This window comes from Blastococcus sp. SYSU DS0619 (assembly GCF_054051035.1).
In genome coordinates this window covers 341,676-397,328 of record NZ_JBJHAM010000003.1, presented here as the reverse complement: position 1 = coordinate 397,328, position 55,653 = coordinate 341,676, and the positions used below count along the sequence as shown (strand labels likewise).

The following is a 55,653-nucleotide window of genomic DNA, read 5'->3' as shown; positions in this document are numbered from 1 at the left end:
CCGGTTCAACGGCCCGATGCTCGAGTCGATGATGAACACCCTCCGGGTGCCCGACGACCAGCCGATCGAGTCGAAGATGGTCAGCCGGGCGATCCTCTCGGCGCAGACCCAGGTCGAGCAGCAGAACTTCGAGGTCCGCAAGAACGTCCTCAAGTACGACGAGGTGCTCAACCGGCAGCGCACCGTCATCTACGACGAGCGGCGCCGGGTGCTCGAGGGCGCGGACCTGCACGAGCAGGTCCGGTCCATGGTGGACGACGTCATCAGCGCCTACGTCGACGGCGCGACCGAGACCGGTTACGCCGAGGACTGGGACCTCGACCAGCTCTGGACGGGTCTCAAGGCGCTGTACCCGGTCGGCCTCACCGTCGACGAGCTGATCGCGCAGAAGGCCGACGGCGAGCAGTCCGACCTCTCCGCCGAGGACCTCAAGCAGACGATGCTCGACGACGTGCACCGCGCGTACGAGGAGCGCGAGACGACGCTCGGCGCGGAGGTCATGCGCGAGCTGGAGCGGCGGGTGCTGCTGTCGGTGCTGGACCGCAAGTGGCGCGAGCACCTCTACGAGATGGACTACCTCCGGGCCGGCATCCACCTGCGCGCGATGGCCAACCGCGACCCGGTCGTGGAGTACCAGCGCGAGGGCTACGACATGTTCGTGGCGATGCTCGACGGCATCAAGGAGGAGTCGGTCGGCTTCCTGTTCAACCTCGAGGTGAAGAGCAAGCAGGAGCAGGAGGCCGAGACGAAGGCCAAGCAGGCGGACGCCGAGGCCAAGGCGCTGGCCGCGGCCCAGGCCGGCACCGCCAAGGTGCTGGCTCGCCAGGCGGCGGTGGCGAAGGCGGCGGCCGGCACCGCGACGGCCCGCCGCTCGACCGCGGCTCCGACGGCTCCCGTCCCGGAGGCCGCCCCCGCGGCTCCGGCCGCGGAGGCACCGGCGGCGGCTCCGCAGGCACCGGCTCCGCAGGCACCGGCTCCGCAGGCACCGGCTCCGCAGGCATCGGCCCCGGAGGCACCGGCGGCGGAGCCCGCACCGGCGGAGGCTGCTCCGGCGGCCGCCACCCCGTCCGAGGCGCCCGCGCCGGTGCTGGACGTCAAGGGGCTCGACGAGCCGCGCCGGGCGGAGAACCTCACCTACTCGGCGCCCAGCCTGGACGCCTCCCCGGCCGAGGGCGGCCGGGCGAAGGCCGCCAAGACCGCGACGGTCTCCGGCACCAAGGAGACCCCGCGCAACGCGCCCTGCCCGTGCGGATCGGGCCGGAAGTACAAGCAGTGCCACGGGATGGCCGGCGCCTAGGCGCTCCGCCCACCACGACGACGCCCCGCCGACCGACCGGTCGGCGGGGCGTCGTGCTGTCCGGCCGGAGGCGTCAGCCGATCTGCAGGGCGGTGCACCGCCAGGAGCCGTCGATGCCCTCCAGCCGGGCGGCCACGGCGTGCGCGCGCCCGCCGCGGTGGGCGACGGCGCTGATCTCGGCGACCCCGTCCACCGGCTCGCACACCCGGACCCGGCCGATGACCACCGGCGCGTTGCCCTCGGTGCACCACCGCGGGCGGCGGCCGGCGGAGAGGGCGGCGTAGACACCCGCCGTGGTGAGCGGCCGCACCTGGGCGAGCGGTCGCCGTCCGGCCATGACCTCCAGCGTGGTGGTCACCAGCCGGCGCGCCGTCTCCGCCGCCGGGGGGAGCTGGGCCCGTCCGGACAGCACGGGCCCGAACTCGTCGCGCGGAGCGGCGGTCGACAGCAGGCTCGGCCGGGGCCCGGGCTCCGGCGCCGGCCGGGGCACCGGTCGTCCGGGGGAGACCAGGCGGAGCGCCGGGCGCGGCTCGGCGGGCGGCTGCGGTGTGGGGGCGACGGTCAGGCGCAGCGCCGGCCGTCGGCTGGGGGGTGCGGTGCGGGACGGTGCGGTCATCGGGGCTCCCGGTGCTGGGGGTCGGTGGGGGACGGGCGGGTCACGGCAGGGGCGGGCGCAGCACCTGACCGGGCAGCAGCCGGTCGGGATCGGGCCCGATGACGTCGGCGTTGGCCACCCACCACGCCTGGACGGCGGTGGCCACGTCGGCGGCGGAAGGGGCGCGCCCGGACTCCTCGGCCAGGCGCCGCTCGGCGATGTGCCAGAGGCAGTCGCCGCGCACGACGACGTGCTCGCCGGCCGCGGGCGCACCCGGCCAGTCGGGGAGGAGGTCCCCGGCCCGGTGCCCGTCGTCCGTTCCCGGCGGGGATGCCGGTGGGGCGGCCGGCCAGTCGGGTGCCGGGCTCCCCGCCGACGAGGAGGGGCCGGTGGGCGAGGCATCGGCCGAGGCGGCGGCCGGCGTCGCGGCGAGCACGGTCACCGCCGCACCGAGCACGGGCGGGGCGAGCCCGAGCCCGATGCCGAGGGCGAGTGCCGCGGCACGGCGGGCGCCGCGGGGCAGCAGCGCCCGGAGCGCCCCGTCCGCGACCGCGCCGGCGACGCCGGGCACCGCGGTGAGCGCGGTCAGCAGCAGCCCGAGCGCTCCCCAGCTCCACACCAGCCACGCGAGCAGGCCGACCAGGTGCAGGACCAGGACGTCGGCCCCGGCGGCGTCGGCCGTCCGCTGCGCCGAGACGAGCGCGGCGAGGGAGTCCGGGAGGGCGGGCGTCAGAGCCGCCAGCACGCCGGCGATGCCGGCCATGCCGAGCGCCGTCCCGACCAGCCGTCGTGCTGACATCCGTCCTCCTCGTGTTGACGTTGCGTCACTAAAGCAATCAAACGCAAGCAAACGCAAGTATCCGCACGATCTACGATGACGACGGAGGTGGGGAGCATGCGGTGGCAGCAGCTGTTCGCGGACCTGCAGGCGCAGTTCGAGGCCGCCGAGGAGGCGGAGTCGCGGGCCGAGTGGGCGTCCCGGGCGCGCGCGGAGACGGGCGCGGTGCGGCTGGCCGATCGCCTCGGGGGCTCGATCGGCCTGGAGCTGGTCGTCACCTGCCGGGGAGCGGGCCGCCGCACCGGCGTGCTCACCGAGCTCGGGACCGACTGGCTGCTGCTCGCCGGCGAGCGCGGCCGGGAGGAGCTCGTGGCGACCGGTGCGGTGCGGGCCGTCGCCGGGCTGGGCCGGTGGACCGCGCCCGCTCAGGAGGAGGGCGCGGTGCGGGCGCGGCTGGACCTGCGGCGTGCGCTGCGTGGGCTGGCGCGCGACCGGAGCGCCGTCCAGGTGCTGCTCGACGACGGCGCGACGCTGACCGGGACGCTCGACCGGGTGGGCGCCGACTACGTCGAGCTGGCCGAGCACCACGCCGACGAGCCGCGGCGCGCGGGAGCGGTGCGGCAGGTGCACGCCGTGGTCATCGACGCGGTGGCGGTGGTCCGGACGCTGGTGCCCGGCTGGGACTGAGTGCTAGGCGCGCTGCTCGGAGGCCTCCGTCGTGGTGCCCGGAGCGGTTCCGGTCGCAGGCTCCGGCGGCACCGTGCCGGCGCGGGCCTCGGCGTACTTCTGCTGGATGAAGCGCTCCAGCTCGTCGACCTCGACGCGCCACTGGCCGCGCCCACCGATCTGGATGGCGATCAGTTCCTTGCGGCGCACCAGCGCGTAGGCCTGCGACCAGGAGACGTTGAGGATCTCCGCGACGTCGTCGAGGGTCAGGAATCGAGGTGTGGGCATCGGTTCTCCATCCGTTCGCCGACCAGTCTGTCAGCCGAGCCGGTGGTCCGAGCCGTCATCCACACACGTTCGTGTGGATGACCAGTGCACGAGAACGACATCGTGCCGCATCATCTGCGTCCGAACGTCGTCAGCGGCCCGCAACGGTGGGCCGATGCGCCGAACCGGCGTCGACGTGCTGGAGGAGATGAGGTGGCGTGACCGCCGTGCGCACCCCGGGCCCCGTCCCGGAGACCGCCGAGCTGCCGGCCGGCCCCGCGCCGCGGCGCGTCCGGGCACCGGGCTGGCTGGACCTGCGCCTCGTGCTGGGGGTGCTGCTGGTCCTGGCCTCGGTCCTGCTGGGCGCCCGGGTGGTCAGCGCGGCGGACGCGACCGTCCCGGTCTGGAGCGCCGCCGACGACCTCGCGGCCGGCACGGAGCTCACCGCCGAGGACCTCGTGGTGGTCGACGTCCGCCTCGACGGTGCTGCCGGCGCGTACCTCTCCGGGAGCACCCGGCCCGAGGGGCGCACGCTCGCCCAGGGGGTGCGGGCCGGTGAGCTGCTGCCCGCCTCGGCGCTCGAGGAGCCGGCGGACCTGGTGCAGCTGGCGCTGCCGGTCCAGGCGGGGTACGTCCCGCCCGGTCTCCGGCGGGGGCAGGTGATCGACGTGTACGCCGTGGCCGATCCGGCGGCCGGTGCTGCGGGGCCCGCCGTCGGCAGCGTCACCCTGGTCGTGGGTGGGGCGACCGTGCAGGCCCTGTCGGGCGGCTCCGACGGTGTCCTGTCCACCTCGACGACGACGGTGCAGGTCGTGATCGGGGTCGCGGCCGACGAGGCGGCCGACGTGCTCGCCGCGATCGCCGGGCGGCCGCTCGTGGTCGTCGTCCACCCCGCCGGCGCCGTCGCGGGGGAGCGGACGACGACCCCGACACCGGCCCCGGCCACGCCCGGCCCGGCGCCCGCTCCGGCGCCGGTCACCGAGCCGGTCGCACCGGCGGCGGCGCCGGAGGGCGCCCCCGAGCCGGCGGGGCCGGCCGGCTGATGGCGCTGCAGGTCTTCACCGCCGTCACGGGTGCGGGGTGGGAGTCGGCGCTGGTCGGGGCCCTCGACCGCGACGACCACGGCGTCACCGTGGTCCGCCGCTGCGTCGACGTCTCCGACCTGCTGGCCGCCGCGGCGACGGGCACCGGGCAGGCGGCGCTGCTGTCGGCGGAGCTGCGCCGCCTGGACGGCGACGCGGTGGCCCGGCTGCACGCGGCGGGCGTCGCGGTGGTCGGGCTGGTCGAACCGGGGGACGAGACCGCCGCCCAGCGGCTGCGCCGGCTCGGCGTCGTCCAGGTGCTCCCGGCCGACGCCGACCCGGAGCTCATCGCTCGCGCGCTCCGGGACGCAGTCTCGGGCGTGCCGCCGGCCGGGCACGAGGTCGCCGACCCGCGCGCGGCGCTGCCGCTGCCCGGCACGCCGGAAGAGCCCGAGCTGCCGCCCGGGGGTCGGGGGCGGGTGGTGGCCGTGTGGGGCGCGACCGGTGCACCCGGGCGGACCACCGTCGCCGTCGGCCTGGCCGACGAGGCCGCCCGGCTGGCGGTCCCCACCCTGCTCGTGGACGCCGACGTCTACGGCGGTGTGGTCGCCCAGGTGCTGGGGCTGCTCGACGAGTCGCCCGGCCTCGCCGGCGCGGCCCGGCAGGCCGGGGCCGGCGCGCTGGACGGTCCGTCGCTGGTCGCGCTGGCGTGGGCGGTGCGCCCGCAGCTGCGCGTGCTGACCGGCCCGGCCCGCGCCGACCGCTGGCCCGAGCTGCGGCCGGGCGCGGTCCGCACGGTGCTCGAGGAGGCCCGCCGGATCGCGGAGCTGACCGTGGTCGACTGCGCGTTCAGCGTGGAGGACGACGAGGAGCTCTCGTTCGACACCGCCGCCCCGCGCCGCAACGGCGCCACCCTCGCCGTGCTCGAGCACGCCGACACCGTGCTCTGCGTGTCCGGTGCCGATCCGGTCGGGCTCCAGCGGTGCGTGCGCGCGCTGGACCAGCTGCGGGAGGTCCTGCCGGGGGTGGAGCCCGAGCTGGTGGTCAACCAGGTGCGCCGGGGGCCCGTGCCCGGCGATCCGCGCCGCGAGGTCGGGGACGCGCTGGAGCGCTTCACCGGCCGGCGCCCGCGGTGGTTCCTCCCCGCCGACCGGCGGGCGACCGACGCCGCTCTGGCGGCCGGCCGGACGCTCGCCGAGGTGGCCCCGGCCTCGGCGCTGCGCACGGACCTGCGGACGCTGGCCGCCGAGCTGACCGGCGCGGGCGTCCCCGCCGCCGGCCGGCGTAGCTCCTGGCGGCACCGCCGGGCCGGCTGAGCCCTCGACTGTCCGACACCCCCTTCGGCGTCGTAGCGTGAGGCCCCGGCCCGTGAGGAGAACGATGGTCGAGCGGCTGAGCACTCTGGAGGCCTCGTTCCTCTACCTGGAGGAACCGGGCACTCCCATGCACGTCGGTGGGGTGCTGATCCTCGACACCCCGCCCGGCGGCCTGGACGCGCTGGCGGCGCTGATCGAGGGGCGGCTGTCGCTGGTCCCGCGGTACCGGCAGCGGGTCGCGGAGGTGCCGGGTCACCTGGCCAACCCGGTGTGGGTGGACGACCCGGACTTCGCCCTCGACTACCACCTGCGGCGGAGCGGGCTGCCCCGGCCGGGCACGGAGGAGCAGCTGCTCGACCTGGTGTCCCGGCTGACCTCCCGGCCGCTGGACCGCACCCGCCCGCTGTGGGAGGCCTACCTGGTCGAGGGGCTCAGCGGGAACCGCGTCGCGGTGATCACCAAGACCCATCCGGCCCTCGTCGACGGGCTCGGCGCCGTCGACCTCGGGCAGGTGCTGCTGGACGTGTCCCCGGACGCGCCGGCACCCGACCCGGCCGAGTGGCGGCCGCGCCGGCCCCCCTCCGGCGTGGAGCTGGTGTGGTCGGCCCTCGAGGACTACCGCCAGCGACCCTCGTCGCTGATGGGTCTGGCGCGGTCGGCAGCGACGGACGCCCGCACCACCGCGGTGCGGATCGGCGGCGTGGCCGGTGGGCTCCTCCGCACCGCGCGCTCGGCGATCCTGCCCGCGCCGCACAGCCCGCTCAACGCCCCGGTCGGGCGGCAGCGCCGGGTGGCGGTGGCCTGCGCCGACCTCGACGACCTGAAGCGGGTGCGGAAGGCGCACGGGGGGACGGTGAACGACGTACTGCTCACCGTCGTCGCCGGTGCGCTGCGGGAATGGCTGCTGTCGCGCGGTGAGCCGGTGGTCGGCGGGACGTCGGTGCGCGCGCTCGTCCCGGTGTCGGTGCAGGACGAGGACGGGTCGGCGGGCAGCCAGGTCTCCTCGCACCTGGTGGACCTGCCGGTCGGCGAACCCAACCCGCGGGTGCGGCTGGCCCGGCTGACCTACGCCATGCGCGGGGTCACCCAGCACCGCCAGTCGGTGGGTGCCGACAGCCTCATCGCGCTGTCCGGTTTCGCCCCCTCCACGCTGCACGCCCTCGGCGCGCGCGCCGCGCGCGGGCTCTCCCGGCGGCTGTTCAACCTGGTGGTGACCAACGTGCCCGGCCCGCAGGTCCCGCTGTACGCGGCCGGCGGCCGCATGCTCCAGGTCTTCCCGGTCGTGCCGCTGGCCCGCGGCCAGGGGCTGTCGATCGGCATGACCTCCTACGACGGCACGGTGTTCTTCGGCCTGAACGCCGACCGCGACAGCGTCGGCGACGTCGAGGTGCTCGCCGACCTCATCGAGCAGCAGGTCGCGGAGCTCGTCGAGACCTCGGTCTGAGCCGGCGCCGGGGTGGGCGGCTACGGTCGTCCTTCCACCGACGAAGGAGGTCAGCCGGGTGCGCGTGTACCTGCCGGCGACGACGACCGTGCTGCGGACGCTCGTGGACGAGGGGCGGCTGCCTGCGCCGCAGACCGTGTTCGCGGTGACGCCGCAGCTGCGCGAGTTCTACGCGCTCAGCGACGCCGGGGCCGACACCGAGGAGCTGGAGTACGCGGCGCTGCTGGGCGCCGCGCGGGCCAGCCTGCGGCTGCTCGACCTCGACCCCCTGGCCGTCCGCCGGCGGGTGGTGCTCGCCGCCGACGTGCCCGACGCCGCGGTGACCCCGATGGACGACCCGCACGTCGAGCGGGGCGCCGCGCGGGTGGCGCACGAGATCGCACTCACCGAGGTGGCCAGCGCGCACATCGACGCCGCCGAGGCCGAGGAGGACGTCCGGGCCGCGGTGAACGTGGTGCTCGAGGCCGATCTCGGCAGCGAGGACGCGCAGTTCGTCGTCGACCAGGCCGAGGGCCACGAGCTGGGCTGGTACGCGACGCAGGAGATCGGCCCGGCGCTCGAACTGCTCTGACCCGGCCGCCCGCGGATGCGTCGGCGCGCGGCGTCCGTAGGATCACGACCCGTCTGTCAGCGTCGACGTCGGGAGCCAGCGAGATGCAGTTCGGTCGGTACTACGAGGAGTTCGAGGTCGGGGCCGTCTACAAGCACTGGCCCGGGAAGACCGTCACCGAGTACGACGACCACCTGTTCTGCCTGCTCACGATGAACCACCACCCGCTGCACCTGGACGTGAACTACGCGGAGACGACGACCGACTTCGGCAAGAACGTCGTCGTCGGCAACTACATCTACTCGATCCTGCTGGGCATGAGCGTCCCGGACGTCTCGGGCAAGGCGATCGCGAACCTGGAGATCGAGTCGCTGCGGCACGTGGCGCCGACCTTCCACGGCGACACGATCTACGGCGAGACGACGGTCCTCGACAAGACCCCGTCGAAGTCCAAGGACGACCGCGGCGTGGTGTACGTGGAGACCATCGGTTACAAGCAGGACGGCACGGTCGTCTGCATCTTCCGCCGCAAGGTCATGGTGCCCAAGCGCTCCTACGGGGAGGCCCGCGGCGGCGAGCAGCCCGGCCGCCCCGAGCCCACGCCCCGGGGCTGAGCCGGGCGCGGCGGGGCGTGCCGACCGGTCAGTCCGGCAGCACGCCCCAGCCGCCGAGGGTCTCCACGAGCCGGGGGGTGCAGGGCAGCCCGGCCAGCGTCGCCGCGTCCGCGAAGATCACCTCGACCGCGTCGTCCCCGGCGACCGGTCCCGCGTCGGCGTCCAGCAGGGAGCAGGCGACGTCGACGACGTCGTAGACCACGCTGCCGCCGTCGATCCGGATCCGGCCCACCTCGGCGCCGGCGCGCACCCTCAGCCCGGTCTCCTCGAGCACCTCGCGCTCCACCGCGGCCGCGACCGTCTCCCCGTGCTCCACCCGGCCGCCGGGCACCGACCAGAGCCCGCGGCCCGGCTCGTTGCGCCGGCGCACCAGCAGCAGCCGGCGGACGCCGTCGTGCACGATCGCGCCGACGCAGGGCACCACCGGCGGCTCGGCAGCGGTCACGCCCGGAGGCTACGCACGTGCCGCTGGGTCCGCCCGCGGCGGGCGCGCCACCCGGCGGAGTCGCCCCGCTGCGCTGCGCTTGACGATTGCCGCCGCTCCCGCGACCGTGTCCCCGATGAGTGCGTCGCCGGTCTGCCCGCGCTGCGGTGAGCCGTTGGCCGTCCGCCACGGTTCCGAGGCGCAGGCCTGGTGCCACCTGCACGGCGCCGTCACGCCGCTGCACCACACCGCACTGGTCGCCCACGACGCGATCGCGGCGGTCACCGCCGACGCCCGGGTCCCGGCGTGGGTCCCCGATCCCGTGCCGCCGGGGTGGGCGGTCACCGGGCTGGCCTGGGGCGGGGAGCCGGGTGCCCGCGCGATCGTCGTCGACTGCGCCGGTCCCGCCCCCCTCGGCGGCTCCGCCGAGCTGGTGCTGGTCGCCGAGGAGCCCGGCACCGGTGTCGGCTGCGGGTACGCAGGCCTGCCGGGGCTGGACCCGGGTGACGTGATCTCCGGCCCCAGCTCGGTCGAGGTCGAGGCGGCCGGCCAGCACGCGCCGCTGTGGGCGGTCCCGACCAGCGACGACCGCGCCGCCTTCGTGGGGGAGGCCTACGGCGTCTGGCTCTGGCTGGTGATGTGGCCGATGAACGCCGCGTGGCTGCTGGTCGAGCGGCTGGAGCTGCTGGACCTGCGCGAGCGCATCTACCCGGACCTGCCGCTCGGCCCGCCGGGGGAACACCTCCTGCCCGGGCGGTGACCGGCGCGCCGCGGAACCCGACCGGCCCCGTCCGGACCGGCGCGTCGGCGGGGTGGCCCGTGGGGCCTGTGTTACTCATGGGACGAACGCGTCCGCCGCATCCCCGGCGGGCTTCCGCGCATGCCCGGACACGGGCCTGCCTCGCACTCACACCTCGGAGGTGGCGGTGAACCTGAAGAAGGTCCTCACCTGGGTGGTCGTCGCCTTCGTGCTCTTCTACGTCATCCAGGCGCCGGAGTCCTCGGCCGAGCTGGTGCGCAACGCCGGTGAGGCCCTGGGCGAGGCCGCCTCCTCGCTCGCCCAGTTCGTCGGCTCGCTCGTCTGAGCCCGGTGGCCGCCCCCGCCGGGCTCCCGGCCCGCGCCGCCAAGGACGTCGAGAAGTACCTGCTCGACGACGAGGAGGCGGTGGTGGCCACCCGCCGGCACTGGGCGGTGCTCGTGGTGCCGACCGTCAAGTTCCTGCCGGTCTTCCTCGCCGGGGGCTGGCTGCTGGTGCTGGACCCGGAGAACCGGGTCACCAGCACGGTCGGGATGCTCGTCGCGCTCGGGGCCCTGGTGTACTTCGCGCTGCGGTTCGGCGAGTGGTGGATGCGGCACTTCATCGTCAGCCGGCGCCGGGTGCTGCTCACGTCCGGGGTGATCGTCCGCACCGTCACGCTGCTCCCGCTGCGCCGGATCACCGACCTGACGTGGAAGGAGACGCTGTTCGGCCAGCTGCTGGGCTACGGCACCTTCCGCTTCGAGTCCGCGGGGCAGCAGCAGGGGCTGTCGGAGATCACCTTCCTGCCGCACGCCGGCGCGATGTACCGCCAGGTCAGCGGCCTGCTGTTCGGCAGCGACTGGGGCTCCGCGTCCGGGGGCGACGACGAGGGCAACCCGGAGTCGTCGTCCGGTGGGCCGGTCGCGACCGGGGGGCGCCGGGACACCGAGCCGATCCCGGGGCTGCCGCCGCGCGAGCCGTGAGCCGGGCGGGCCGCCGGGTGGACCGCGGCGGTCTGGGGCAGGCTGACCGGTGATGCGGATCGACCTGCACACCCACTCCTCGGCGTCCGACGGCACCGACGGCCCCGCCGAGCTGCTCGTCGCCGCCCGCGGTGCCGGCCTCGACGTCGTCGCGCTCACCGACCACGACACGACGGCCGGCTGGGCGGCGGCGGAGGCGGCCCGCCCGCCGGGCCTCACCGTCGTCCCCGGCATGGAGCTGTCCTGCCGCTGGTTCCCCGACGACGAGCCGCCGATCAGCGTGCACCTGCTCGGCTACCTGTTCGACCCGCTGCACCCCGCGTTCGCCGCGGAGCGGGCGCGGCTGCGCGACGAGCGGCTGAGCCGCGCCGAGCGCATCGTGACGGCGCTGGCCGCCGACGGCTACCCGGTGCGGTGGGACGAGATCGTGGCGCACGCCGGCGGTGGCGTCGTGGGCCGGCCGCACGTGGCCACGGCGCTGATCCGCGGCGGCGTCGTCGACACCGTCGAGCAGGCCTTCGCCGGCCTGCTGCACCACCACGGCGGGTACTACGTCGCGAAGGCCGACACCGATGTCCGGCAGGGCATCGCCCTCGTCCGGGCGGCAGGCGGCGTGCCGGTCTTCGCCCACGGTTTGGCGACCGCACGCGGCCGGGTGGTGGACGACGACGCGATCGCCGCCATGGCGGAGGCCGGGCTGCTCGGCCTGGAGGTCGACCACCCCGACCACACGGAGGAGCAGCGCGCGCACCTGCGGTCCCTGGCCGCGGACCTGGACCTGCTGACGACGGGGTCCAGCGACTACCACGGCACGAACAAGCGGACGCCGATCGGCGCCTGCACCACCGAGCCGGAGCAGTTCGAGCGGTTGCTGGCAGCCGGCACGGGCACCCCGCCGCTGCGCGACTGATCCGGGGACCGTCGGTGCCTCCGGCTACCGTGGCGGCCGTGGACGGCGGGGTGCGGGCGTGAGCGACCAGCTCGAGATGCCGGGCATGCCGCGGCGGCTGTTCCCGGCCACGCCGAGCAAGCTGGCCACCTTCGCCGACTGCCCGCGCCGCTACCGGTTCAGCTACGTCGACCGGCCGCAGCCGCCCAAGGGACCGCCGTGGGCGCACAACACCGTCGGCTCGGCGGTGCACGCGGCGCTGCGCTCCTGGTGGGACCTCCCGGTGCCGCGGCGCACCGCCGCCGCCGCGCGCCAGTTGCTGTACGGCGCCTGGTCGCCCACCGGCTTCCGCGACGCCGGGCAGTCCGAGCGGTGGCGGGCGCGGGCGGCCGGCTGGCTCACCGAGTACGTGGCCGGGCTCGATCCCACCGACGAGCCCGTGGGCAACGAGCGCACCGTCGCCGCGACCACCGAGCGGCTCGCGCTCTCCGGCCGGGTCGACCGGATCGACCAGCGGGGCGAGGAGCTGGTGGTCGTCGACTACAAGACCGGTCGCGTGCCGTCCACCGACGACGAGGCACGCGGGTCACCGGCCCTGGCGGCCTACGTGCTCGGGGTGCGGCGCACCCTCCGGCGGCCGTGCAGCCGGGTGGAGCTGCACCACCTGCCCAGCGGCACGGTGGCGGCGTTCGAGCACACCGACCGGTCGCTGGCCAACCACGTGCGCCGGGCCGAGGACATCGCCGAGGACATCACCGCGGCCACCGCGGCGCTCGCCGGGGGTGCGGAGGTCGACACCGCCTTCCCGCCCGTCCCAGGCCGGCAGTGCGGCTGGTGCGACTTCCGGCCCAGCTGCCCGGCGGGCCAGGCCGCCGGGCCGGCCCGGGAGCCGTGGAGCTTCCTCCCCGAGGACGACGGCGGGACCTGAGGGACCGGGGCCGACGCTCAGGCGGCCGACGCCTCGGCCACCCGGGCGTACCCGCCGCGGACGATCGGTGACCGGTACGCCTGCTGGGGCAGCGCGAGGAGCCCCGCCCGGAACGCCCGCAAGCCGGCGGTCGCCGCTGCGTCGGTGAGCCCCAGCCCCGGCAGGGAGTACATCCGCCGGGCCCATGCGGGCAGCAGCGCGAAGCAGAGCCCGGCCAGGCTGCCCCACGCCGGCCGGGCCGGCGTCAGGACCTGCAGCCACCAGGGCATGGGCGGCAGGAACAGGTCGCGCACCCCCTTCACCGCCGCCGGGGTGGCCACCAGCGACGGGCGGATGCCGTCGAAGTACGCGTCCAGCTCGGCGACCGACCGCGGCACCGTGTCCAGCGGTACACCCACGAGGTGCGCGAAGGCCACCTGCTCGTGCACGTACCGGTCGGCCTCCTCGTCCGACAGCACCACGCCGGCCCGTCGGACGGTCGACAGGATGGATTCGACCGCGCAGTTGTGCACCCAGAGCAGCAGGTCCGGGTCGTCGACCCGGTACGCCCGGCCGGTCGTCTCCTCGACCCCCGACAGCTTCCGGTGGAGACCGCGGACGCGCGCGGCCATGCGACGTGCCTCGGTCCGCGTGCCGTAGACGGCGGTCTCCATGTACTGGCCGGTGCGGGTCATCCGCATCCACCAGTCGTTCTTGAACCCCTCGGAGTTGCGCGCGACGCCGTCCATGGCCACGGGATGCAGCGCCTGGACCATCAGCGATCGCATCGCGCCGAGGTGGTAGGCGGGATCGCCGTGGATCCGCCAGGTGACGCTGCCCGGACCGAAGAAGCCCAGCCGATCCTGCTCCTCGGTCCAGTCGTCGGGCGAGGGCAGCGGCGCCAGCCGGCTCACGACCGCACCTGGGCGCTCGCCCAGAAGTCGCACAGCACCTCGAGCGTGCGCGGCGGGTTCTCGACGGCGGGGGAGTGGATCGAGCTGTTGATGATCTCGTGCCGTGCGCCCAGCCGCTCCGCCATGTCGGCCTGCACGTGCGGCAGCCAGGCGTCGTCGGCCTCGCCGTGCGCCACCATCACCGGCACGCCGGTCGCCTTCAGCTCGGCCACCCGGTCGGGCTCGGTGAGCATGGCGTCGGCCATGCCGCGCAGGCCGGCGGCGGAGTTCCGCAGGAAGCGGCGGGTGTAGAACTCGCGCGTCGGCGCGGGCACGGCCTGCGCCCGGGGGTCGGTCATGGACACCTGCTCGAGGGTCTGGTGGACCAGGGGGACGCCGCCGGCGTCCAGCAGCGGCCCGAGGTGGTCGAGGAGCTCTGCGCGCCGCCCGGTGAGCCGGGACGGCCCCGAGCCCAGCAGCGTGAACGTGGCGAACAGGCCGGGTTCGGCGAGCACCGCGGCCCGCGTCACCAGCCCACCGAAGCTGTGGCCGACCAGGTGCAACGGCTTGCCGGACTCCTCCCGGAGCACGCGCGCGACCGCGATCACGTCGCCGCCCAGGACCTCCACCGAGTACCCGGCCGGGTCGTCGGGTCCCGGCGACTCGTACTGGCCCCGCTGGTCGAGCGCGACGACGCGGTAGCCGGCCTCGGCCAGCGGCCGCAGCAGCGGGGCGAAGTCCTCCTTGCTGCCGGTGTAGCCGGCCACCAGCAGCACCGTGCCGCGGGCCGCGGTGCCGCCGGTGTCCAGGGCCGCCAGTGGTCCCGCCCCGCCCGGGAAGGTGCGGGAGCCGGCGTCGTGCCGGGCCAGCTGGCGGAGGTCGTCGGGGGCGATGGCGAAGGGCACGGAGTGGGCATCGGGGCCGCCGGGCAGGACCATGGTTCCCAGTGAACCCCCATCGCGGGTGCCGTGCCGCAGCGGGGTGGACACCTCAGCGGTAGCCGCGGACCCCGTCGGGCAGGCGGAGCACCACGGTGTCGCCGAGCGTGGTCGCCGTCCCCCCGGCCGGCAGCCCGGGCGCCGACGACCGGTCCAGTTCCTCGCCGGTCGCCGCGTCGCGGTGCACGAAACCGTCGGCGGCCGGGACGGTCAGCCGCAGCCGGTCACCGTCCGCGACCGGTTCGCCGGGCAGGCCCGTGGCGGGCACCTCCCAGAGACGCCGCCCCGAGGCCGGGTCGACCGCGGTGAGGGCGCCGCCGGCGTGGACGAGCACGGCGCCGTCGGTGGCCGACTGCCGCACCGTGTCCCCGGCGTCCCCGGCCAGCGTGGTCACCAGCGTCCCGTCGGTGCCGGAGAGCAGCTCGACCTCGTCGCCCAGCCGCACGCCCACGAGCAGGTCGGCGCCGATCAGCTCCGCGTCGTCCCCGTCGGACAGCGGCAGGTCGCGGGTCCAGTGCTCGTCCCCGTCGAACCCGTCCAGCAGCCGCAGCCGGGGCGCCGCGGACCCCGCGCAGCTCTCCAGCACCGCCACGCCGGTGTCCCCGGCGGCGGAGCCCAGCAGCCCGCACCCCGACGGTGGGGCGTACCGCCACCGGATGTTGTTGCCCGTCGGGTCGAGGGTGACGATCCCGGTGGGGGCGTGGGCGAGCACGATGCGGTCGGTCGAGGAGAGCGTCACGTCGGCCCGGAAGTTCACGTTGCGGGTCCAGGTGCGCACCCCGGTGGCGGCGTCGAGGCCGACCGCCTCGTCGCAGCGGTCCTCGGTCCGGAAGACCGCCACCGCCACGCCGTCGGTGACGGTGAGCCCGCACAGCCGGGCGTTGGCGCGGGTGTAGTGCCAGGCCTCCTCCCCGGTGACCGGGTCGAGCCCGCGGACGCCGTGGTCGGAACCCGTCAGCACGCGTCCGCCCTCGACGACGTCGGCGGTCCGCGGGGCACCGAGGACCGTCCACGTCTCCGAGACGGCACCGGCCGGGGTCCCCGAGGGGGCGTCGGCCGGTGGAGGTGCGGTGGTGCTGTCGGTGGCGGCCGCGTCGGAGTTCCGCCACAGCAGGGCAGCGACGACGACCAGCACGAGGGTGGCCGCCGTCCACACCCAGACCCGCAGGGGCGGGCGCGACACGACGGCCACCGGTGCTAGTCGGTGGTCGGCGCGCCGGCGTCCGAGCCGGAGGTGCCGCCGCCGGCGTCCGAACCGCCGCGACCGGCGCCGCCGCGACGGCGACGACGACGGCGCGGCTTGCCGGCGCCGTCGGACGAGCCGGCGGCGCCGGCCGGCGCGTCGCCGGCCGTGGGGGAGCCGGTGCCCTCGGCGGCCTCGTCGGAGCCCCCGCCGCTGCGGGTGCGACGGCGGGGACGGCTCTTGCCGCCGCCGGCCGGCTTGTCGTCCTCGGCGGCCCGGTTCGCCGGTCCGCGCGAGTCGTTCCCGCGGTCGGCGGGGCGGTTCCGCTTGCCGGTCTCGCCGAGGTCCTCGAGGGTCTCGGCCTCGAGCCCCTCGCGGGTGCGCTGGGAGCGGGGCAGTCGGCCCTTGGCGCTCTCGGGGACGTCCAGGTCGGTGTAGACCCACGGTGAGGTGCTGTAGGTCTCCGGCGGGTCGTCGAAGCCGAGGTCGAGCGCCTTGTTGATCAGCTGCCAGCGGGGGATGTCGTCCCAGTCGACGAGCGTGACCGCGACACCGGTGCTGCCCGCGCGGCCGGTGCGGCCGATGCGGTGCACGTAGGTCTTCTCGTCCTCGGGGCACTGGTAGTTGACGACGTGGCTGACGCCGGTGACGTCGATGCCGCGGGCGGCGACGTCGGTGGCGACCAGCACGTCGACCTTGCCGCTCCGGAAGGCGCGCAGCGCCTGCTCGCGGGCGCCCTGCCCGAGGTCGCCGTGCACGGCGGCCGCGGCGAACCCGCGGTCGACCAGCTCGTCGGCGACCTTCTGCGCGGTCCGCTTGGTGCGGCAGAAGACCATCACCAGGCCGCGGTCGCGGGACTGCAGGACGCGGGAGAGCAGCTCGGGCTTGTCGAGGTTGTGCGCCCGGTAGATGAACTGCGTCGTCTGCGGGACCGTCGAGCCCTCGTCGTTGCCGTGCGCCCGGATGTGCGTCGGCTGGGTCATGAACGACCGGGACAGCGTGACGATCGGGCCGGGCATCGTCGCGGAGAACAGCATCGTCTGCCGCTTGTCCGGGACCATCGCCAGGATCCGCTCGATGTCGGGCAGGAAGCCCAGGTCGAGCATCTCGTCGGCCTCGTCGAGGACGAGCACCTTGACCTTGCCCAGGATGAGGTCGCCCCGCTGGGCCAGGTCGAGGAGCCGGCCCGGCGTGCCGACGACGACCTCGACACCGTTCTTCAGCGACTCGATCTGCGGCTCGAAGGCGCGCCCGCCGTAGATGGCCTGCACGCGGATGCCGCGCTTGGCGCCGGCGGCGCCGAGATCGCGGGAGACCTGCACGCAGAGCTCACGGGTGGGGACGACGACGAGCGCCTGCGGCACGCCGTCGCCGCCCTCGGCCGGGGGGACGACGCGCTGCAGCATCGGGACGCCGAAGCCGAGGGTCTTGCCGGTGCCGGTGCGCGCCTGGCCGATGAGGTCGTTCCCGGCCAGGGCGAGGGGGAGCGTGAGCTCCTGGATGGCGAAGGTCCGGTGGATGCCCACCTCGGCCAGCGCCGCGACGATGTCCGGGTGGACGTCGAAGTCGCTGAACAACGGGCTGTCGGGCGCCACGGGTGCGCCGCCCAGCTCCTCGACGGCCTGCTCGAGCTCCTCGGGCGCCGGGGCGCCGGTCTCGGCGCGGTCGAGCTCAGCGGCGGGGGCGCCGGTCGCGTCCGGGCTGTTCGGGTCGGGGGTGTTCGTGTCGGTGGAGGTCAGTGCTCTCGCCTCTGGTCGGCTGGGGGACCGGCTCCGGCGGCGGCGGTGCCGCCTCGTGCCCGTCCGCGGTCGGATGTCGCGGGATGAGTTCCAGCGCCGACGCGGCCAGCGAGACCGGGCGTCGAACACGTCCGGGAGACGGCCCAGGGGGCGTCGTCCAGCGGTCGTCAGCGCACAGATACACGAGCGTGCCCGAGGGCTCGCCGATTCCATGCTAGCGCGGACAGCGGTTAGCCTCTCGGCGCCGCGCTCCTCGCTGTCGGACGGATCACTCGTCGGGGGCCGCGCGGGCCCTGCCCGTCGAGCTCCAGGAGTTGCCGTGCCCCCGGTCGAGAACGCGGCCGTCGCCGACCTGCTGGGGGTGCTCGCCTACGCCGAGCTGACCGCCTTCGACCGGCTCGCCGAGGACGCCCGGATGGCGCCCACCCTCACCGGCCGGGCCGCGCTGGCCCGCATGGCCGCCGCGGAGATCGGCCACTACGCGCAGCTGAGCGCCCGGCTCGCCGAGCTGGGGGTGGACCCGGCCGCGGCCATGGCGCCGTTCGTGTCCGCGCTGGACACCTTCCACGAGAGCACCCGGCCGAGCACCTGGCTCGAGGGGCTGGTGAAGGCCTACGTGGGCGACGGCCTGGCGACCGACTTCTACCGGGAGATCGCCGGCTTCCTGCCCGAGCCCGACCGCGGTCTGGTGCTGGAGGTGCTGGCCGACACCGGCCACGCCGACTTCGCCGTCCGGGAGGTGCGCGCCGCGATCGCCGCCGACCGCAAGGTCGCCGGCCGGCTGGCGCTGTGGGGCCGCCGGCTCGTCGGTGAGGCGATGACGCGCTCGCAGGCGGTCATCGCCGAGCACGACCGGCTGGCCGAGCTGATCGTCTCCGGTACCGGCGACCTGTCGGGCATCGGCCGGCTCATCGAACGGATCACCCAGGCGCACACCCAGCGGATGAAGGCCCTCGGGCTCAATCCCTGACACTGCGATCCTCCGGATCGCACCGCGGCCACGTGCCGTCCCCCTGTCGCGTGGAGCGCGTCCGTCGTGCCTGCGCGGACCCTCCGGGCCCACTCGGCACGACCGTGCAGGAGGGGGCGTCGTGCCTGCGCGGACCCTCCGGGCCCACTCGCACGACCGTGCAGGAGGGGGCGTCGTGCCTGCGCGGACCCTCCGGGCCCACTCGGCACGACCAGACGGATGCGGTCGCTTCCGGAACGACGACGGGGCGCCACCGCGGTTGCGGTGACGCCCCGTCGAGGGAGCTCGGTGTCAGCTACCGGTGCCGGCGATGAAGCCGACGCGGCGCTGGTCGGCCTGCGCGATCTCCACGTAGGCGATGCGGTCGACGGGGACGAGGACCTGACGGCCCCGCTCGTCGACCAGGGTGAGCAGGCCGTCCTTGGTCGAGCCCGACATGGCCTTGGCCACCTCGGCCGCGATCTCGTCGGGGGTCTTGGGGCTGTCGATGACCAGCTCCCGGGGCGAGTGCTGGACGCCGATCTTGACTTCCACGTGGGCGATGCCTCCTCGGTTCGCGCGACTGGGCCCAACGCTAGTCCAGGCGCCGGTGCCCGGAGTGGTCGAGCGGGTGCGCCGTCAGCGAACGGCGCTCAGGCGGGCGGCGGGTCGCCGTCGACGCGCGGGAAGCCGGAGATGCCCCGCCAGGCCAGCGCGGACATCAGGGCGACCGCCTCGTCCCGGGAGACCGTGCCCTTGCTGGGCAGCCACCAGCGCGCGCTCCTCTCGGAGAGCCCGGTCAGTCCGGAGGCCAGCAGCAGGGCGCGCTCGGGGTCGACGCCGGTGTCGGCCGCGATCACCTCGGCGATCGCCTCCGCGCAGACGCGGGAGCCCCGGTCGACGATGGCCCGGACGTCCTCGTCGTTGCGCAGGTCGGACTCGAAGACCAGCCGGAACGCCTCGCCGTCGGCGTCGATGAAGTCGAAGTACGCCCCGACGGCGGCGTTCACGCGGGCCCGGTTGTCGGCGGTGCCGCCCATCGCCTGGCCGACCCGCTCGGCCAGCGACGAGACGTGCTCCTCGAGTAGAGCCAGGTAGAGCTCCCGCTTGCCCGGGAAGTGCTGGTAGAGCACCGGCTTGCTGACCCCCGCCCGGACGGCGATGTCGTCCATCGCCGCGGCGTGGAAGCCCTGGGCGACGAAGACGTCCTGCGCGGCGCGCAGCAGCTGCAGGCGGCGGGCCCCGCGCGGCAGTCGGGAGCTGCGCCGATTGGCTGCGGCGGGCGATGAGGGCTGCATGGCAGGGGGATGCTACCGACGGGTTCCCACCCGTGAGGACGCGCGGCACGCAGCGTTACCGTCGCAGGCGATGTCCGACGCCGTGCTGTCCTCCACCCCGCTGCCGACGGCGGGTGCCGTGGTCCCGCCCTGGCCCGGGGCGGAGGTGCCCGTGCGCGGCGGGTCGGTGTTCGTCCGGCGCACCCCGTGGACCGGTCCGGTCGACCGCGGGGACGCCGACCCGGAGTCGCCGACCGCGCCGGGGGGACGGGCGCTCTACGTCCACGGGCTCGGCGGTGCGTCCACCAACTGGACCGATCTGGCCGCGCTGCTGGCGGTCCGCTTCGACGGGTGGGCGGTGGACCTCCCCGGCTTCGGCCGGTCGCGGCCGCTGGCGCGCGGGCGGTACTCCATCCGCAGCCACGTGCGTGCCGTCGTCGACGTCCTGGAGCACGTCGTCGCGGAGCCGGGGGAGGGCGCCGGCCGCCCCGTGCACCTGGTCGGCAACTCCCTCGGCGGGCTGGTCAGCCTCCTCGTCGCAGCGCTGCGCCCGGACCTGGTGGCGACGCTGACGCTGGTGTCCCCGGCCATGCCGGTGTACCGGGTGCCTCCGGCGTTCAGCCGGGCGCTGCTGCTCCTCCTGGTCCCCGGTGTGCCGACGCTGGCGGAGCGCCGGCTGGCCACCGTCCCGCCGGAGGTGAGCGTGCGGTCGATGGTGCGGACCTGCTTCGGGAACCCTGCCGCGGTGCCGCGCGAGCGCATCGAGCAGGCGCTCCAGGAGATGCACGAGCGAGCGGAGCAGCCCTGGGCGGACCGGGCGCTGGCGCGCAGCATGCGCGGGCTGATCACCTCCTACCTGCGTCTCGGTCCGGCCAACGCCTGGCGGGCCGCCCGCGGGCTGCGGATGCCCGTCCTGGTCGTCTGGGGCAGCCGGGACCGGCTGGTCGACCCGGCGCTGGCGCCCCGGCTGGCCGCGACCGTGCCGGACGGCCGCCTCCTCGTGCTCGACGGCGTGGGGCACGTCGCGATGCTCGAGGCGCCGGAGCCGACGGCGCGGGCGGTGCTCGGGATGGTGGAGGGCCGACCCGCCGACCCGCCGGTCCGGACGCGGCGAACGGCATGGTTGTCGCGGAGACGCGACGCAGCGTGAGACGCTGAGCCCACCGGGGACGGCGCGACGGAGCAGGAGGACGACCGGTGGGCGGACGTCTGACCGACGGCCGGCCCGCGTCTCGTCGAGGTCCGCTGGTCGCGCGCGAGGAACCCCGCCCGGCCGGCCGGGGCGGCAGCGAACCGTCGGGGAGCCGGCTGACCCGGTTCGTCCGGCGGCACGGCTGGCGGGCCTACGCCATCCCGGTCCTCGCGCTCGCCACGATCGCCGTCCTGGTCGACCTCGTGCTCAACCCGCCCGGCTCGGCCCCGGCGACGACGGCCGCCGACCAGGTCCCCGCGACGACGGCGCCCGCCGCCGCCACGCCGACCGAACCGGTGGTGGAGCCGGCGGTCCCCGCGGAGGCCGACGCCGGACCGACCGAGACCCCGGCTCCGCCGGCCGCCGAGCAGTACGTGGAGCAGGGCGCGGGCACGCTCTCCGTCGTCGACGGGGGGTCCGACGTCTACGGCACCGGCCCGCTGCAGCGCTTCATCGTCGAGGTGGAGGACGGCATCGGTGTGGACGGCGCGGCCTTCGCCGAGGCCGTGACGACGACGCTGGCCGACCCGCGGTCCTGGGGCAACGGCGGCCGGCTGTCCGTCCAGCGGGTGGGGGCGGGCGCCGAGTTCGACTTCCGGGTGAGCCTGGTCAGCCCCGGCAGCATGGAGACCTACTGCCCCGGCGTCGGCACGGGTGGCTACACGTCCTGCCGGTACGGGGACCGGGCGGTCATCAACCTCGCCCGGTGGGCCACCGCCGTGCCGCACTACGGCGGGGACCTGGCGACGTACCGGCAGTACGTGGTCAACCACGAGGTCGGCCACGTGTTCGGCCACGGGCACGAGCAGTGCCCCGGTCCCGGTCAGCTCGCCCCGGTCATGCAGCAGCAGACGCTCGCCCTCGACGCCTGCGTCAAGAACGCCTGGCCCTTCCCCTGACAGCGGGCCGCGGCAGCGGCCCCGGGGAACGGGATTACGGCGGCCTGGCACGCTGTTGTGCGAACGAACGTCGGCCCCGGTGCGGGCCGTTGTCCGCGATCAAGAGGAGCAAGCGTGACCCTGCCACCCCTGGTGGAGCCCGCGGCCGACCTGTCCGTTGACGAGGTCCGCCGGTACAGCCGCCACCTGATCATCCCCGACGTCGGGATGGACGGGCAGAAGCGGCTGAAGAACGCCAAGGTGCTCGCCGTCGGCGCGGGTGGCCTCGGTTCGCCGGTGCTGATGTACCTGGCGGCGGCCGGTGTCGGGACCCTCGGCATCGTCGAGTTCGACACCGTCGACGAGTCGAACCTGCAGCGGCAGATCATCCACGGGCAGTCCGACGTGGGCCGGTCCAAGGCCGAGAGCGCGCGCGACTCCATCAAGGAGATCAACCCGCTGATCGACGTCCGGCTGCACGAGACGCGGCTGGACAGCGACAACGTCCTCGACATCTTCCGCGAGTACGACCTGATCGTCGACGGCACCGACAACTTCGCCACGCGGTACCTGGTGAACGACGCCTGCGTGCTGCTCGACAAGCCGTACGTGTGGGGCTCGATCTACCGGTTCGACGGGCAGGTCTCGGTCTTCTGGAACGAGCACGGGCCGAACTACCGCGACCTCTACCCGGTGCCCCCGCCGCCCGGCATGGTCCCCTCGTGCGCCGAGGGCGGCGTGCTCGGCGTGCTCTGCGCGACCGTCGGCGCCATCCAGGCCACCGAGGCGGTCAAGCTCATCACCGGCATCGGCGAGACGCTGCTCGGCCGGCTCATGGTCTACGACGCCCTGGAGATGACCTTCCGCACGATCAAGGTGCGCAAGGACCCCGAGGGCGAGCCGATCACCGGCCTCATCGACTACGAGGCGTTCTGCGGTGTCGTGTCCGAGGAGGCCCAGGAGGCCGCCGCGGGTTCGACGATCACCGTCGACGAGCTCAAGGACATGATGGACGCCGGCAAGGACTTCGAGCTGATCGACGTCCGGGAGCCGAACGAGTTCGAGATCGTCTCGATCCCCGGCGCGACGCTCATCCCCAAGGACGAGATCCTCTCCGGCCGGGCGCTCGCGTCCCTGCCGCAGGACAAGCCGATCGTGCTGCACTGCAAGACCGGTGTGCGCTCGGCCGAGGCGCTCGCCGCGGTGAAGAACGCCGGCTTCAAGGACGCCGTGCACGTCCAGGGCGGCGTGACGGCGTGGGCGACGCGCATCGACAAGGCGCTGCCGACCTACTGACCCGCAGGGTCGTTCCCGAGGGCCCGGTCGGCCTCTCCCCAGGAGAGGCGGGCCGGGCCCTCGGCATGTTCACTGGCGCCATGGCCGACTTCTCGCCCGTCGAGCTCCTGGAGCTCTTCCAGCGCGCCCAGAACCAGTTCACCGACCGGGTCGACGCCGTGGCGCCGGACCAGTGGGAGGACGAGGCGCTGCCCGGGTGGACGGTCGCCGATCTCGTCGCGCACCTGGTGAACGAGGCGCTGTGGGTGCCCCCGCTGCTGGCCGGCGAGCCGGTCGACCTCGTGGACGGCCGCTTCCCCGACAGCACCGCCGACCTGCTGGGCCCCGATCCGCTGCTCGGCTGGGAGTCCGCGGCCGACGGTGCGCTGTCGGCGTTCGCCGAGGACGAGGGGCTGATCCGGACCGTGCACCTCTCCCGGGGTCCGACCCCCAGCGCCGAGTACATCTTCGAGATGACCACCGACCTGACCGTGCACGCCTGGGACCTGGCCCACGCCACGGACGGCGACACGGTGCTGGACGGCGAGCTGGTGACCGCCGCGCTGGTCTACGCCGAGCGGCTCCCGGAGGACGGCGTGCCCGGGCTGTTCGACCCGCCGCTGGACGTCTCCGCGGCCGCGCCGCCGCAGACCCGGCTGCTGGCCCGGTTCGGCCGCAAGGACTTCTGACCCGTAGCACCGCCCGTCCGGGACCGGGCGGGAACCCGGCCCACCCCTGCGGGCACAGAGGGGTGTGAGCGACACGGAGCAGGCCACCGACCGGGAGCTGTGGCGGCGGGCCGTCGGGGGAGAGCCGGAGGCGTTCGGCGTGCTGTTCGACCGGCACGCCGAGCCGGTCCGGGGCTACTGCGCGCGCCGCACCGGCTCCCTCGAGGTCGCCGACGACCTGGTCTCGGTGGTCTTCCTGGAAGCCTGGCGACGGCGGGCGGACGTCGAGCTGCTGGGGGACAGCGCGCTGCCCTGGCTGTACGGCATCGCCCACCACACCCTCATGCGGCGGTGGCGCACGACGACGCGGCACCGCCGGGCGCTGGAGCGGCTGGCCGCGACCGAGGCGAGCGCGCCCGACCACGCCGACGACGTCGCCGGCCGGCTGGACGACCAGCGGGAGCTGGCCCGGCTGCGGGAGGCGCTGCGCGGGCTGCGGCGCACCGACCAGGAGGTACTCACCCTCTGCCTCTGGCAGGGCCTCGACTACGAGTCGGCCGCGCTCGCCCTCGGCATCCCCGTCGGCACCGTGCGTTCCCGGCTGTCCCGGGCACGGGCCCGGCTGCGCGACGCCGTCGACCTGTCCCTTCCCGCCCCCGGCGACCGGCCGGGATCCCTGATCCGGATGGAGACCCCATGAGCCAGACCCTCACCCCCATGTCGCCCGACCGGCACCAGGCGGTCCGGACGCTGCTCGTCACCGAGGCGGGCCGGGCGTCAGAGCCGGTGGCGCTCGGCCGCCGGCCCGTGGTCCGGCGGACCGGCTGGGCGGTCCTGGCCACGGCGGCCGCGGTGACCGGAACGGTGCTGCTCACCGGCGACCCGACCGCACCGGCCGGCTACGGGAGCTGGACGGCGATGCCGGAGACCGGTCCGGGCCTGCCGCGCCCGGCCGGCGGGGACGTCGAGATGTGGGCGTCGCAGTGCACCGACCTGGTCGGCGGCGGCGTGGCCATCGAGGGCGTGGCGCCCGACCCGGACGCGGCCGCCCGCCGCGCCGTGCTGATCGACCGCCGCGGCGACTTCACCTACTGCCTCGACCTGGCGCCCGGCAGCGGCACGGACACCGATCCGCTCGTCGCGCTCGCCGGGATCACCAGCGACGCCGACTCGGTCTCCCAGACCTGGGGAACGGTCTACGACCGGCCGGTGACCCTGCCGGCGGGCGAGGACGTCCTGCTGCTCGGCGGCCCGTCGCAGGTGCAGCCCCCGAGCGCCGTCGACTCGACCTTCGGTGCGGCCGGTCCCGATGTGACCGGGGTCGACCTCCAGCTGGCCGACGGCACCCGCATCACCGCGACGGTGCAGTCGGGGCTGTGGGCCGCCTGGTGGCCGAGCACCGTGAGCACCGCCGAGCTGACCCGGCTGGTCGTCACCACCGACGCGGGCCAGCGGGTCGTCGATCCGGAGCAGGTCTCCCTGACGTGGGACCGGCCGTCGGCCGACTGACCTGTCGGCCGGTCCGAGGGGACACGATGAGCGCGTGACCGATGCCGCGCTCGACGTCGACGAGGCCGTGTTCGACGTGGTGGAGCGGATCCCGCGCGGGCGGGTGAGCACCTACGGCGCCATCGGCCGGCTGGTCGGCGTCGGGCCGCGGCGGGTGGCGCGGGCGCTGAGCTCCGGCGGGGCGGCGGTGCCCTGGTACCGGGTGCTGCGCGCCGACGGGTCGGCCGCCGAGCCGGTGCGTGCCCGCCAGCTGGAGCTGCTGGCCGGCGAGGGGGTGCCGTCCCGCAACGGGAGGGTGGACCTGGCGGTCGTCGGCTGGCCCGACCGACAGCCGGCGCGGCCCGGCCGGGCCGGAGGGTCCACCGGCGCGACCCCCGGTGACGTAGGCCCGCAGGATGATGCCGGGAGCGCCGGAATCGCCCGTCGGGACGATGTGGCCGGCAGGCCCCCCGGTGTGGACTGACCAGGTGCTGTTGTCGAGCCCGGGGAGCGCCGTGCACCCGTCCGAGAAGTCCGCCCGCCGCAGCAGGTCGCGGGCGGTGCGGTGGCTCCGGCGCGGCGGCCGCGCCCTGGCCGCGCTGCTCGTCGTCCTGACCGCCGGGTTCGCCGTCGGATGGGCGGCGACGCCGGGCGTGGGGGACGCCGGGCAGCGGATGGCCGAACGGCTGGCCGAGCTCGGGGGGACGCCGCTGGCGGCGGAGGTGCCGCCGCGCATCGCCGCCGCGCTGCTGGCGACCGAGGACAGCCACTTCCACGAGCACCCGGGCATCGACTGGCGTGGCGTCCTGCGCGCGCCGCTCGGGCTGGTGACCGGCGAGGACCAGGGTGGCTCGACCATCCACCAGCAGCTGGCCCGGGTCGTCTACGAGGACGGCGCCACCGATGTGCCGGCCAAGGTCCGGGCGGTGGTGCTCGCCGTGAAGCTGGACGCGGCCTGGAGCGACGAGGAGATCCTGCGCATGTACCTCGACTCGGTGTACTTCGGGCACGGCTTCCACGGCGTGCGGGCCGCGGCCGAGGGCTACTTCGGCCTGGCACCCGACCAGCTGGACTGGGCGCAGGCGACCGTGCTGGTCGGGCTGGTGCAGGCGCCCAGCGCCTACGACCCGTTCGCCCACCCCGAGCGCGCCGCCGCGCGGCAGTCCCACGTGCTCGACCGGCTGGTGGCCGTGGGCGCGCTGGACCGCGCCGAGGCCGATGACATCGCCACCCGGCCGTGGGGGCTCGCCGGGGAGGGCTGACCGGTCACGTTGCCGGTACGTGTCCGGGAACCTCGTGCGGACCAGTTCACCGCGCCACCTTCAGTTCCCGGTCGCCCGTGCCGATCCGAGGTGCATGAACACGATGGCGTGCCGGGCGGTCGCCCAGGCCGGGCTGGTCGCTGGAACCGCGTCGCTGGACCGGGAGCAGGCGTGGCCGCTGCTCCAGGTCGCCGGCTGGCTGACCACCGCGACCGACCTCATGCTCGAAGCCGCCCTGCTGGACTCGCTCGGCTGACCGGGCGGTCCCCCCCACCCGTCGCGCCCTTCCCGGGATCGTCGGACCCCCGTGCTTCCATCGGGGGGTGGCACAGCACGGGGGTGAGAGCGGTCCGGTCTACCGGCTGCTCCCGGGGGAGCCGCCGCGCACCACGGCGCCGTCGCTCGACCCGACCCAGCAGGCGGTCGTCGACCACCCCGGCGGGCCGCTGCTCGTGCTCGCCGGCCCGGGCACCGGCAAGACGACGACGATCGTCGAGGCCGTCGCCCGCCGGATCGACGCCGGGATCGATCCCGAGCAGATCCTGGTGCTCACCTTCAGCCGCAAGGCCGCCGCGGAGCTGCGCACCCGGATCACCTCGCGGGTCGCGCGCACCATCCGGGAGCCGCTGGCCCGCACCTTCCACTCCTACGCCTACGGCGTGCTGCGCCGCGCCGCCGTGCTGCGGGGGGACCCGCCGCCGCGTCTGCTCACCTCCGCGGAGCAGGACGCCGTCGTGGCGGAGCTGCTGCGCGGCGACGCCGAGGGCGTGGGCACCGTCCGCTGGCCGGACGACCTCGCGCCGGCGCTGGCCACCGAGGGCTTCCGGGCGGAGCTGCGCGAGCTGCTGCTGCGCGCGACCGAGCGGGGGATCGGCCCCGCCCGCCTGGCCGCCTGGGGCCGTGAGACCGGCCGCGAGCACTGGGTGCACGCCGCCGCGTTCCAGCAGCAGTACGAGAACGTCAGCGACTTCTGGGTCGCCTCCCGCGGTGACGCCTCCGGCTACGACCCCGCGGAGCTGGTCCGCCAGGCCATCCTGGAGCTGAGCGAGGACCCGGAGCTGCTGCGCCAGGAGCGCGAGCGGGCCCGCTGGCTGTTCGTCGACGAGTACCAGGACACCGATCCGGCGCAGGTCGAGCTGCTGGCGCTGCTCGCCGGGGGTGGCGGCAACCTGGTCGCGGTCGGTGACCCGGACCAGTCCATCTACGCCTTCCGCGGCGCCGAGCCCCGCGGCATCGTGGAGTTCTGCGACCGGTTCCCGCACACCGACGGGCGCCCGGCCGGCCGGGTCTCGCTGGGTGTCTGCCGGCGGTCGGGGGAGGAGCTGCTGCGGATCAGCCGCACGGTGGCCGAGGGGCTGCCCGGCCCCTGGGAGCACCGCCGGCTGACGGCGGGGGAGTCGACACCTCCCGGAGAGGCGGCGGTGCACGTCTTCGGGTCCGCCGCCGTCGAGGCGGCCTACGTCGCCGACGTCCTGCGCCGGGCGCACCTGCTCGACGGCGTCCCGTGGTCGCAGATGGCCGTGGTCGTGCGGACCGCCGGGGTGCTCGGCCCGTTCCGCCGGGCGCTCTCGTCCGCCGGCGTGCCGGTCACCGTCTCCACCGACGACCTGCCGCTCGCCGCGCAGCCCGCGGTCGCCCCCTTCCTGCACGCGCTCTCGGCGCTGCTGCCGCGCCCCGACGGCGAGCCCACCGGGCTCGACGAGCCGGGAGCCGAGGCGCTGCTCGCCTCCCCGCTCGGCGGCGCGACGGTGCTCGACCTGCGGCGGCTGCGCCGGGCGGTGCGGGTGGCCCAGGCCAAGCGGGGCATCGACGCCGCTGAGCGGGGCAGGCCACTGGCCGACGCGCTCGCCGACGAGGCGCTGCTGGAGGCGCTGCCCGAGCACCTGGCCCGGCCGGCCGCCCGGGTGTCCGCGGTCATGGCCGCCGGCCGGCTGGCGCTCGCGCAGGACGGCACCGCCGAGGACGTGCTGTGGGCGATGTGGCAGCGCAGCGGCCTGGCGCCCCGCTGGGCGCGGGCCAGCGCCGCCGGCGGTCCGTCGGGGGCCGTGGCCGATCGCGACCTGGACGCCGTAGTCGCGCTGTTCGACGCCGCCGCCGGGTTCGTCGACCGGCTGCCGTCGGCCGACGTCCGGGCCTTCGTGGCCCACCTGTCGGCGCAGGAGCTGCCGGGCGACACCGGTGCGGCCCGGGGAGCCGCCGGCGAGACCGTCCGGCTGCTCACCGCGCACGCCGCCAAGGGGCTGGAGTGGGACCTGGTCTGCGTCTCCGGTGTGCAGGAGGGCGTCTGGCCCGACCTGCGGGAGCGGGCGTCGCTGCTCGGTGCCGAGGTGCTGGTCGAGAAGGCCGCGGGCATCGACGCCGCCGGCACCGACCGCCGCACGCTGGCGCTGGCCGAGGAGCGCCGGCTGTTCTACGTGGCCACCACCCGCGCCCGCCGTCGGCTCGTCGTCACCGCCATCGAGGGCGCGCTGGACGGCGCGGACGCGGGCGCCACCGCCTCCCGGTTCCTGGACCTCGTCGAGCCGCCCCCGGCCGACGGCCGCCCCCTCACCGAGCTGCCCCGCGCGCTCACCCTGCCGGCGCTGGTCGCCGAGCTGCGCCGGGCGGTCACCGACCCGCACACGCCCCCGGCCCGGCGCTCCGCGGCGGCGGCGCTGCTGCGCCGGCTGGCCGACGAGGGCGTGGCCGGAGCCGCCCCCGCCCGCTGGTGGGGGCTCGCGCCGCTGTCCGACGACGCGCCGCTGGTCCCCGAGGAGGAGCCGGTACGGGTACGGCCCTCGGCCATCGAGACCTTCCAGCGCTGCCCGCTGCGCTGGGTGCTCGGCGCGGTCGGCGCCGAGTCCTCGCCCGACGCCACCCGGACCGTCGGGACGGCGGTGCACGCGGTCGCCCAGCAGGTCGCCGAGGGGCTGCCGCCCGTCGATGCCCGCGCGGTGCTGGACGCCGAGCTGGACCAGCTGGACCTCGGCCCCGGCTGGGCCGACCAGCGGCAGCGCGTGCAGGCCCAGGACATGCTCGACCGCTTCCTCCGCTGGCACGCCGCCAACGGCCGGGAGCTGCTCACCGCGGAGGGCAACGTCGACGTCGTGGTCGGCCGGGCGCGCATCCGCGGTCAGGTGGACCGGCTGGAGCGGGACGCCGAGGGGCGCCTGGTCGTCGTCGACCTCAAGACCGGGAAGACCGCCGCCAAGAACACCGAGGAGCACGGCCAGCTGGCCGCCTACCAGGTGGCGATCGCCGCCGGCGGGTTCGCCGAGCACGGCACGGTGCCCGGCGGTGCCGCGCTGCTGCAGGTCGGCACCGGGGCGAAGGCCAAGGAGCAGCACCAGGAGCCGCTGCCCGCCGACGTACCGCTGGACGAGACCTGGGCGGGCAAGCTGGTGGCCGAGGTCGGGGACGGGATGGGGGCCGGCACCTTCGAGGTGCGCACCGGCACCCACTGCTCGCGCTGCCCGGCCCGGCGCAGCTGCCCGCTGCAGGAGCGCGGACGGCAGGTGACCGGATGAGCGACGACGCGCAGCTGTCCTTCGACGACCTCCTGGCGGAGGCCGTGGCACCGCAGGCGGCGCCGCGCCGGTTGCTCACGCCGGCGGAGGTGGCCGAGCGCTGCGGGCTGTCCTACGCGCCGTCCGACGAGCAGGCCGGCGTCGTCCGCGCGCCGACCGACCGACCGCTGGTCGTGGTCGCCGGCGCCGGCTCGGGCAAGACCGAGACGATGGCCGCCCGGGTGTCCTACCTGGTGGCCAACCGGATCGTCGCCCCCGAGGCCGTCCTCGGGCTCACCTTCACCCGCAAGGCCGCCAGCGAGCTGAACGAGCGGATCCGGCTGCGGCTGGGTGCGCTCGCCCGCCACCCGGACACCGAGGTCGAGCTCAAGGAGCGGCTGGGGATCGCCCAGCCGACGGTGTCGACGTACCACGGCTACGCGGCGGCCCTGGTCGCCGAGCACGGGCTCCGGATCGGGGTGGAACCCGGTGCCGGCGTGCTCGGCCCGGCGATGTGCTGGGGCCAGGCGACGACGGCGGTGGCCGCCTGGACCGGTGACATGTCCGACGTCCCGCTCTCCCTGCTCACCACCGTCGAGGACGTGCTCGCGCTGGCCGCCGAGATGGGCGAGCACGACGTCACCCCCGCCGCGCTGCGCGCGTGGACGGCGCGGCTGGAGGCGCAGATCGCCGGCTACCCCGACGCCCCGAAGAAGAGGGGGCCCTACGCCGCGGTCACCGAGATGCTCGCCCGGCAGCGCGCCCGGGTGGCGCTGTTGCCGCTGGTCGAGGCGTTCGAGGCCCGCAAGCGGGCGATGGGCTCCATCGACTACGCCGACCAGGTGTCCTACGCCGCGCGGATCGCCGTGGCCTCGCCGGAGGTCGGCCGCCGCGAGCGGGCGCGCTGGCAGGTGGTGCTGCTGGACGAGTACCAGGACACCAGCGTCGGCCAGCTGCGCATGCTCGAGGCGCTCTTCGGCGGCGACACCGGGCACCCCGTGCTGGCCGTCGGCGACCCCCGCCAGTCCATCTACGGCTGGCGCGGGGCCTCGGCCGGCACGATCGAACGGTTCGCCCGCACCTTCCCGGGCCTCCCCGGCCGCCGGGCCGAGCGGCTGACCCTGGCCACCAGCTGGCGCAACGACGAGGCGGTGCTCGCCGTCGCCAACGCCGTCTCCGGGATGCTGCCCGAGCCGGCCTCCCCGCTGCCCGACCTCGCCCCCGCGCCCACCGCGGGCCGCGGCTCGGTCACCGTCGGCCTCTACGAGACCGTCGCGGACGAGACCGCCGCGCTGGCCGACCGGTTCGCGGCCTGCTGGGAGGGGCGGGACGCCGCCCTGTCACCGCGGCCCGACGGCCGCCAGCCCTCGATGGCGGTGCTGGTGCGCACCCGCAAGCAGCTGCCCGGCATCGCCGCGGCGCTGCGCGAGCGCGGGCTCCCGGTCGAGGTCGTCGGCCTCGGAGGGCTGCTCGAGGTGCCCGAGGTGTCCGACGTCGTCGCCACGCTCACCGTGCTCGTCGACCCCACGGCCGGTGACGCCATGGGCCGGCTGCTCACCGGGGCGCGCTGGCGGATCGGCCCGCGGGACCTCGCGGCGCTCGAGGCCCGGGCGCGGGCACTGGTGCACTCCCGCCGCCCCGCCCCGCCCACCGAGGGCGAGGAGGCCGCGGCCGCCACGGCGGAACCGCCTCAGGAGCGGGGCAGCATCGTCGAGGCGATCGACGACCTCGGCGACGCCGCCCAGTACTCGCCGACCGGCTACCGCCGGCTGCGCCGGCTGGGCGGCGAACTGGCGCACCTGCGCACCCGGATCGGCGACTCACTGCCCGACCTGGTCGACGAGGTGGCCCGCACCCTCGGGCTGGAGACCGAGCTCGCCAGCGCGCCCGGGGTCAGCCCGGCCGGTGCGCGGGCGCACCTGGACGCGCTGCACGGGGTCGCCGCGGAGTTCACCGAGCTGGCCGAGCTGCCCTCGCTGCCCGCCTTCCTCGGCTACCTGCGCGACGCCGAGGAGCGCGAGCGCGGGCTGGAGCCAGGGGAGGTGGCCGTCAACCCCGAGGCGGTGCAGCTGCTCACCGGGCACTCCGCGAAGGGGCTGGAGTGGGACGTCGTCGCGGTGCCCGGGATGACGGTCGACCAGTTCCCCGCGCGAAGCAACGCCAGCGACTCCTGGATCAAGGACCCGGGCGCCGTCCCGGTCGACCTCCGGCTCACCGACCGCGCGGAGCTGCCCCGCCTGAAGCTGCCCGTGCCCGGATCCGGTGACCAGGCGGTGGTCCGGGACGCCCTGGAGCAGTACGTCCAGGACTGGAAGGACTTCGGCCGCGACGAGGAGATCCGGCTCGGCTACGTCGCCGTCACCCGCGCCAAACGGCTGCTGCTGTGCTCGGGCAGCTGGTGGCGCGACGGCATCAGGCCGTGCGGGCCGTCGTCCCTGCTGCACACCGCCAAGGAGGCGTGCGAGGCCGGCGCCGGCACCGTCGTGCACTGGGCCCCCGCCCCGGAGGACGGTGCCACGAACCCGGCGCTGGAGGAGTGGCCGGTCGGGGTGTGGCCGGCCGACCCGCTGTCGGAGCCGCGCCGTCGCGCGCTGACCGCCGCCGCCCAGCTGGTCGAGGGCGCCGCGCCGCACCCGCTGGACCCCGAGCGCAGCCTCGGCGACCCCGACGAGCTGGTCGAGCAGTGGGTGCGCGACGCCGACCTGCTGCTCCGCGAGCGCGCGGCCGCGACCCGCCCGACCGTCGAGGTGCCGCTGCCGTCCCACCTGTCGGTGTCGGCGCTGGTCACCCTGCGGCGGGACCCGGCCGAGCTGGCCCGCCGGCTGCGCCGCCCGATGCCCGCCGCGCCCGCCCCGCAGGCGCGCCGGGGAACCGCCTTCCACGCCTGGTTGGAGGAGCGGTTCGGCGCCGCCCGGCTGGTCGACCTCGACGAGCTCCCCGGCTCCGGCGACGAGCTGGCCGCGCCCGACGACCAGCTGGAGGAGCTGCGTGCCGCCTTCCTCGCCAGCGAGTGGGCCGACCGTCAGCCGGTCGAGGTCGAGGTGCCGTTCGAGACGCCGCTGGGGCCGCTGACCCTGCGCGGCCGGATCGACGCGGTGTTCCAGCGGGGAGACGGCGGCTACGAGGTCATCGACTGGAAGACCGGGCCGCCGCCGTCCGGCGCGGAGCTGGCCGCGGTCGGGGTGCAGCTGGCCGCCTACCGGCTGGGCTGGTCCCGGCTGACCGGGGTGCCGGTGGAGCGGGTCAGCGCCGGCTTCCACCACGTCGCGGCCAAGGAGACGGTGCGTCCCGTCGACCTGCTCGACGAGGCCGGCCTGCTGGCCCTGGTCACCGGGACGAGCTGATCGACCCCGGGGTGCACGGGCACGTCTCGCGCCCCGGGTCGTTGCGGCGCCCGGCCCGCCCGCGCTTCCATACGCGTGTCATGCGCCGGGGAGGAACGGGACCGTCCGGACGAGCAACCTGGAGGGCGCGATGGACCTGTCGCCGCGGTGCACCGTGCGGGCCCTCCTCGCGTCGAGCGCCGTGCCGCTCCTCGCCGCGTGCGGTGGTGGCGAGGTGGTCTCGGCAGGCGACGTGACCGTTCTCGTCGCCGAGCAGGCAGAGGCCGGCATGGACGCGCTCGGTGGTGGCCGGCTGGAGGTCGTCGGTGGCTGCCTCGGCGCCGGTGGCTACGTGATCGTCTGGCCCTCCGGTACCGAGGTGGTCGACGAGGACCCGGTGACGATCGACGTCCCCGGCCACGGCACCTACGGCCTCGGTGACCAGGTAGAGGTCGCAGGTGGCTTCGTCCTCGAACACTCCTCCCAGGACGTGGAGCCCGGCCCCTTCGACGTCGCGGGCGTGACCGTCCCGGCCGGGTGTGCGGAGCACGACGTCTTCCTCGCTCGCTGACGAGGTCCCCCTGCCCGCAGGCCCATGGCACGCCCCCCGTCGGGTGGACGAGGATGGCGCCATGGACGTCCTGAGCAGCCGCATCCTGCTGCGACCGTCGGACACCCGGCGGTCGCAGTCGTTCTACCGGGACGTCCTCGGGCTAGCGGTGTACCGCGAGTTCGGCCCGGCAGAGCATCCGGGAGTGGTCTTCTTCCTGGGGAACGGGCTGCTGGAGGTCTCCGGCCGGTCAGCGGAACGCCCGGAGGGCCTGGCCCTGTGGCTGCAGATCCGGGACGTCGCCGCCGAGCACCGTCGTCTGGCGGCGGCCGGCGTGACGGTCACCCAGCCGCCCCGGCTGGAGCCGTGGGGACTGGTCGAGATGTGGATCGAGGATCCCGACGGCGTCCGGATCGCGCTGGTCGAGATCCCCGAGGAGCATCCCCTGCGCCGCGACCAGCGCTGAGTCGGCCCGCGGGGCGGCAGCGTCCAGCCGCGAGACGTTCCCGCGGGAACGCCGGGCCCGCCGCCGTGGCCGGGCGTCAGGTCGAGGCGACGCGATCCAGGATCGCGGCGGCCAGCTGCTCGGGGGCCTGCTCCGGGACCCAGTGCGTGATGCCGGGCAGCTCCACGAACCGGTAGTCGCCGCTGACGAACTCCGCGCACGCCTCGGCGGCGGTGCGGCCGATCGCGACGTCGGCGTCGCTCCACACGTAGGTGGTCGGTATCTCGACCTTGTCCACGCGGATGTCCGAGCTCATCGCGCGGTACCAGTTGAGGGCCGCGGTCAGCGCGCCGGGCGCGGACAGCGCGGACACGTACTCGTCGGCGGCCTCGGGGGAGACCCCCGTCTCGCCCTCGGCGCCCAGCAGCATCCGGCGCAGCCGCCGGCCGTCGTCGGCGAGCAGCACCTCCTCGGCCTTGCCCGGCTGCCAGAACAGCCGGATGTAGGCCGACCGCTCCTTCTGCTCCGGGTCGATGCGGAACGCCGCGGTGTAGGCGGCCGGGTGCGGCACCGACACCGCCGTCAGCGACCGCACCCGGTCGCTGTGCCAGGCGGCGACGGTCCACGCCACGTTCGCGCCCCAGTCGTGCCCGACGACGTCGGCCACCGGGATCTCCAGCGCCGTCATCAGGTCCGCGGTCACCTGCGCCAGGTTCTGCATGGCGTAGGCCTCGACCTCGGCGGGCCGCGCGCCGGGGGAGTAGCCCAGCTGGTCCGGCGCGTAGGTGCGCAGCCCGGCCTGCGTCAGGAGCGGCGTCACCGCCGCCCACGACGCGGACGTCTGCGGGAAGCCGTGCAGCAGCAGCACCGGCCGGCCGTCCTCGGGGCCGTCCACGCGCACGTCGAAGGTCAGGTCGCCGACATCGGTGCGCAGCAGTTCTCCGGGCATGCCCCGGACGCTAACGGTCCCGCGCGGCGACCGCGCCCTCCGGGAACGTCCCGGCGGCGCCGCCGCGTTGGACCCCACATGCCGTTGACCCGACGACAGTTCCTCGCGGCGGCCGCCGGCGTGGGCGGGGCGGCCCTCACCGGTGGGGTCCTCGCCGACCAGGTCTGGCCGCTGCTGAGCCGGGAGGACCTCGTTCCCGGCCGGACGCCCGAGTTCGTCCTGCCCCGGCAGGCCTGGACGACCACGCCCGACCGGCTGACCTTCGCCGCCGTCGGGGACACCGGTACCGGCGGCCGGCAGGCGGTCGCCGTGGCCGCGCGGATGGCCCAGGACTACGAGGCGAACCCGTACGGGCTGATCACCCACCTCGGCGACATCTGCTACTACGGGAAGATCGAGGACCGGTTCGACGACGTCTTCCTCCGCCCCTACGGACCGCTGATCCAGGCCGGGGTGGACGTCGAGCTGGCCATCGGCAACCACGACGGCGAGGTCTACTTCAGCGACGCCCGGCTCGAGGAGATCGAGACCGAGCTCCGGCTGCTGGGCACGCCGTCGCGCTACTACCGGTCCACCCACGGCCCGGTGGACTTCTTCTACCTCGACTCCAGCACGCCCGGCCTGTTCGGCGACGACGCCTCGACGCAGCTCGACTGGCTCGACGACGCGCTGAGCACGTCGGCGAGCCAGTGGAAGGTGGTCTGCCTGCACCACCCGCCGTACTCCTCGGGCCGCCACGGGGCGACGCCGGGAGCGGAGGACATGCTGGTCCCGGTGCTCGAGCGGCACGCCGTCGACCTGGTGCTGACCGGCCACGACCACAACTACGAGCGCACCGTGCCGCTGAACGGGATCACCTACGTGGTCAGCGGTGGCGGCGCGAAGCTCACCCCGGTGCGTCCGACCCGGATCACCGCGGCGGCCGAGTCGGTGCTGCAGTACCTGCACGTCGAGGTCGACGGCGACCGGCTCACCGCCCGGTGCATCCGGCCCGACGGCGGTCTGGTCGACCGGTTCACGCTGCGGGCCCGCGAGGGCCGGTGAGCAGGCGGGCGCGGGCGCGCCGGGCGGTCCGCGAGGGCGCGGCCGCCGGCTACGGGGCGGCCGCGGCCGCGGTCGTCGTCGCCCCGGCGCTGATCCTGGACTCGACCGCGACCGGGGGTGGGGTCGCCCCGTCGTGGCAGGCGCGGGACCTGTTCGCGGTCAGCGCGGTGCTCGGGCTCGGCTACGGGATCGTCTGCTACCGGCGGCTGCGCCGGCAGTCGACGATGACCCGCTCCCGCCCGAACGTCTGGATCGCCGCGGTGCACGCCCTGGTGGCGCTGGCCCTGCTCTCCTCGCTGCTGCTCGCCGTCGTCCTGCACGAGCTGGGGGACATGCAGGCGCCGCTGGCCGGTCAGGAGTGGACGCTGCTGGCGCTCTGGGGCGGCGTGCAGCTGGTCGCGGTCGCGGTCGCCGAGGCGGTCGAGCGGGGTGTCTTCCGCTGGCTCACCAGCCCCGAGCGCCGCGCGGCGGCCGGACACGGCGCACGGCCGGTTCCCGCCCGGCACTACCGTCGGGGACCGTGACCAGCGCCGAACGCGACTTCGTCCTCGACCACCTCGACGACCTGCACGCCGACCTCGACGCCTGGCTGCGCATCCCGTCGATCTCGGCCGACCCCGCGCACTCCCGCGACGTCGCCGCCAGCGCGACGTGGCTGGCCGACGCGCTGCGCCGCGTCGGCTTCCCGACGGTCGAGATCTGGGCGACCCCCGGCGCGCCCGCGGTCTTCGCCGAGTGGCCGTCGGCCGACGCCGGCGCACCCGTCGCCCTGGTCTACGGCCACCACGACGTCCAGCCGGTCGACCCGCCGGAGCTGTGGGAGCACCCGCCGTTCGAGCCGACCCGCGTCGAGGGCCCCGACGGGCCGGAGCTGCACGCCCGCGGCGCGATCGACGACAAGGGCAACGTCGCCTTCCACCTGCTCGGCATCCGCGCGCACCTCGCCGCCACCGGCCGGGACACCCCCGCCGTCACCGTCAAGCTGCTGATCGAGGGCGAGGAGGAGTCCGGCTCCCCGCACTTCGCCGCCCTCTTGCAGGAGAAGCGCGACCGGCTGGACTGCGACGTCGTCGTCGTCAGCGACACGGGGATGGCCGCCCCCGACGTGCCCAGCGCCGTGACGGCGATGCGCGGCCTGGCCGACGCCGAGATCACCCTGCGCGGCCCGGCCGTGGACCTGCACTCGGGCTCCTTCGGCGGCGCCGTCCCCAACCCGCTGCACGCGCTCGCCGAGCTGGTGGCGGAGCTGCACGACGACCAGGGCCGGGTCACCCTGCCCGGGTTCTACGACAGGGTGCGCCCGCTGACCGACCGCGAGCGCGAGCTGATGAGCCGGGTGCCCTTCGACGAGCAGGGGTGGCTGGCCGGTCCGGCCGCCTCGCGGGCGACGTACGGCGAGGCGGGCTTCAGCACGCTGGAGCGCACCGGCGCCCGGCCCACCGCCGAGGTCAACGGCATGTGGGGCGGCTACACCGGCCCGGGCCACAAGACGATCATCCCGGCCGAGGCGCACGCCAAGATCACCTTCCGGCTGGTCTCCGACCAGCGGCCGGAGGACGTCGGGCCGATGCTGCGCGACTGGGTGGCGGCGCGCGTCCCGGCCGGCATCGAGGCCGAGGTGCACACCCCGCCCGGTGGCGTCTCGCCCTGCGCCAGCGACCTCGACTCCCCGGCGATGGCTGCGCTGCTGTCGGCCATCGGCCAGGCCTTCGACACCGCGCCGGAGGAGGTGCTGTTCACCCGGGAGGGCGGCAGCGGGCCCGAGGCCGACCTGGTCGAGGCGCTGGGGGCCCCGCTGCTGTTCCTCGGCGCCGGCCTGCCCACCGACCGCATCCACTCGCCGAACGAGCGGGTGCTGCTGCCGATGCTGTACCGCGGCGCGGAGGCCGCGGCCCACCTCTGGCGCGAGCTGGCGGCCGCGCGACTGCGCTAGGCGAGGAGGCCGACGACGACGGTCGCGCCCAGGTCGTCGTCGGTGACCACGCGGGCGGCGAGCCCGGCAGCGGTGACGACGTCGATCGCGGTGCCGGCCTGGGCGTCGCCGCACTCGAACAGCACCGCGCCGCCGGGAGCCAGCCAGGCCGGGGCGTCGGCGACCACCCGGCGGACGAGTGCCAGCCCGTCCTCGCCGCCGTCCAGGGCCACCCGCGGTTCGTGGTCGCGCGCCTCCGGCGGCATCAGCCCGATCGCCGCGGTGGGCACGTACGGCACGTTCGCCGTGAGGACGGCGACCCGGCCGGCGAGCGGTGCGGGGAGGGCGGCGTACAGGTCGCCCTCGTGCACCGGCACGCCGGGCAGGTTCCGCCGGGCGCAGTGCACCGCCGCGGGGTCGACGTCGGCGGCGTGCAGGTCGATCCCCGGGACGGCGGCCGCCAGCGCCGCACCCACCGCGCCGGTGCCGCAGCACAGGTCGACGACGACGGCACCCGGCCGGGCGAGCGCGACCGCCTCGCGGACCACCAGCTCGGTCCGCCGGCGGGGGACGAAGACCCCGGGCGCCACCGCGATCCGCAGGCCGCAGAACTCCGCCCAGCCCAGCAGCTGCTCCAGCGGCGTCCCGGCCACCCGCCGGTCGACCAGCCGGGAGAGCTCGCGGGAGTCCGCGGCCGCGGACGCGAGGAGGACGGCCTCCTCCTCGGCGAACACGCACCCGGCTGCGCGCAGCCGGAGGACGACCGCCTGGTCCGGCGCAGCTCCCGGGTGCACGGCGACCTCCTCGGGTGGCCACCGGTTCCGGTGACGGGGACGGACGACGCCCTAGGCTGATCGCGTGGTCGGAGTGGAGCAGGACGCCGCGCCGGGGTGGTACCCCGACCCGAGCGGTGTCCCGGACACCGTCCGCTGGTGGGACGGCACGGGCTGGTCCGACGTCATGATGCCCGCCGGTCCCGGCGTGGCCGTGCACCGCACGCCCGCTCGCCCGCAGCCACCGCAGCCGGCGGCGGCGGCCGCGCCCTCCGCACCCGGAGCCGCGCGCCCGTGGTTCCGCCCGCTGGTCGCGGCCGGCTCGGTGCTGGCGCTCGTCGTGGCCGTCGTCGTCACCGTGCTGGTGCTGCGCCCGGAGGGCGACCAGGGGACCGGCACCACCGCCGCGCAGGACCTCGGGTCGGTCCCGCCGCCGGCTGCCGGGCCGGCGTTCCCGCCGGGCACCGTGCGGATCTTCGACGAGGCCGCCGGCATCTCCTACCCGTACCTGGGCGAGGGCTGGAGCGAGTGGGCGCTGTGGGGGCAGTTCGAGACGACGGAGACGGCGGGTCAGTACTTCACCACCCAGGAGCTGACCCCGGACGGCACGACGTTCGTCTCGCAGTGCACGTCGGGACCGCTGCTCGACGCGTTCGCCTACTCCGGACCCGCCAGCCTGGCGGCGGCGACCGCCGTGGTGGCCGACAGCGTCCGGCGCAACTACTACCCGGGTCCCAACGAGCGGGAGGTGTTGCGGAACGAGCCCCGCACCGTCGACGGCCACCCCGCCCACCTCTACGAGTTCGCGCTGAGCTGGGACGTCGAGGGGTACGACGCCTCCGGCGAGCGCGCCGCGGTGCTGCTGATCGACGTCGGCCGCCCGGCGCCCGCGCTGCTCTACGTCTCCATCCCGAACACCCACGCCGAGCTGTACGGCGTCATCGACCAGGTCGTCGGCGCCGTCGACGTGCTCTGACGACCGGGGCCGCGCCGGCACCCTCGGTCCATCGAGTGGCCGGTGCCGCTAGCGCGGGATCGTCAGGCGCATGCTGGGGTGGGATGCCTCGGTGAAGCCCAGCGCCCGGTAGATGCCGCTGCCGGTCGCGGTGGCCGAGAGGACGACGGTGCCCACCGCGGTCTCCTCCCGCAGCCAGCCCAGCAGCGCCTCGACGCACGCCCGGGCGTATCCGTGTCCCCGCCATCCGGGCAGCGTCGACACGTTGAACAGCTCCGCCCGCAGACCACCGGGGTTCGCCGGCCCGGGCGCCCAGTGCACGTATCCAGCCGCCGCGCCACTGACGATCCGCCCCGTCGCAGGGTCGTCGACGACGTAGGCGGCCAAGCCGTCCGGAGTGGCCAGTCGCGTGGCGAACCAGTCACCGGCCGAGGTCCGCCAGGCAGCTTCCGGGCCGCCCGGGTCGGTGCCCATGGCGGCGAACATCGCTGCCCGGAGCTCCATGAGTCCACCGACGTCGTCGGGTCCGGCCCGGCGTGGCTGCGGCTCGGTCACAGGAGCATGCTGCCCGACCCCGGTGGCCCACCCCGGACGGGTGCACCAGACGGCGGCACGCACTCGGGCGCGGCTACTGTCGGGAACCGTGACTGCAGCTGGGACCGAACTGACCCTGCGGCACCCGATCGAACGATTCACGCTGGACAACGGTCTGCGGGTGGTCCTCGCCCCCGACCGCAGCGTGCCCGTGGTGGCGGTGAGCGTCTACTACGACGTCGGGATGCGCAACGAACCCGAGGGCCGCACCGGCTTCGCCCACCTCTTCGAGCACATGATGTTCCAGGGGTCGGCCAACGTCGCGAAGATGGAGCACGCCCGGCTGGTGCAGGCCGCGGGCGGCACCTTCAACGGCTCGACGCACCAGGACTACACGAACTACTTCCAGGCGCTCCCCACCGAGGCCCTGGAGCGCGCGCTCTTCCTCGAGGCCGACCGGATGGCCGCCCCGGCGATCACCGAGGAGAACCTCCGCAACCAGATCGACGTGGTGAAGGAGGAGATCCGGGTCAACGTGCTCAACCGGCCCTACGGCGCCTTCCCCTGGCTGCAGCTGCCGCAGGTCGCGTTCGAGACCTTCGCCAACACCCACGACGGCTACGGCTCCTTCGTCGACCTCGAGTCCTCCACGGTCGACGACGCCACCGACTTCTTCTCCCGGTACTACGCCCCGGGCAACGCCGTGCTCTGCATCGGTGGCGACCTCGACGTCGCCGAGACCGAGAAGATGGTGCGCCGCTGGTTCGGGCCGATCGCCGGCCGCGACGTCCCGCCGCTGCCCTACACCGGGGAGCCCTCGCCCACCACGGTCCGCTCGGCGGTCGTCGAGGACCCGCTGGCCACCGCACCCGCCCTGGCCATCGGCTGGCGCGTGCCCGACCCGGTCGGCGACTTCGACACCTACCTGGGCAGCGTCCTGCTCGCCGAGGTGCTCAGCGAGGGCGACGCCTCCCGGCTGGAGCGCCGGCTGATCCACGACGACCGGACCGCGATCGCGCAGAGCAGCTACGTCGGCCTGTTCGGCGACCCGTTCGACGTCCGCGACGCCACCCTGCTCACCACCCAGGTGCACCACCCCGCCGCGGTCCCCGCCGACCGCGTCATGGCCGCGGTGCACGAGGAGATCGCCCGCATCGCCGAGGACGGCGTCGACGCCGACGAGCTGCGCCGGGTCCAGGCGCGCATCGAGGCGCAGCTGCTCCAGCAGGCCGACTCGGTGCTCGGTCGCACGCTGGCCTTCGCCGCGGCCGAGCTGGTCCACGGCCGCGCGGAGCTGGCCGGCGAGCTGGCCGCGCGGCTCGCCGCGGTGACGCCGCAGGCCGTCCAGGTGGCGGCCCGCGGGCTGGATCCGGGCACCGCCGCGGTGCTCGAGCTGCGACCGGCGGGGGGCGCCCGATGACCACCACCCTGGAGAGCTCGATCATTCCGCCGCTGGGCGAGCCCCGGCCGCACCCGACGCCGGTCGCGCAGGAGACCACGCTGGCCAACGGGCTGCGCGTGGTCATGGTGCCCCGGCCGGGCGTCCCGCTGGTCGAGCTGCGGCTGCGGGTGCCGTTCGCCGCGGCCGGCGCCCGCAACGCCGGCGTGCACGCCGCCCGGGGCGCCGTGCTGTCCGGTGCGGTGCTGCTGGGCACGGCGCAGCACGACCAGACCGACATCGCCCAGCTGCTGCAGAGCCACGGCGCCGAGCTCTCCGTGAGCACCGACGCCGACCGGCTGATCTTCGGGACGACGCTCCTCCCCGGCGGGCTCGGTCCGGTGCTGGAGCTGCTCGCCGAGCTGCTGACCGGCGCCGCCTACCCCGCCGGCCAGGTCGACGGCGAGCGCGACCGGCTGGCCGAGCGGATCGCGATCGCCCGCACGCAGCCGGGCACGATCGCCCGCACCGCCCTGGCCGCCCGCCGGTACGGCGCGCACCCGTACGCCATCCAGCTGCCCGACGCCGAGCTGGTCGCCGCGGTGCGCGCCCCGGCGCTGCGCCGGCTGCACCGGGAGCGCGTGCTGCCGGCCGGCAGCATCCTCGTGCTGGTCGGGGACCTCGACCCGGGTCAGGCGGCCGACACCGTCGCCGCCACCCTCGAGGGGTGGGGCGGCAGCGGCAAGGCGGTCGAGACGCCGCCGGTCGCCGAGCAGCGCCCGGACGGGATCGAGCTGGTCGACCGCCCGGGCGCGGTGCAGTCCAACCTCCGGCTGGGCGGGCCGGCACCCAGCCGCACCGACCCGGACCTGCCGGCGGCCCGGCTGGCGGCCATGGTCCACGGCGGCTACTTCTCCTCCCGGCTGGTGGAGAACATCCGCGAGCGCCGCGGGTACAGCTACAGCCCGCGCAGCGGTATCGAGCACCAGCGCGCCTCGTCGTCGTTCCTGGTGGAGGCCGACGTCGCCACCGAGGTCACCGGCCCGGCGATGCTGGAGACCCTCTACGAGCTGGGCCGGATGGCGCTGACCCCGGTCACCGAGGCGGAGCTCGACGCCGCCCGGCGCTACATCCTCGGGAGCATGGCGCTGTCCACGTCGACCCACGCCGGCCTGGCCAGCACCCTGTCGGCGCTGCTGGGCGTGGGCCTGCCGGCCGACTGGCTGACCACCCACCAGCGCGACCTCACCGCCGTCACGGTGGACCAGGTGCAGGCGGCCGCCGCCCGCTACCTGGCGCCCGAGGCGCTGACCGCCGTCGTCGTCGGTGACGCCGGCCGGGTGGCCGACCAGCTCGGCGCACTGGCGCCGGTCACCGTGACCGGGAGCGGCGAGCAGGCATGACCCCCGGGTCCCGCGCCGACGACGGCCGCCCGCTGCTCTCCCGCGTCGGCCACGACCGGGCACACCTGTCCCGGTTGCTGCCCGACCCGACCGGTGGCCGTCCCGTGCGGGTGCTCACCGTCGACGCCCAGCGCACCGTGCCGGTCCAGGAAGGCCCGACCGGCCCGGTCCTGGTGTGGGACGAGCGCCCGGCGCTGCCGGCCGGAGCGGTCTACCTCGGCGAGGACGGCGGCGTGCCCTACGCCGCCGTCCGGGGGGAGCGGGCGCTGACGGTGAACGGCCGCCCGGTGGACCTCTGGGCCGGGCTGCGTGATCTCGGCACCGCGCTCGGCGACCTGGACGCCGGCCTGCTCGTCCAGGCGATCGGCATCCTGGAGTGGCACGAGCGGCACCGGTTCAGCCCGCTCACCGGCGCACCGACCACCGTGGAACGGGCCGGCTGGACGCAGCGCGACCCGACGACGGGGATCGAGTTCTTCCCGCGCGTGGACCCCGCCGTGATCATGCTCGTCCACGACGGGGCCGACCGCGTGGTGCTCGGCCGGCAGGCGACCTGGCCGGCCGGGCGGTTCTCCATCCTCGCCGGCTTCGTCGAGCCGGGGGAGTCGGCCGAGGCGGCGGTGGCACGGGAGGTCGCGGAGGAGGTCGGGCTGCGGGTCACCGACGTCCGCTACGTCGCCAGCCAGCCCTGGCCGTTCCCGCAGTCGCTGATGCTCGGCTTCGTCGCCCGCGTCGACGGCGACCAGGAGCTCCACCTCGATCCCACCGAGATCGAGGAGGCGCGCTGGTTCACCCGGGACGAGCTGCGGACCCCCGACGGTCAGCTCGCGATCCCGCCGTCGATCTCGATCGCCCGGCACATCCTCGACCGGTGGGTCCAGGGCGAACTCGGCTGACGATCAACCGGTGAGGCGGCCGCCCAGCACCAGTGCCGGGCGGTCGGCGTGGTCAGCCAGCACGACGGCGTCGGCCAGCGCAGCCGGGTCGACCTCGTCGTCGTAGCGGTCGTAGGCCGGTAGCGCCCACGCGTCGTCCGGCGCGGTGCGCCGCCGCCGTGCGGCAGGGCCCACCTGCAGGTGCACCACGACGTCCAGGGCGAGGCCGGCCCCCAGCAGCAGCGCACCGGCCACCAGCAGCACGGCCCCGGCCGGCACCGGCTGCCGTGGCAGCCGGGCGGCCCGGTCCCGCTCCAGGTCCCAGAGCACCGGCAGGTACTCGCCCGACCCGCCGGGACCGACCGGGGCCAGGACCTCGCGGTTGAGCGCGTTCACGTCCAGCCAGTCGGTGTAGCGGGCATCGGGGTCGGTCCGGCCGTGCTCGAGCCGCAGCGAGGCCGGCCGGTAGAAGCCGGTGGCGGGGACGACGACGGCGCCGCGGCCCAGCGCGGGGAGGCGATCGGCGATCGCGGCGGCGAGGAGCTCGGGCGCGGCCAGTTCGGGGCCGTCCACGGCGACGCGCAGCGCCGCCGCACCCGGCTCGGCGGGCACGTCCGCCAGCAGGCCGGCCAGCCGGTCGGCGAGGGCGTCGGGGGACAGCGGCTCCGGCCGGGTCAGGACCGGCCGTCCGCGGTGGCGACGGCACCGGTGGGCACCGGGACCGGTCGCAGGGTGGCTGCCGGGGGCGCGGGGACCGGAGCGGGGACGTCGGCAGGAGCGACCGCGTCCGGCACCAGGCTCCCGAGGGCTTCGTGGGCGAGCTCGACCACGGGGCGGCCCTGCGTGCGCGCCTCCCGGCGCAGCCCCTCGAACGCCGTCCGGAGGCTCACGCCCTGCCGCTCGGCGAGCACGCCGATGGCGCGTTCGGTGGCCACGCGCGAGGCCAGCGCGTGCTCGAGCTGGGCGACGGTGCGCTCCAGCGCCGCGATCCGTGCGTCCACCGGATCGGCATCGGCGGGCGGACCGGCCGGGCCGCGCGCCGCTCGCCGCGCCGTGCGGTCGGGCTCGGGCCGCGCGCCCAGCTCGTCGGCCACCAGGTCGGCCAGGGTCATGCCCTCGACGAGGCCGTCCACCGGGTCACCGCCGACCGTTCCGGCAGGCAGGGGGACGACGACCCAGCCGCGGGTGACCCGGGTGAGCGCGATCCGCGGCCGGTCCTCACCCGGCGGGCACCCCGGTCCCTCCGGACGGAGGGGCACCGCGTCAGGGGACGCGGGCCCGTCGGGTCCGTCGGAGGGCCAGGGGCCGGGGACCACGGGAACTCACGCCTCCGGGAGCTGGGCGAGCTGGGCCTTGACCGCGTCGATGCTCGGGTTGGTCAGCGCGCTGCCGTCGGTGAAGACCAGCGTGGGGACGGTGCGGTTTCCCCCGTTGGCCTGCATGACCAGGTCCGCGGCCTGCGGATCGGTCTCGATGTCGACCTCGGCGAACTGGATGCCCTCGCGCTGCATCAGCTTCTTGAGGCGCACGCAGTACCCGCACCACGTGGTGGTGTACATGGTGACGGGGGCGCCGGGGGTCGTGGTCATCGCGGGGAGTCTCCCTGTTCGTGCCTGGCGGGTCCAGCCCCGGGACGGGGTGGCGTGTGTGTGCATGCCAACGAGTTGCTCCTGGGGATGCTTCCCGCCGCCGTCGGTGCCGGCTGGGAGGATCGTCCGGGGGGCCGACGGCGCCCGGGGGACGAGTGGGCGAGAAACGCGGAGGGACGCCGGAGATGCCGCATGCGGACGCGGAGGTCGTGCTCGACGGCCTCGACGACGAGCAGCGCGCCGCGGCGCACGCGGTGTCGGGGCCGGTCTGCATCCTCGCCGGTGCCGGCACCGGGAAGACCCGCACGATCACCCACCGGATCGCCTACGGCGTGCACACCGGCACCTACGTCCCGGAGCAGGTGCTGGCGGTCACCTTCACCGCGCGGGCGGCCGGTGAGCTGCGCACCCGCCTGGCCGCGCTCGACGTGGGCGGGGTGCAGGCCCGCACCTTCCACGCGGCCGCGATGCGCCAGCTGCGCTACTTCGCGCCACGGGTGCTCGGCGGCCCGATGCCCGGGCTGATCGAGAACAAGCTGCGGGTGGTCGCCTCCGCCGCCACGCGCAACCGGCTGACCACCGACCGGACCAGCCTGCGCGACCTCGCCAGCGAGATCGAGTGGGCGAAGACCACCCTCGCCACGCCCGAGGACTACCCGGCCCGCGCGAAGGCGGCCGGGCGCGAGGCCCCCTTCGAGCCCGCCGCGGTGGCGGCCGTCTACGCCAGCTACGAGTCGGCCAAGCAGCGCGACGGCGCGCTCGACTTCGAGGACCTGCTGCTGGTCACCGCCTACGCCATCGAGGAGCACCCGGACGTCGCCCGCCAGGTGCGCGCGCAGTACCGGCACTTCGTCGTCGACGAGTACCAGGACGTCAACCCGCTGCAGCAGCGGCTGCTCGACGCCTGGCTGGGCGGCCGCGCCGAGATCTGCGTGGTGGGTGACCCGAACCAGACCATCTACTCCTTCACCGGCGCCGACCCCGACTACCTGCTCGGGTTCGCCGACCGATACGCCGACGCGGCCGTGGTGAAGCTCGAGCGGGACTACCGCTCGACGCCCCAGGTGGTCGGGCTGGCCAACCGGCTGATCGGCCAGGCGCCGCCGCGCAAGGGCCTGCCCGGCCTCCGCCTGCTCGGCCAGCGGCCGCAGGGCCCCGAGCCGACCTTCGTCGAGCACCCCGACGAGCCCGCCGAGGCGGCCGCGGTCGCCGCCCGGTGCAAGGCCCTGATCGACGACGGCACACCCGCCGCCGAGATCGCCGTGCTGTTCCGGATCAACGCGCAGTCGCAGGTGTACGAGTCGGCGCTGGCCGACGCCGGGGTGCCCTACGTGCTCAAGGGCGGGGAGCGCTTCTTCGAGCGGCCCGAGGTCCGGGAGGCGGTGCTGCTGCTGCGCGGGGCAGCGGCCGGGGGGAACGACCCGGGCATGCTCGTGCCCGCCGTCCGCGACGTGCTGGCCTCCACCGGCTGGGTGGAGCACCGCCCTCCGGCCGGGGGAGCGGCGCGGGACCGCTGGCAGTCCCTCGCCGCGCTGGTCGACCTCGCCGTCGACCTGGTCGCCGAGAACCCGTCCCTGGACCTGGCCGGCTTCGTCACCCACCTGGCCGGCCGGGCGGACGCGCAGCACGCGCCGACCGTCCAGGGCGTCACCCTGGCCTCCATGCACGCCGCCAAGGGCCTGGAGTGGGACGTCGTCTTCGTCGTCGGGCTGGTGGACGGCGTGCTGCCGATCGCCCAGTCGCTGAGCCGGCCGGTCGCGGTGGAGGAGGAACGGCGGCTGCTGTACGTGGCGGTGACCCGAGCCCGCGAGCAGCTGACGCTCTCCTGGTCGCTGGCCCGCAACCCGGGCGGCCGGCGCTCCCGGCCGCGCAGCCGGTTCCTCGACGGCCTCGCGCCGGACTCCGGACCCACCGCCCCGCCGGCCCGCCGTCCGGCCAAGCGCCCCAAGGTGGTGCTGGAGGGCGAGGCCGGCGAGCTGTTCGAGCGACTGCGCGCCTGGCGCAGCCAGGCCGCCCAGTCGGCGTCGGTGCCGGCGTACGTGGTCTTCACCGACGCCACGCTGCAGGCCATCGCCGAGACCCGGCCCGGCAGCCTCCGCGAGCTTTCCGGGCTGCCCGGCATCGGCGCCCGGAAGCTGGAGCTCTACGGCGAGGACGTGCTGGCCGCCGTCACCGGCTGAACAGGTGAGGACGCCGTCGCCGAGGGCGACGGCAGGCGGTTTCGAGACCGGCGGGAACTCCGTCCGGAGGAATCGCGATTAATTCGATTGACCCGGATTCCGGCGGGGTCATAGTGTCCCGTCGCACACGAGATGCGCCCCGTTGCGCGCCCGGCCGACCGGCCGGAGCGCGGACCCAGGAAGGAGGAGGAGCTTCGATGACCAGCATCACCTGGACCGCCGCTGCCTCCGACCTCCTCGTCCGGGGCGGCGCCGATGTGCGCGAGGGTGGCCTGATCATGTCCGGTCCCGCCACCCCGATCCAGGGCACCGGTCTGCCCGTCGCCGCCTGCACGGGCGGTGCCGTGGCCACCGGCCTGATCGGTTCGACCGCCGGCACGGGCTCGTCCCGCGTCGCCCCGGTCGCCGTCCGGCGCCCGAAGTCGCTGCGCACCGTCGAGCGCTTTCTCGCGCCCACGTACCTGCCCCAGCACGACAGCACCACCCTCGGGATCCGTTCCCCCGGGAGACCGCTGAGCTAGCCGCTCGCCGGTCCTCCTCGAGGCCGCGGAACCCGAACCCCGGGATCCGCGGCCTTTCTCGTTGCTCCGCGGCACCCGGCCGACTTCGGTCGGCGGACCCCCGCCGGCCGTACCCGACGAGTACGAGGAGGAGCGGCAGTGCAGCAGACGATCGACCGCCCGACGTCCCACCGCCGGCCCGGGCTCACCTGGACCGACGGCGCCACGTCGTCGACCAGCCCCCACCCGCGGCGACCGCGGCCACCGCTGTCACCCGCGCCGGTCCGGCGTCCCCTGCCCTGCCGGGTGGAGGACTCCGAGCTGTGGTTCGCCGAGAGCCCGGACCAGCTGGAGCTCGCCAAGAGCTTCTGCGGGGACTGCCCGGTCCGGGAGGCGTGCCTGGCCGGTGCGCTGTCGCGCGCCGAGCCATGGGGCGTCTGGGGCGGCGAGATCTTCGAGCGGGGGGCGGTCATCGCCCGGAAGCGGCCCCGCGGTCGCCCCCGCAAGGTGGTCGCCGCATGAGCCCGGCGGCGCCCACCCCCACCACCACATCCGGCATCCCGGCGGCCCGGCCGCCGACCCCAGCGAAGGAACCCGCCATGTACATGCTCGAACACGAGATGGCCCGCAGCCGCATGCAGGAGCTGCAGGCCGAGGCGATGGCCGCCAGCCGCGCCCGTCGTCTCTACCTGGCGCGACGGTCCGCCCGTCGCGCCGAACGCGCGGTCCGCCGGGCCGCGCGCGCCAGCGCCTCGGTCTATTGAGCGCAGCGAGGTGGCGTCCGGTCGGGCACCCAGCAGGTGCCCGACCGGATGTCACTCGGTGAAGCCGGGCAGCCATTCCTCCAGGACGGCGCGCCAGTCGGCCGCCGCGTCGAGCTGGCAGAGCACGCCGATGGAGCCCATCGACACCCGGTGGATGAGCAGGTAGGCCGGGGGCAGGTTGAGCTGCCGGCCCAGCCGGTTGGCGTCGGTCCGCGGGTCGCCGATCCGCATCGCCTGCTCCTGCATCCACGCGCGGGTGAAGTGGAAGTGGTGCCCGGCGATCGGCTCCAGCAGCGGTCGCAGGTAGTCGAGCACCGCGTCGGCGTCGACATCCACCCCCGGCCGCACGAACCCCTCGGTGCGCAGGTCGGCCAGCACCTCGGCCGCGCGCCCGTCCAGCGCCCAGCGCAGCAGCCGCCCGATCGGCTCGGGATGGCCGTCGGGGAGCCGCGCGATCGCGCCGAAGTCGATGACCCCCAGCCGCCCGTCCGGCAGGAGGCGGAAGTTGCCCGGGTGCGGATCGGCGTGCAGCAGCCCGGCGCGCTGGGGCGCGGAGAAGTGCAGCGTGGCCAGCAGCCGGCCGGCGTGGTCGCGCTCCTCCCGGCTGCCCGTGGTGATGATCCGGGACAGTGGGGTGCCCTCGATCCACTCCGAGACGACGACCTTGGGAGCGCTGGCCACCACCCGTGGGACCGCGATCTCCTCGTCACCGGCGTACGCGGCGGCGAACGCCCGCTGGGCGTCGGCCTCCAGCCCGTAGTCCAGCTCCTCGACCACGCGGGCCTTCAGCTCGGCGATGAGCGGCTTGACGTCCAGCCCGGGGAAGACTGCGGCGAACAGCCGCGCGAACCGGGCCAGCTGGTTGAGGTCGCTCATCAGCGCCGTCGCCGCGCCCGGGTACTGGATCTTCACCGCGACGTCGCGCCCGTCCCGCCAGGTGGCCCGGTGCACCTGCCCGATGCTGGCCGCCGCGGCCGGCGCGTCGTCGAACTCGGCGAAGCGCTGCCGCCACGTGCCGCCGAGCTGCTGGGCCAGCACCCCGTGCACAGTGCGCACCGGCATCGGGGGCGCCGCTTCCTGCAGCTTGGTGAGCGCCTCCCGGTAGGGCGCCGCCATCTCCTCGGGCACCGCGGCCTCGAACACCGAGAGCGTCTGGCCGAGCTTCATGGCGCCGCCCTTGAGCTGCCCCAGCACCGCGAAGAGCTGCTCGGCGGTGCGCTGCTGGAGCTCGGCGTTCACCGTGTCCGCCGACTGCCCCGACAGGCGCTTGCCCAGCCCCAGCGTGGCCCGGCCGGCGGCGCCCAGGGGAAGGGACGCCAGGCGTGCGGTCCGCGCGACCGATCCCCGCGGCATCACCGGTCGCTCGTCGCTCACGCGTCCTCCTCGCCGGCGCCGTGTGGTGGCGGTGCCGTGTCGTGTCCGGTGAGCCCGTGAGCTCGTTCAGCGGCCCATTGTTGCCTGATCCACCGGTGTCGTGCCGGGAAGCGCCTCGGGGCAGTCCTCGGAGGTGGCCTCCCGGTGATCGGCCGCGCCGCAGTCGCAGGACGGGTGGGGTGGCCATCGCCGCAGGCGGGGGAGCAGATCGGGTGGTCGGAGCTCGACGGTGGCGTCGAGCGTCGCCGGCGCGCCGGACCCGTCCAGCACGGCGAGCACCTGGCCGGCCGCGAGGAGCGCGGTGAGCAAGCAGGTGAGGGTGGCGCCGCTGGGCGGGGGCTCCGTCGCGGTCAGCTGGGCGGCGAGCCGGGGCCAGCGCGCGTCGGCATCCCGGCGGTGCAGGTCCCCGCAGCGCAGGCAGCTGGTGGCGCCGGGCACGACCAGCGGTCCGACCACCCCCGTCTCGCCCCGCACGGTGGCGACCAGATGGGTGCCGGCGAGAGCCGGCACCAGCGGGTCCGAGGCCGCCCACGGCCGGGTCAGCACGGTCAGGTCGGGTCGCAGGCCCGCCGGCAGCGGCCCGAGATCGGTCAGCGGGCTCACCCTGCGGACCGCGTCCGCGGCCGCCACCGCACGGGGCCGCCCCTCGTCCGCGGCGGTCAGCCCGCCGACGACCGCGTCGGCGGCGGTGACCACGCCCGTGTCGCGGACCACGACCCGGCCGACCCCGCTGGCGGCCAGGATCGCCGCCAGCGGGGTGCCGACGCGGGTCGCGCCCTCGACCACCACGGTGGCCAGTCGGCGCGCGCGCCAGGACGAGGAGCGGGGGACGGCGGCCGCCGCGGGCAGCTCCACCGCCGCCCGTGCGGCCGCGCCCGGGCCGGCGCCGATGGCGATCAGGTCGGCGGCGTCCAGGTCGGTCAGCAGGCCGCCCGCGCGCAGGGCGTCCAGCGCCGCGTCCACCAGACCGGGGTCGAGGCCGTCGCGGACCGCGTCGGCCCGCACGGCCCGCTGCGAACGGCGGCCGTCGAGGCCGCGGAGCAGCGGAGCCAGACCGACGGCGGGCTCGAGGAGCAGCCCGTCGGTCGAGTCGACGCCACCGACCTGCACGCTCCCGCCGTCGCCCAGGAGCAGCGGTGTCGCCGCGGGCAGGAGGGGATGGGCGTTGTCGCTCACCCCGGCAGGGTCGCAGCCCGGCGGGCGTCGCGGATCCGTCGTCCACAGGACGACGGACGGCGGCATCCCGCGGGGGATGCCGCCGTCGCGACGGTCGTCCTGCCCGGCCCCGGGCGTGCGAGGGGCCGCAGGAGGGGGGCTGCTCAGGCCTTCCCGAGGATCCGGTTCATCTTGGTGCCGCAGACGGGGCAGGTGCCCTGCGCCATGCGACGGCCCGACTCGCTGACCTTGACCTCGCCGTCGAAGTCGCGCTTCTCCTTGCACTTCACGCAGTAGCCGTTGTAGCTCTCCGCCACGGGATCTCCTCGCCTCGGGGCGCCTCGGCTCGCACGCCGGGCGCCGTTGCGCGAGAACGCTACCCGGGCGGGCCCGGCGCGACGCCGTCGCCGGCCGCCCGGACGGGCCGCCCCGGGTGCGTGCCCGCGGTGCGTTCCCCACAGCTGTGGACAACCCTGTGGACGCCATGGGGACGACCAGGCGTGTCGTTGTGCGGAACCCGGGGACGGGCCGGGGACAGCGCACCCGGCGTAGTCACCGCCGCGGTTCCGAACTGCGCGGATGCCCCCCCACCGGGTGTGGACGGCGTGCGGACCGCAACCCTCGTCACCGGCTGGAGCGGCCGCCGTGTCCACCGTCCGTGCGACCTGCACCCGAGCGGGTGTCTCCGCGCAGGCGCCACGCCCGGCCGGTGTCCTACGGTTCCTTCGTGCCCCGGACGACTCCCGATTCGACCGCCCGCCCTGAGCCGGCGGACGACGACCTCGTGGAGGTCCGACGGAGCACGCGCCGCCGCCGCACGGTCACCGCCTACCGCGAGATGGGCCGCACCGTGGTGCTCATCCCAGCGGCCTTCAGCCCCGCCGAGGAGCAGCGCTGGGTAGCCCAGATGGTGGCCAAGCTCCGCACCCGCGAGGAGCGGCGCAAGCGGTCCCTCGGCGGCGACACCGAACTCCTCGCGCGGGCGCGGGCGCTCTCCTCCGCCCACCTGGACGGCCTAGCCGAACCGGCCAGCGTGCGCTGGGTGGACAACCAGCACCGTCGCTGGGGTTCCTGCACGCCGGCCGACCGGACGATCCGGCTCTCCAGCCGGCTGCGGTCGATGCCCGAGTACGTCGTCGACTACGTGCTGGTGCACGAGTTGGTGCACCTGCTCGAGCCCGGGCACGACGAGCGCTTCTGGGCACTGGTCGCCCGGTACCCGCGGGCCGAGCGGGCCCGCGGGTTCCTCGAGGGCGTCGAGCTGGCCAGCACCGCCGGCGCGGCCGGCGAGGACGCGCCGGCCGACCCGGTCGACTAGCCGCGCCGGTCCTCGCCGGGTCCGTCACCGGGCTCGTCGGCGGACGGCTCGTCGGCGGACGGCTCCTCGGCAGCCGACTCCTCGGCAGCCGACTCCTCGGCTGCCGGGCGCCCGGCGTCGTCGGCGGTCAGCGCGGCGAGCTCGTCGTCGAGCCCCTGGCGGGCGACGAAGTCCATCGGCTCGTCGAGGTCCTCCGAGGTCGGCAGCAGGTCGGGGTGCGACCACAGCCGGTCCCGGTCGGCGCTGCCGTGCTGCTGGCCCATGGCGCCCCAGACGGTGGCGGCGTCGCGCAGCCGGCGGGGCCGCAGCTGCAGCCCGACCAGGGTGGCGAAGGTCTGCTCGGCCGGCCCACCGGAGGCCCGGCGGCGGCGCATGGTCTCGGCGAGAGCGGCGTGCCCGGGCAGCCGGTCGGCCGCGGCCGCCGCCACGACGGCGTCCACCCAGCCCTCGACGAGGGCCAGCAGGGTCTCCAGCCGGCGCAGCGCCATCTGCTGCTCGGGGGTCTCCTCCGGCTCCAGGACACCGCTGCCGAGCAGGCGCTGGATGCTCTCGGGGTCGCTGGGGTCCAGCCCGCCGCCCATACCGCCGGCCATGGCCTCGTTGATGCCCCGCTCGATCGCCTCGCGGTCGATGGTGATGCCGCGGGCGTAGGCGTGCACGGCGTCCTGGAGCTGCTGGCGCAGCCAGGGCACGTGGGCGAACAGCCGCTGGGAGGCGGCCTCGCGCAGCGCGACGAACAGCCGTACCTCGTCGGCGGGGCGGTCGAGCCCCTCGGCGAACGAGGCGAGGTTCTGCGGCACGAGCACCCCGGTGCCGGCAGGGGCCAGCGGCAGGCCGACGTCGGTGCTGGTCAGCACCTCCTCGGCCAGCTTGCCCAGCGCCTGGCCCACCTGGGCGCCGAACATCATGCCGCCCATGCGGCCCATGATCCCGGCGATCGGCCCGAAGGACATGGCCGCCTCCTGGGGGAGGGCGCTGGTCATGGCCGCCACCACGCGCTCGGCCAGCGGGTCGATCAGCGCGCCCCACGCCGGCTGCGTCTGCTCCACCCACTCCACGCGGGACCACGCGGCGGTCCGCTCGATCCCCGACGGCAGCTCGGTCACCTGGTCCAGCCACAGGTCGGCCAGCCGGAGCGCCTCGGCGGCCTCGGAGCGCTCCTGCTCCGACGACGGCTGGTGCCCCGCGGCGAGCTGGCTGATGGCGCCCTGGCGGGCGAGGTCCCAGTTGACCGGGCCGCCCGACCAGTTCATCAGCTTCTGCAGCTCGGCGAACAGCGGCATCTTGCCCAGCACGTCCTCGGGCGACCCGCCGCCGGCCATGCCGCCGAACAAGGCGCCCAGGCCGAACGGGTCACCGCCCTGGTCGCCGCCGCGGCCGGGCTCGCGGCGCTCGGGGTCACGGTCGGAAGGGCCGAAGCCGAACGGCACGTCACTCATGGGTCCACGGTAGACGCGTGATCTTCGGTCGGGGGCCGCGAGCGCTGCGCCGGCAGCGGACAGCTCGGCGGTGCGGCACCGCCCAGGTCGGCGACATAGGCTCGCGCCTCGTGACCCGTCGGAGCGCCGTCCTCAGCGTGGGCGCCGTGCTGCTGCTGCTCTTCGGCGTCCTGGGCACGAGCGTGCCGGTGCCCTACGTGGCGCAGGTGCCCGGCCCGACCTTCAACACCCTCGGCGACATCGACGGCGAGCCGATCATCGAGGTCGAGGGCAGGGACCGCAACGAGGTCGAGGGCAACCTGAACCTCACCACCGTGGGCGTCAGCCGCGGTGGGCTCAGCCTCGTGCAGGCCGTGCGGGGCTGGTTCGACGACGAGGTGAGCGTCGTCCCCGAGGAGTCGGTGTACCCGGCCGACCGCACCGAGGAGGAGACCCGGGAGGTCAACCGCCAGGCGTTCATCACCTCGGAGCAGGCCGCCGAGAGCGTGGCCCTGGGCGAGCTCGGCTACCCGCAGAAGGTGGTCGTGCGGGAGGTGCCCGAGGGGTCGCAGTCGGAGGGCCGCCTGGAGGAGGGCGACGCGCTGGAGTCGGTCGACGGGCAGCCGGTCCCGGACTCCGCCGTGCTGGCCGACGTCCTGACCGGTATCCCGGCCGGCACGACGGTCCCGGTGACCTACACCCGGCTCGGTGAGACCGGTACGACCACGGTCACCACCGGGGCCGCGGAGGGGCGCGACGGGTCGCTGCTCGGGATCTCCGTGCTCGACCAGCCGGCGGCGCCGTTCGACGTGGACATCCAGGTGGCCGACGTGGGCGGGCCCTCGGCCGGCCTCATGCTCACCCTCGGGATCCTCGACCTGGTGGGGGAGGAGGACCTCACCGGCGGTGCGGTCATCGCCGGCACCGGCACGATCGACCTCGAAGGCAACGTCGGCCCCATCGGCGGCATCCCGCTGAAGATCGTCTCCGCCCGGGACATCGGCGCGGAGCTCTTCCTCGTCCCGGCCGACAACTGCGCGGAGGCGGTCGCCGCCCCCGACGCCGGCGTCCCGCTGGCCAAGGTCGCCACCCTCGACGACGCCCTGGAGGCCCTCGCCGACGTCCGTGCCGGCCGGACCCCGGAGAGCTGCTGACCCCACCCCCGCGACCGCCGGACCGGGGTTACCGTCGGCGCCGGGAACCCCGCGCCGTGCGGTGCGTTGTCCTGGAGGCCGGGCCCCGACCCGGCACCGCACCACCCGACCCCCGCGGTCGGTCGTCCCGTGGCCCCGGCCACGCCTGCATATCGAAGGAGCCCGCTCGTGGCCATGCGGCCCCCCGTGCCGGTACCCACCTTGTCGCGGCGCGCGAAGCTGGCCATCGGTGCCGTCGCCGTGCTGCTGGTGCTGTTCTCCGTCGTCGGGACGCTCACCAACGTCTACGTCGACTACCTGTGGTTCGACTCGACCGGGTTCACCGAGGTCTTCTGGACCGA

At 75.7% G+C, this 55,653-nt stretch carries 60 protein-coding genes (2 of these 60 running past the window's edge); 40 read left to right on the top strand and 20 right to left on the bottom strand.

Translation table 11 applies throughout. The annotated features are described in order from the left end of the window. Positions 1–1,297 carry the 3' portion of a preprotein translocase subunit SecA gene (gene secA / locus ACI79T_RS06845; RefSeq protein WP_456609292.1) on the top strand. 1,769 nt of this gene lie to the left of the window's left edge, so only the last 1,297 of its 3,066 coding nucleotides appear in the window; its start codon lies off the left edge, out of view; it ends in the stop codon at positions 1,295–1,297. A gap of 73 nt (positions 1,298–1,370) precedes the next feature. Here the strand turns inward: secA and ACI79T_RS06840 are convergent, their stop codons facing one another. Together ACI79T_RS06840 and ACI79T_RS06835 are read right to left on the bottom strand one after the other, a co-directional pair. Beyond that, entirely contained in the window at positions 1,371–1,913 is a 543-nt protein-coding gene (locus ACI79T_RS06840) for an Rv3235 family protein (RefSeq protein ID WP_456609291.1), read from the bottom strand. A 40-nt stretch (positions 1,914–1,953) separates the two neighbouring features. Continuing rightward, positions 1,954–2,691, bottom strand: coding sequence for a hypothetical protein (locus tag ACI79T_RS06835; RefSeq protein ID WP_456609290.1), 738 nt, complete (start codon positions 2,689–2,691; stop codon positions 1,954–1,956). A 96-nt stretch (positions 2,692–2,787) separates the two neighbouring features. Between ACI79T_RS06835 and ACI79T_RS06830 the strand changes: the two genes are divergently transcribed. After that, complete coding sequence (locus ACI79T_RS06830; protein WP_456609289.1) at positions 2,788–3,357, top strand: hypothetical protein; 570 nt, start codon at positions 2,788–2,790, stop codon at positions 3,355–3,357. A gap of 3 nt (positions 3,358–3,360) precedes the next feature. Here the strand turns inward: ACI79T_RS06830 and ACI79T_RS06825 are convergent, their stop codons facing one another. Continuing rightward, the gene (locus tag ACI79T_RS06825) at positions 3,361–3,624 is read right to left on the bottom strand and encodes a helix-turn-helix domain-containing protein (protein WP_456609288.1); all 264 of its coding nucleotides are present in this window, start codon (positions 3,622–3,624) and stop codon (positions 3,361–3,363) included. A 197-nt stretch (positions 3,625–3,821) separates the two neighbouring features. On the opposite strand from ACI79T_RS06825, the gene ACI79T_RS06820 reads away from it, so the two are divergent. From ACI79T_RS06820 to ACI79T_RS06800, 5 genes are all read left to right on the top strand, one after another. Further along, positions 3,822–4,646 (top strand): SAF domain-containing protein, encoded by an 825-nt coding sequence (locus ACI79T_RS06820; RefSeq protein ID WP_456609287.1) that lies wholly within the window; start codon positions 3,822–3,824, stop codon positions 4,644–4,646. Next, complete coding sequence (locus tag ACI79T_RS06815) at positions 4,646–5,941, top strand: AAA family ATPase (RefSeq protein ID WP_456609286.1); 1,296 nt, start codon at positions 4,646–4,648, stop codon at positions 5,939–5,941. The genes ACI79T_RS06820 and ACI79T_RS06815 overlap by 1 nt, the downstream gene beginning before the upstream one ends. Positions 5,942–6,005: 64 nt before the next feature. Then, entirely contained in the window at positions 6,006–7,385 is a 1,380-nt protein-coding gene (locus ACI79T_RS06810) for a WS/DGAT/MGAT family O-acyltransferase (protein ID WP_456609285.1), read from the top strand. A gap of 58 nt (positions 7,386–7,443) precedes the next feature. Continuing rightward, the gene (locus ACI79T_RS06805) at positions 7,444–7,956 is read left to right on the top strand and encodes a DUF6912 family protein (RefSeq protein ID WP_456609284.1); all 513 of its coding nucleotides are present in this window, start codon (positions 7,444–7,446) and stop codon (positions 7,954–7,956) included. Between the two features lie 83 nt (positions 7,957–8,039). Continuing rightward, complete coding sequence (locus ACI79T_RS06800; RefSeq protein WP_456609283.1) at positions 8,040–8,549, top strand: MaoC family dehydratase; 510 nt, start codon at positions 8,040–8,042, stop codon at positions 8,547–8,549. A 28-nt stretch (positions 8,550–8,577) separates the two neighbouring features. Here the strand turns inward: ACI79T_RS06800 and ACI79T_RS06795 are convergent, their stop codons facing one another. Continuing rightward, positions 8,578–8,994 carry an NUDIX domain-containing protein gene (locus ACI79T_RS06795; protein WP_456609282.1) on the bottom strand — a complete coding sequence of 139 codons (417 nt, stop codon included), beginning with the start codon at positions 8,992–8,994 and terminating at the stop codon, positions 8,578–8,580. Positions 8,995–9,109: 115 nt separating this feature from the next. On the opposite strand from ACI79T_RS06795, the gene ACI79T_RS06790 reads away from it, so the two are divergent. The 5 genes from ACI79T_RS06790 to ACI79T_RS06770 all read left to right on the top strand — a co-directional run bounded on the left by ACI79T_RS06790 (position 9,110) and on the right by ACI79T_RS06770 (position 12,513). After that, the gene (locus ACI79T_RS06790) at positions 9,110–9,733 is read left to right on the top strand and encodes a DUF6758 family protein (protein WP_456609281.1); all 624 of its coding nucleotides are present in this window, start codon (positions 9,110–9,112) and stop codon (positions 9,731–9,733) included. Between the two features lie 166 nt (positions 9,734–9,899). Beyond that, positions 9,900–10,058, top strand: a complete 159-nt coding sequence (locus tag ACI79T_RS06785) for a hypothetical protein (RefSeq protein ID WP_456609280.1) — start codon at positions 9,900–9,902, stop codon at positions 10,056–10,058. Between the two features lie 5 nt (positions 10,059–10,063). After that, a complete protein-coding gene (locus ACI79T_RS06780) occupies positions 10,064–10,696 on the top strand; it encodes a PH domain-containing protein (protein ID WP_456609279.1) in 633 nt (210 codons plus the stop codon). A 52-nt stretch (positions 10,697–10,748) separates the two neighbouring features. After that, positions 10,749–11,606, top strand: a complete 858-nt coding sequence (locus ACI79T_RS06775) for a PHP domain-containing protein (RefSeq protein WP_456609278.1) — start codon at positions 10,749–10,751, stop codon at positions 11,604–11,606. 58 nt (positions 11,607–11,664) lie between these two features. Further along, complete coding sequence (locus tag ACI79T_RS06770; RefSeq protein WP_456609277.1) at positions 11,665–12,513, top strand: RecB family exonuclease; 849 nt, start codon at positions 11,665–11,667, stop codon at positions 12,511–12,513. Positions 12,514–12,530: 17 nt separating this feature from the next. On the opposite strand, the gene ACI79T_RS06765 is transcribed toward ACI79T_RS06770, so the two are convergent. From ACI79T_RS06765 to ACI79T_RS06750, 4 genes are read right to left on the bottom strand one after another with little or no spacing between them, the layout of a single operon-like run. Further along, a complete protein-coding gene (locus ACI79T_RS06765; protein WP_456609276.1) occupies positions 12,531–13,406 on the bottom strand; it encodes an oxygenase MpaB family protein in 876 nt (291 codons plus the stop codon). After that, complete coding sequence (locus tag ACI79T_RS06760; RefSeq protein WP_456609275.1) at positions 13,403–14,323, bottom strand: alpha/beta fold hydrolase; 921 nt, start codon at positions 14,321–14,323, stop codon at positions 13,403–13,405. The genes ACI79T_RS06765 and ACI79T_RS06760 overlap by 4 nt, the downstream gene beginning before the upstream one ends. Positions 14,324–14,375: 52 nt before the next feature. Then, positions 14,376–15,506, bottom strand: a complete 1,131-nt coding sequence (locus tag ACI79T_RS06755; protein WP_456609274.1) for an outer membrane protein assembly factor BamB family protein — start codon at positions 15,504–15,506, stop codon at positions 14,376–14,378. Positions 15,507–15,520: 14 nt separating this feature from the next. Next, positions 15,521–17,374 (bottom strand): DEAD/DEAH box helicase, encoded by a 1,854-nt coding sequence (locus ACI79T_RS06750; protein WP_456609273.1) that lies wholly within the window; start codon positions 17,372–17,374, stop codon positions 15,521–15,523. Positions 17,375–17,564: 190 nt separating this feature from the next. Between ACI79T_RS06750 and ACI79T_RS06745 the strand changes: the two genes are divergently transcribed. Next, positions 17,565–18,215 carry a ferritin-like fold-containing protein gene (locus ACI79T_RS06745; protein ID WP_456609272.1) on the top strand — a complete coding sequence of 217 codons (651 nt, stop codon included), beginning with the start codon at positions 17,565–17,567 and terminating at the stop codon, positions 18,213–18,215. Positions 18,216–18,506: 291 nt separating this feature from the next. Here ACI79T_RS06745 and ACI79T_RS06740 read toward each other — a convergent pair whose 3' ends face one another. Beyond that, the gene (locus tag ACI79T_RS06740) at positions 18,507–18,749 is read right to left on the bottom strand and encodes a DUF3107 domain-containing protein (RefSeq protein ID WP_346619940.1); all 243 of its coding nucleotides are present in this window, start codon (positions 18,747–18,749) and stop codon (positions 18,507–18,509) included. Between the two features lie 98 nt (positions 18,750–18,847). After that, positions 18,848–19,492, bottom strand: a complete 645-nt coding sequence (locus ACI79T_RS06735; RefSeq protein ID WP_456609271.1) for a TetR/AcrR family transcriptional regulator — start codon at positions 19,490–19,492, stop codon at positions 18,848–18,850. Between the two features lie 70 nt (positions 19,493–19,562). On the opposite strand from ACI79T_RS06735, the gene ACI79T_RS06730 reads away from it, so the two are divergent. From ACI79T_RS06730 to ACI79T_RS06670, 13 genes are all read left to right on the top strand, one after another. Beyond that, positions 19,563–20,621: an alpha/beta fold hydrolase gene (locus ACI79T_RS06730; RefSeq protein ID WP_456609270.1), complete on the top strand. Its 1,059-nt coding sequence runs from the start codon at positions 19,563–19,565 to the stop codon at positions 20,619–20,621. 47 nt (positions 20,622–20,668) lie between these two features. Continuing rightward, positions 20,669–21,562 carry a DUF3152 domain-containing protein gene (locus ACI79T_RS06725; RefSeq protein WP_456609269.1) on the top strand — a complete coding sequence of 298 codons (894 nt, stop codon included), beginning with the start codon at positions 20,669–20,671 and terminating at the stop codon, positions 21,560–21,562. Positions 21,563–21,676: 114 nt separating this feature from the next. Beyond that, entirely contained in the window at positions 21,677–22,837 is a 1,161-nt protein-coding gene (gene moeZ, locus ACI79T_RS06720; protein WP_456609268.1) for an adenylyltransferase/sulfurtransferase MoeZ, read from the top strand. A gap of 80 nt (positions 22,838–22,917) precedes the next feature. Beyond that, positions 22,918–23,505 (top strand): TIGR03086 family metal-binding protein, encoded by a 588-nt coding sequence (locus tag ACI79T_RS06715; RefSeq protein WP_456609267.1) that lies wholly within the window; start codon positions 22,918–22,920, stop codon positions 23,503–23,505. Between the two features lie 64 nt (positions 23,506–23,569). Beyond that, positions 23,570–24,184: an RNA polymerase sigma factor gene (locus ACI79T_RS06710; protein WP_456609266.1), complete on the top strand. Its 615-nt coding sequence runs from the start codon at positions 23,570–23,572 to the stop codon at positions 24,182–24,184. Further along, a complete protein-coding gene (locus ACI79T_RS06705) occupies positions 24,181–24,993 on the top strand; it encodes a hypothetical protein (RefSeq protein WP_456609265.1) in 813 nt (270 codons plus the stop codon). Before ACI79T_RS06710 ends, ACI79T_RS06705 begins: the two co-directional genes overlap by 4 nt. 34 nt (positions 24,994–25,027) lie before the next feature. Beyond that, positions 25,028–25,456, top strand: coding sequence for an MGMT family protein (locus ACI79T_RS06700; protein ID WP_456609264.1), 429 nt, complete (start codon positions 25,028–25,030; stop codon positions 25,454–25,456). A gap of 4 nt (positions 25,457–25,460) precedes the next feature. Next, positions 25,461–26,234: a biosynthetic peptidoglycan transglycosylase gene (locus ACI79T_RS06695; RefSeq protein ID WP_456609263.1), complete on the top strand. Its 774-nt coding sequence runs from the start codon at positions 25,461–25,463 to the stop codon at positions 26,232–26,234. Between the two features lie 94 nt (positions 26,235–26,328). Then, complete coding sequence (locus tag ACI79T_RS06690) at positions 26,329–26,490, top strand: hypothetical protein (protein WP_456609262.1); 162 nt, start codon at positions 26,329–26,331, stop codon at positions 26,488–26,490. A 67-nt stretch (positions 26,491–26,557) separates the two neighbouring features. Continuing rightward, a complete protein-coding gene (locus ACI79T_RS06685; protein ID WP_456609261.1) occupies positions 26,558–29,740 on the top strand; it encodes an ATP-dependent helicase in 3,183 nt (1,060 codons plus the stop codon). Next, positions 29,737–33,063: an ATP-dependent helicase gene (locus ACI79T_RS06680; RefSeq protein ID WP_456609260.1), complete on the top strand. Its 3,327-nt coding sequence runs from the start codon at positions 29,737–29,739 to the stop codon at positions 33,061–33,063. Before ACI79T_RS06685 ends, ACI79T_RS06680 begins: the two co-directional genes overlap by 4 nt. 130 nt (positions 33,064–33,193) lie before the next feature. Further along, a complete protein-coding gene (locus ACI79T_RS06675; RefSeq protein ID WP_456609259.1) occupies positions 33,194–33,613 on the top strand; it encodes a hypothetical protein in 420 nt (139 codons plus the stop codon). Positions 33,614–33,674: 61 nt separating this feature from the next. Continuing rightward, entirely contained in the window at positions 33,675–34,058 is a 384-nt protein-coding gene (locus ACI79T_RS06670) for a VOC family protein (RefSeq protein ID WP_456609258.1), read from the top strand. Between the two features lie 76 nt (positions 34,059–34,134). On the opposite strand, the gene ACI79T_RS06665 is transcribed toward ACI79T_RS06670, so the two are convergent. Beyond that, on the bottom strand, positions 34,135–34,986 hold the full coding sequence (locus ACI79T_RS06665; RefSeq protein ID WP_456609257.1) for an alpha/beta fold hydrolase: 852 nt from the start codon (positions 34,984–34,986) through the stop codon (positions 34,135–34,137). Between the two features lie 78 nt (positions 34,987–35,064). Here ACI79T_RS06665 and ACI79T_RS06660 point away from each other — a divergent pair, with 78 nt between their 5' ends. Genes ACI79T_RS06660 through ACI79T_RS06650 form a run of 3 tightly spaced genes read left to right on the top strand, consistent with a single transcriptional unit; the run spans position 35,065 to position 37,963 of the window. Beyond that, the gene (locus ACI79T_RS06660; RefSeq protein WP_456609256.1) at positions 35,065–36,030 is read left to right on the top strand and encodes a metallophosphoesterase family protein; all 966 of its coding nucleotides are present in this window, start codon (positions 35,065–35,067) and stop codon (positions 36,028–36,030) included. Further along, entirely contained in the window at positions 36,027–36,554 is a 528-nt protein-coding gene (locus tag ACI79T_RS06655; RefSeq protein ID WP_456609255.1) for a hypothetical protein, read from the top strand. Before ACI79T_RS06660 ends, ACI79T_RS06655 begins: the two co-directional genes overlap by 4 nt. Next, the gene (locus tag ACI79T_RS06650) at positions 36,551–37,963 is read left to right on the top strand and encodes a M20/M25/M40 family metallo-hydrolase (protein WP_456609254.1); all 1,413 of its coding nucleotides are present in this window, start codon (positions 36,551–36,553) and stop codon (positions 37,961–37,963) included. The genes ACI79T_RS06655 and ACI79T_RS06650 overlap by 4 nt, the downstream gene beginning before the upstream one ends. Here the strand turns inward: ACI79T_RS06650 and ACI79T_RS06645 are convergent. After that, complete coding sequence (locus ACI79T_RS06645; protein ID WP_456609253.1) at positions 37,960–38,736, bottom strand: putative protein N(5)-glutamine methyltransferase; 777 nt, start codon at positions 38,734–38,736, stop codon at positions 37,960–37,962. The genes ACI79T_RS06650 and ACI79T_RS06645 overlap by 4 nt on opposite strands. Positions 38,737–38,800: 64 nt before the next feature. On the opposite strand from ACI79T_RS06645, the gene ACI79T_RS06640 reads away from it, so the two are divergent. After that, complete coding sequence (locus tag ACI79T_RS06640; protein WP_456609252.1) at positions 38,801–39,691, top strand: DUF2510 domain-containing protein; 891 nt, start codon at positions 38,801–38,803, stop codon at positions 39,689–39,691. Positions 39,692–39,739: 48 nt separating this feature from the next. Here the strand turns inward: ACI79T_RS06640 and ACI79T_RS06635 are convergent, their stop codons facing one another. Continuing rightward, a complete protein-coding gene (locus tag ACI79T_RS06635; RefSeq protein WP_456609251.1) occupies positions 39,740–40,225 on the bottom strand; it encodes a GNAT family N-acetyltransferase in 486 nt (161 codons plus the stop codon). 88 nt (positions 40,226–40,313) lie between these two features. On the opposite strand from ACI79T_RS06635, the gene ACI79T_RS06630 reads away from it, so the two are divergent. Genes ACI79T_RS06630 through nudC form a run of 3 tightly spaced genes read left to right on the top strand, consistent with a single transcriptional unit; the run spans position 40,314 to position 43,881 of the window. After that, positions 40,314–41,624, top strand: a complete 1,311-nt coding sequence (locus ACI79T_RS06630) for a M16 family metallopeptidase (protein ID WP_456609250.1) — start codon at positions 40,314–40,316, stop codon at positions 41,622–41,624. Beyond that, positions 41,621–42,985, top strand: coding sequence for a M16 family metallopeptidase (locus tag ACI79T_RS06625; RefSeq protein ID WP_456609249.1), 1,365 nt, complete (start codon positions 41,621–41,623; stop codon positions 42,983–42,985). The genes ACI79T_RS06630 and ACI79T_RS06625 overlap by 4 nt, the downstream gene beginning before the upstream one ends. Then, on the top strand, positions 42,982–43,881 hold the full coding sequence (gene nudC, locus ACI79T_RS06620; RefSeq protein WP_456609248.1) for an NAD(+) diphosphatase: 900 nt from the start codon (positions 42,982–42,984) through the stop codon (positions 43,879–43,881). Before ACI79T_RS06625 ends, nudC begins: the two co-directional genes overlap by 4 nt. 3 nt (positions 43,882–43,884) lie before the next feature. Here the strand turns inward: nudC and ACI79T_RS06615 are convergent, their stop codons facing one another. The 3 genes from ACI79T_RS06615 to ACI79T_RS06605 all read right to left on the bottom strand — a co-directional run bounded on the left by ACI79T_RS06615 (position 43,885) and on the right by ACI79T_RS06605 (position 45,449). Further along, positions 43,885–44,472 (bottom strand): uridine kinase, encoded by a 588-nt coding sequence (locus ACI79T_RS06615; RefSeq protein ID WP_456609247.1) that lies wholly within the window; start codon positions 44,470–44,472, stop codon positions 43,885–43,887. Positions 44,473–44,534: 62 nt separating this feature from the next. After that, positions 44,535–45,119, bottom strand: coding sequence for an ANTAR domain-containing protein (locus ACI79T_RS06610; protein WP_456609246.1), 585 nt, complete (start codon positions 45,117–45,119; stop codon positions 44,535–44,537). 63 nt (positions 45,120–45,182) lie between these two features. Then, entirely contained in the window at positions 45,183–45,449 is a 267-nt protein-coding gene (locus ACI79T_RS06605) for a mycoredoxin (protein WP_456609245.1), read from the bottom strand. A 185-nt stretch (positions 45,450–45,634) separates the two neighbouring features. On the opposite strand from ACI79T_RS06605, the gene ACI79T_RS06600 reads away from it, so the two are divergent. The 4 genes from ACI79T_RS06600 (at position 45,635) to ACI79T_RS06585 (ending at position 48,893) form a co-directional block, all read left to right on the top strand. Continuing rightward, positions 45,635–47,629, top strand: a complete 1,995-nt coding sequence (locus ACI79T_RS06600; RefSeq protein ID WP_456609244.1) for an ATP-dependent helicase — start codon at positions 45,635–45,637, stop codon at positions 47,627–47,629. Positions 47,630–47,826: 197 nt separating this feature from the next. Further along, a complete protein-coding gene (locus ACI79T_RS06595) occupies positions 47,827–48,150 on the top strand; it encodes a hypothetical protein (RefSeq protein WP_456609243.1) in 324 nt (107 codons plus the stop codon). 138 nt (positions 48,151–48,288) lie between these two features. Then, positions 48,289–48,651 carry a WhiB family transcriptional regulator gene (locus tag ACI79T_RS06590; protein WP_456609242.1) on the top strand — a complete coding sequence of 121 codons (363 nt, stop codon included), beginning with the start codon at positions 48,289–48,291 and terminating at the stop codon, positions 48,649–48,651. A gap of 77 nt (positions 48,652–48,728) precedes the next feature. Continuing rightward, complete coding sequence (locus ACI79T_RS06585) at positions 48,729–48,893, top strand: hypothetical protein (protein ID WP_456609241.1); 165 nt, start codon at positions 48,729–48,731, stop codon at positions 48,891–48,893. A 51-nt stretch (positions 48,894–48,944) separates the two neighbouring features. Here ACI79T_RS06585 and ACI79T_RS06580 read toward each other — a convergent pair whose 3' ends face one another. The 3 genes from ACI79T_RS06580 to ACI79T_RS06570 all read right to left on the bottom strand — a co-directional run bounded on the left by ACI79T_RS06580 (position 48,945) and on the right by ACI79T_RS06570 (position 51,739). After that, the gene (locus ACI79T_RS06580; protein WP_456609240.1) at positions 48,945–50,267 is read right to left on the bottom strand and encodes an ABC1 kinase family protein; all 1,323 of its coding nucleotides are present in this window, start codon (positions 50,265–50,267) and stop codon (positions 48,945–48,947) included. A 66-nt stretch (positions 50,268–50,333) separates the two neighbouring features. Beyond that, complete coding sequence (locus ACI79T_RS06575) at positions 50,334–51,443, bottom strand: ThiF family adenylyltransferase (protein WP_456609239.1); 1,110 nt, start codon at positions 51,441–51,443, stop codon at positions 50,334–50,336. Between the two features lie 143 nt (positions 51,444–51,586). Further along, positions 51,587–51,739: a DUF5679 domain-containing protein gene (locus ACI79T_RS06570; RefSeq protein ID WP_012950213.1), complete on the bottom strand. Its 153-nt coding sequence runs from the start codon at positions 51,737–51,739 to the stop codon at positions 51,587–51,589. Positions 51,740–52,149: 410 nt separating this feature from the next. Here ACI79T_RS06570 and ACI79T_RS06565 point away from each other — a divergent pair, with 410 nt between their 5' ends. Continuing rightward, positions 52,150–52,740 (top strand): M48 metallopeptidase family protein, encoded by a 591-nt coding sequence (locus ACI79T_RS06565; protein WP_456609238.1) that lies wholly within the window; start codon positions 52,150–52,152, stop codon positions 52,738–52,740. Here the strand turns inward: ACI79T_RS06565 and ACI79T_RS06560 are convergent. Beyond that, the gene (locus tag ACI79T_RS06560; RefSeq protein WP_456609237.1) at positions 52,737–54,179 is read right to left on the bottom strand and encodes a zinc-dependent metalloprotease; all 1,443 of its coding nucleotides are present in this window, start codon (positions 54,177–54,179) and stop codon (positions 52,737–52,739) included. The two genes, ACI79T_RS06565 and ACI79T_RS06560, sit on opposite strands and share 4 nt — an antisense overlap. Positions 54,180–54,289: 110 nt before the next feature. Here ACI79T_RS06560 and ACI79T_RS06555 point away from each other — a divergent pair, with 110 nt between their 5' ends. Together ACI79T_RS06555 and ACI79T_RS06550 are read left to right on the top strand one after the other, a co-directional pair. Next, positions 54,290–55,312: a YlbL family protein gene (locus ACI79T_RS06555; protein ID WP_456609236.1), complete on the top strand. Its 1,023-nt coding sequence runs from the start codon at positions 54,290–54,292 to the stop codon at positions 55,310–55,312. A gap of 174 nt (positions 55,313–55,486) precedes the next feature. After that, positions 55,487–55,653, top strand: the beginning of a protein-coding gene (locus tag ACI79T_RS06550; protein WP_456609306.1) for a UPF0182 family membrane protein. 2,806 nt of this gene lie beyond the right edge of the window; the window shows 167 of its 2,973 coding nt (coding positions 1–167); the start codon lies at positions 55,487–55,489; the stop codon falls past the right edge of the window.

Coding starts and splice junctions, on each gene's coding strand:
- ACI79T_RS06840 (WP_456609291.1), bottom strand. CDS start 1,913: ATGACCGCACCGTCCCGCACCGCACCCCCCAGCCGACGGCCGGCGCTG.
- ACI79T_RS06835 (WP_456609290.1), bottom strand. CDS start 2,691: ATGTCAGCACGACGGCTGGTCGGGACGGCGCTCGGCATGGCCGGCATC.
- ACI79T_RS06830 (WP_456609289.1), top strand. CDS start 2,788: ATGCGGTGGCAGCAGCTGTTCGCGGACCTGCAGGCGCAGTTCGAGGCC.
- ACI79T_RS06825 (WP_456609288.1), bottom strand. CDS start 3,624: ATGCCCACACCTCGATTCCTGACCCTCGACGACGTCGCGGAGATCCTC.
- ACI79T_RS06815 (WP_456609286.1), top strand. CDS start 4,646: ATGGCGCTGCAGGTCTTCACCGCCGTCACGGGTGCGGGGTGGGAGTCG.
- ACI79T_RS06810 (WP_456609285.1), top strand. CDS start 6,006: ATGGTCGAGCGGCTGAGCACTCTGGAGGCCTCGTTCCTCTACCTGGAG.
- ACI79T_RS06800 (WP_456609283.1), top strand. CDS start 8,040: ATGCAGTTCGGTCGGTACTACGAGGAGTTCGAGGTCGGGGCCGTCTAC.
- ACI79T_RS06790 (WP_456609281.1), top strand. CDS start 9,110: ATGAGTGCGTCGCCGGTCTGCCCGCGCTGCGGTGAGCCGTTGGCCGTC.
- ACI79T_RS06775 (WP_456609278.1), top strand. CDS start 10,749: ATGCGGATCGACCTGCACACCCACTCCTCGGCGTCCGACGGCACCGAC.
- ACI79T_RS06760 (WP_456609275.1), bottom strand. CDS start 14,323: ATGGTCCTGCCCGGCGGCCCCGATGCCCACTCCGTGCCCTTCGCCATC.
- ACI79T_RS06735 (WP_456609271.1), bottom strand. CDS start 19,492: ATGCAGCCCTCATCGCCCGCCGCAGCCAATCGGCGCAGCTCCCGACTG.
- ACI79T_RS06730 (WP_456609270.1), top strand. CDS start 19,563: ATGTCCGACGCCGTGCTGTCCTCCACCCCGCTGCCGACGGCGGGTGCC.
- ACI79T_RS06715 (WP_456609267.1), top strand. CDS start 22,918: ATGGCCGACTTCTCGCCCGTCGAGCTCCTGGAGCTCTTCCAGCGCGCC.
- ACI79T_RS06705 (WP_456609265.1), top strand. CDS start 24,181: ATGAGCCAGACCCTCACCCCCATGTCGCCCGACCGGCACCAGGCGGTC.
- ACI79T_RS06690 (WP_456609262.1), top strand. CDS start 26,329: ATGAACACGATGGCGTGCCGGGCGGTCGCCCAGGCCGGGCTGGTCGCT.
- ACI79T_RS06680 (WP_456609260.1), top strand. CDS start 29,737: ATGAGCGACGACGCGCAGCTGTCCTTCGACGACCTCCTGGCGGAGGCC.
- ACI79T_RS06675 (WP_456609259.1), top strand. CDS start 33,194: ATGGACCTGTCGCCGCGGTGCACCGTGCGGGCCCTCCTCGCGTCGAGC.
- ACI79T_RS06670 (WP_456609258.1), top strand. CDS start 33,675: ATGGACGTCCTGAGCAGCCGCATCCTGCTGCGACCGTCGGACACCCGG.
- ACI79T_RS06665 (WP_456609257.1), bottom strand. CDS start 34,986: ATGCCCGGAGAACTGCTGCGCACCGATGTCGGCGACCTGACCTTCGAC.
- ACI79T_RS06660 (WP_456609256.1), top strand. CDS start 35,065: ATGCCGTTGACCCGACGACAGTTCCTCGCGGCGGCCGCCGGCGTGGGC.
- ACI79T_RS06625 (WP_456609249.1), top strand. CDS start 41,621: ATGACCACCACCCTGGAGAGCTCGATCATTCCGCCGCTGGGCGAGCCC.
- nudC (WP_456609248.1), top strand. CDS start 42,982: ATGACCCCCGGGTCCCGCGCCGACGACGGCCGCCCGCTGCTCTCCCGC.
- ACI79T_RS06605 (WP_456609245.1), bottom strand. CDS start 45,449: ATGACCACGACCCCCGGCGCCCCCGTCACCATGTACACCACCACGTGG.
- ACI79T_RS06600 (WP_456609244.1), top strand. CDS start 45,635: ATGCCGCATGCGGACGCGGAGGTCGTGCTCGACGGCCTCGACGACGAG.
- ACI79T_RS06595 (WP_456609243.1), top strand. CDS start 47,827: ATGACCAGCATCACCTGGACCGCCGCTGCCTCCGACCTCCTCGTCCGG.
- ACI79T_RS06585 (WP_456609241.1), top strand. CDS start 48,729: ATGTACATGCTCGAACACGAGATGGCCCGCAGCCGCATGCAGGAGCTG.
- ACI79T_RS06560 (WP_456609237.1), bottom strand. CDS start 54,179: ATGAGTGACGTGCCGTTCGGCTTCGGCCCTTCCGACCGTGACCCCGAG.